The sequence below is a fragment of the Paracoccus lutimaris genome, assembly GCF_003337565.1.
GTDB classification, from domain to species: Bacteria; Pseudomonadota; Alphaproteobacteria; order Rhodobacterales; family Rhodobacteraceae; genus Paracoccus; species Paracoccus lutimaris.
On sequence record NZ_QPJL01000012.1, the window covers coordinates 53,402 to 109,398 of the forward strand.

The following is a 55,997-nucleotide window of genomic DNA, read 5'->3' on the forward strand; positions in this document are numbered from 1 at the left end:
GATGTTCTTTCTGACCGACATATGCGGGTAAAGCGCATAGGACTGGAACACCATCGCCAGCCCGCGCTTGCCGGGGGGCGCATCGGTCGCATCCTTGCCGTCGATCTCGATCTTGCCCGAGCTGATATCCTCAAGCCCGGCGATCAGGCGCAGAAGCGTGGATTTGCCGCAGCCCGAGGGACCGACGAAGACGACGAATTCGCCATCGTTGATCTGCAGGTCGATGCCGGGGATGACCTCGACCTCGCCGAAGGCCTTGCGCACTTTTGTTAGAACAATCTGTCCCATGGTTACCTCACTTAACCGCGCCGAAGGTCAGGCCGCGGACGAGTTGTTTCTGGCTGAACCAGCCGAGGATCAGGATCGGCCCGATGGCCAATGTGGATGCCGCCGAAAGCTTGGCCCAGAACAGGCCCTGCGGACTGCTGAACGAGGCGATGAAAGCCGAAAGCGGCGCCGCGTTCGTCGTCGTCAGCTGGATGGTCCAGAAGCTTTCGTTCCAGGCCAGAATGACGTTCAGAAGCAGGGTCGAGGCAATGCCGGGCACCGCCATGGGCGCCAGGATATGGACGATCTCCTCGCGCAGACCGGCGCCGTCCATGCGCGCGGCCTCGAGGATCTCGCCGGGGATCTCGCGGAAATAGGTATAGAGCATCCAGACCACGATCGGCAGGTTGATGAGCATCAGAAGGACCGTCAGGCCGATCCGGGTGTCCATCAGCCCGGTGCGCAGAAAGATCAGATAGATCGGCACCAGCACCGCGACCGCGGGCATCATCTTGGTGGACAGCATCCACATCAGGATGTCCTTGGTCCGCTTGGTGGGCGAGAAAGCCATCGCCCAGGCCGCCGGAATGGCCACGATCAGCGCAAGGATGGTCGAGCCGACCGACAGGATGACCGAGTTCATGAACGGCTTGAAATAGTCGTTCTGCGACTGGACGGTCTGATAGCTTTCAAAGGTAAAGGACGGGATCAGGTTGAAGCCCTCGATCGCCTCCTGCTCGGTCTTCAGGCTGGTGATGATGGTGTAAAGGATCGGGAAAAAGATCACCAAAGCCACCGTCCAGGCGGCGATGGTGTAGCCGATCTTTGCGTTCTTTGAGACAGCGCGTGCCATCGTTACATTCTCCTCAATCCAGGTTCTTGCCGACGGCGCGCATCAGGAAGAAGGCGACGAAGTTCGCAAGGACGACCGCGATGATGCCCCCTGCCGCTGCCCCGCCGATGTCGAAGTTCAGACGCGCGGCGCGATAGATCAGGAAGGTCAGGTTGGTCGAGGCAAAGCCCGGACCGCCATTCGTGGTCACGAGGATTTCGGCATAGACGCCCAACAGGAAGATGGTCTGGATCAGGATCACCACGGTGATCGCGCGGGCCATATGCGGCAGCGTCAGATAGATGAAGCGGCTATAGGCCGGGGCGCCGTCCATCTCGGCGGCCTCCATCTGCTCGCCGTCCAGGGACTGCAGGGCGGTCAGCAGGATCAGCGTGGCAAAGGGCAGCCATTGCCAGGCGACGATGACGATGATCGAGAACAGCGGATATTGCGCGAACCAGTCCACCGGATTGGCACCGAAGAATTTCGCGATATCGGCAAAGACCCCGTAGCTGGGGTGCATGATCATGTTCTTCCAGATCAGCGCCGCCACCGGCGGCATGACGAAGAAGGGCGAGATGACCAGAATGCGCACGATCCCCTGCCCGAAGATCGGCTTGTCGATCAGCATGGCGATGGCGATACCACCGACGACGGTGATCGTCAGGACGCCCAGCACCAGAATGATGGTGTTCTTGATCGACTCGAAAAAGGCCGGATCAGTATAGAAATACTGATAGTTGAAGAACCCGGCCCAACTGGTCTGGCCGGGGCTGAGCAGGTTGTAGTTCAGAAACGAATAATAGAGCGTCATTGCCAGCGGCACGAGCATCCAGACGAGCAGCAGGATGATTGCAGGTGCGCGCATCAGGCGGGCGAGGCTCTGGGTCTGGCGTGTGGCCATGGCGTCCTCCGACGTTGCGCGAATACGCTCGCGCTGTCCCCCTTAACAAGTGCCGCCCGGTATGCCCGGACGGCACGGCCCTGTTCGGGCTTTTACTTGATATAGCCGGCGCGGGTCATTTCGCGCGTGGTATTGGCCTGCGCTGCCGCCAGCGCATCGTCAGCCGACATCTGCCCGGCAAGTGCTGCCGAGAACTGCTGGCCGACCGCCGTGCCGATGCCCTGGAATTCCGGGATCGCCACGAACTGACCGCCGGTATAGGGAATGTCCTGCACCGAGGATTTCTGCGTATTCGCCGATTCGATCGCCGTCAGGGTCATGGCCGCAAAGGGCGCGGCCGCCTGATAGTCGGCATTCGCGTAAAGCGAGGTCCGCGTGCCCGGAGGGGCGGCGCGCCAGCCGTCCTTCGAGGCCACCAGATCTGTATAGCCCTTGGAGGTTGCCCAGGCGATGAAGGTCTTGGCTGCGTCCGGCGCATCCGACGAGGCCGGAATGGCCAGCGACCAGGCCCAGAGCCAGTTGCCGTGGTTGTCCACGCCTTCCTTGTTGGGGAACTTCGCGAAGCCCACCTTGTCGGCCACGGTCGAGCTGGCCGGGTCGGTCACGAAGCTGGCGGCGACGGTGGCGTCGATCCACATGCCGCATTTGCCCTGCTGGAACAGCGACAGGTTTTCGTTGAAGCCGTTCGAGGACGCGCCGGGCGGCCCGTATTCGGTCATCATGGTCAGGTAGTCGGTCAGCGCCGCCTTCCATTCCGGGCTGTCGAATTGCGGCTTCCAGTCCATGTCGAACCAGCGCGCGCCATAGCTGTTGGCCATGGCCGTCAGGAAGGCCATGTTCTCGCCCCAGCCCGGCTTGCCGCGCAGGCACATGCCGTATTGTTCCTTGCTCTTGTCGGTCATCGCCTTGGCGGCGGCCATGATCTCGGTCCAGGTCGGCGCCTCCGAGATCTTGATGCCGGCGGCCTCGGCCAGATCGGTGCGATACATGATCATCGCCGATTCGGCATAGAAGGGCGCCGCATAAAGCTTGTCGTCGACCGACAGCGCGCTCCGCACAGCGGGCAGCAGGTCATCTGCGGCATAGTCCTCGGGCATGCCGTCCAGCGGTACCAGCCATTCCTGCTTGGCCCAGATCGGCACCTCATAGGTGCCAATGGTCAGCACGTCATATTGACCGCCCTTGGTGGCGATGTCGGTGGTGACGCGCTCGCGCAGGATATTCTCCTCGAGCGTGACCCATTCGACATTGATGTCCGGATGCTTGGCCGAAAAGTCCTCGGCCAGCTTCTGCATGCGGATCATGTCGCCATTGTTGACAGTCGCGATTGTGAGATCCTCGGCTTGCGCAGCGCAAGCGAATCCCACTGCCGTTGCGGTTAGCAACGTCACCTTCAGTCCCATCCGAACTCCTCCCTCGGTGTACTGTTTACGCTAACAGGCTACGTCTGACCCTCTGGCCAGTCAATCAAGTTTGCGACGCTTTTGTGGCAGAAATAAGTCATGCAAAGGTCTGGTCGGGCTTTCACCGGGCAAGCGCGAGCGCGGAAATGCGAAACGCCCGGCCAAAACGGCCGGGCGCGAAAAAAATGCGGGATTTTCAAACCGCTGGCACAGAATCAGGTAATGACGTCTGGAGCCTCGCGGCCGGTGCGTTCGCGGATGCCGGCGATCTGGTCGGCGGCAGCGATGATGCTGGCCAGCGCCGCTTGCGGATCATCCTGAAGCCGTGCCGGATCGGTCTCGACCCGCTCCAGATAGACGCGCAGCGTCGCGCCCTCGGTTCCGGTTCCCGACAGGCGCAACACGATGCGACCGCCGCCCTCGGTCATCACCCGCAGGCCCTGCGCGGCACTGTGCGAGCCGTCGACCGGATCGTCATAGGCGAATTCATCCGCAGCCTCGATCCGCAGCCCGGCCACGGTCTGGCCGGGCAGATCGGCCAGACGCGCGCGCAGCGCATCGACCAGCCCGTTCGCGGCGGCCGAATCCACCGCCTCGTAATCGTGGCGGGAATAATAGTTGCGCCCGTATTTCGCCCAATGCGCGGCCATGATGTCGGCCACGGATTCGCGCCGCTCGGCCAGCACGTTCAGCCAGAACAGCACCGCCCAAAGCCCGTCCTTTTCGCGCACATGGTCCGAACCGGTGCCGGCGCTTTCCTCGCCGCACAGCGTCGCGCGGCCCGCATCCAGCAGATTGCCAAAGAACTTCCAGCCGGTCGGCGTCTCATAGCAGGCCAGCCCAAGGCTGTCGGCCACCCGGTCCAGCGCCTTCGAGGTCGGCATCGACCGCGCCACGCCCTTGAGGCCACCGGCATAGGCCGGGACCAGCGTGGCATTCGCCGCCAGCACCGCAAGGCTGTCCGAGGGCGTCACATAGGCATTGCGCCCGACGATCATGTTGCGGTCGCCGTCGCCGTCCGAGGCGGCGCCGAAATCCGGGGCATCGGCGCCGAACATGGTGTCCATCAGGTCCTTGGCCCAGATCGGGTTCGGGTCCGGGTGGCCGCCGCCGAAATCGGGGCTGGGCACCGCGTTCACGACCGAACCTGCCGGCGCGCCCAGTTCTCCCTCAAGGATGGCCTTGGCATAGGGGCCGGTCACGGCATGCATGGCGTCGAACCGGATGCGGAAGCCGCTTTGAAACAACGCCCGGATCTTGTCGAAATCAAAGATCTCGCGCATCAGCTCGGCATAATCGGCAACCGGGTCGACGACCTCGACCTCCATCCCGCCCAGCGTCCTGCTGCCCAGCGTGGACAGGTCCACATCCTGCGATTCAAGGATCAGGTATTCGCTGATATCCTTGGTCGCCTGAAAGATCTTTTCGGTCACGCCCTCGGGGGCGGGGCCGCCATTCGGGGTGTTGAACTTGACGCCGAAATCCTCTTTCGGGCCGCCGGGATTGTGGCTGGCGGACATGATGATGCCGCCATCGGTCTGGCGCTTGCGGATCAGATGCGAGGCGGCGGGCGTGGACAGGATCGCGTTCTGGCCGACGATCACCTTTTTCGCGCCGCTGGCCGCGGCCATGCGCAGGATGACCTGCGCCGCGCGGTCGCCGAAATAGCGCCCGTCGCCGCCCAGAACATAGGTCTTGCCCTCGGCGCCGCCGGTGCCGTTCCAGATCGCCTGCACGAAGTTTTCAAGGTAATGCGGCTGCATGAAGACCGGGGTCTTCTTACGCAGGCCCGAGGTGCCGGGCTTTTGACCCTCGATGGGTTTCGTGGAAATCCTCTGAACGCTCATGGCCGCTCCTCCTGACGATCGTTCTCACGCATGATGGTGGCGGTGCGGGCGGCGGCGGGCAGGCCGGCGATATCGCCGGCGGCCACCGGCAGACGCAACTGCCAGTTTGGATATTCGACGGTGGTGCCGGGCAGGTTCGGCTGCTCGGCCATATCAAGCATCACCTCGGCCTGCACGGCGACAAGGCGCGAGGCGGCGCACGCCAAAAGCCCGTGCAGCGCATCCGCGCTGTCATCGGGCAGGATCGCGTCCAGCGCCGCGACCTCGGTCGCGCGTTCGCGATGCGCCTCGGTCGTGTCCTGCCCCGAGATGCGGGCGCGGGCATCGATATCGGCCCCCTGCCGCCAGCCCCGCCATGTCGGCAGATCATGGGTCGAGAAGCTGGCGATGGCGCTGCGGTCATATGCTTCGGGGGCGCGGAAATGCGGCGGGTGCCAGCTGTCGCGTTCAAACATCGCCACCCGGCAGCCCAGAACCCCCGACCCCGCCAGATGCCCCCGCAACCCCTCGGGGATGATGCCCAGATCCTCGCCGACGATCACGGCATTTCCGGCGCGCGCGGCCTCGATGCGGATGACGGCGAACATCGCCTCGGAGGGCATGCGGACATAGGCTCCCGCGCCATTGCCCGGCACCCAGAAGGCACGGTCGAAGCCGATGATATGGTCGATGCGCAGGACGCCCGCGAATTGCAGCTGGCGGCGCAGCGTCTCGGCCAGCGGCGCATAGGCGCTGGCGCGCAGCCGCAGCGGGTTCAGCGGCGCAAGGTTCCAGTTCTGCCCGTCCGGCGCAAAGGCATCGGGCGGCGCCCCCAGCGAGGCCCCGGCGGCGAAGCTGGCGCGGTCCTCCCAGGTCTCGGCGCCATGGGGGTGGGTGCCGACGGCAAGGTCCAGATAAAGGCCATGCCGCATGCCGGCATCGCGCGCCGCCTGCCCCGCGCCGGCCAGCGCCAGTTCCGCGCGCCATTGCAGCCAGGCATGAAAGCGCATCTCGCCGGCCAGCTCGATCCGCGCGGCCTGCGCTGCGGGCCGGTCGGGCGCCGAGATCTGCTCGGGCCAGTCGTTCCAGAAGGCGCCATGCCGGGCCGACAGCGCCTGATGCAGGGCAAAGCGCTGCAGGCTCTCGCCCTCGCCCGCCTGCCAGATGTCGAAGCGGGTATCGCCGGAAAAGCCGTCATATTCCGCCCGCAGGGCCGCCATCCGCGCCGGAATGTCGCGCAGGTAATCGACCAGCGGGCCGGGCTGGCCGGCCCCTGCCGCCAGATGGATCACGTTCAGGCGGCGGCGATGCGAGGGCGTATAGGGGCTGAAAAGCCCGGGCTGGGTCGGGAAGCCGGCATGAACCGGGTTGATGCCCAGAAAGGCCGCGCCATGCCCGCCCATGCCGGCGGCCAGCCGGCCCAGATCGTCATAGCTGCCGATGCCCTGCGCCGAAAGGCCGTAAAGCGGCGCGACCAGCCCCCAGCAGCGCGCGGGCTCCGGCAGGCGCGGCGGCGCCGCCAAGAGCGTATAGCAGATCCCCCGCGCCGACAGGCGGTGGATGCCCAGAGGCAGCTCGGGCAAGGGCCCCTGCCCCTCAAGCTGGCTGCCGTCGTCGCAGGTCAGCCGCCAGGGCGTGTCCCACAGGTCCAGATCGGGCCGGCAGCCCACCTCGCAGATCACGTCGCGCGGCAGGGCGGCAAGCCGCGCCTCGGCCTCGTCGGGCGCGGCAAGGCCCATCGCGGCCACCAGCGCCTCGGCGGTCTCGACCGGGGTTTCGCGCCAATGTCCGGACAGATCGTGATAGCCGGGCAGGACGCCCATTCTTGCGGCAAGGGCGAGGCGCGGATCAGTCATGGTCGCGCTCCAGCTCGTAAAGCCGCACGGATTGCGCGGCGACCTGAACGGTGCTGCGCGGCGTCAGGCTGGGCATCAGCAGCGGGCGGTCGGTGTCGATATGCAGCCGCCAGACCCAGCCCGCAGGCGCCTCGGGCAAGGTGACGCTCAGCGCAGGGCCACCGTTGAAGACCATGAACAGGGCCTCTTCGCGCTGCGCATAGACGGGCGTGCCCGAAGCGATGCGCATCTCGACGCAGATCACCCGCAGATCCGGTGCCGTCCAGTCGCCGGCATTCATCGGCGTGCCGTCGGGACGCCACCAGAACAGGTCGCCCAGACCGTCGACCAGCCGTTGCCGCGAATGCAGGAAACGCTTCTGGCGCAAGATCGGATGGGCGCGGCGCAGCGCGACAAGGCGGGCGGTGAAGTCCAGAAAATCCTGATCGGCATCCTTCCAGACGACCCAGCCGATCTCGTTGTCCTGGCAATAGGCGTTGTTGTTGCCCGATTGCGAGTTCCCCAGCTCATCCCCGGCCAGCATCATCGGCGTGCCCTGCGACAAGAGCAGCGTCGCCATCATGTTGCGCCGGCGCAGGGCGCGCGCGGCGTTCAGCTTGATGTCGCCGGTCGGCCCCTCGACGCCCATATTGTCCGAGAAATTCTCGCTATGGCCGTCGCGGTTGCCCTCGCCATTGGCCTCATTGTGTTTCTGGTTGTAGCTGACCGTATCCATCAGCGTGAAACCGTCATGTGCGGTCAGGAAGTTGACCGACGAGGTCGCGGGCCGGCCGGAATGGTCGAATTGCCGGGCCGAGCCGGTCAACCGTTCCGCCAGATCCGAGATCTGGCCGCCATCGCCCCGCCAGAAGCGGCGGACGCCGTCGCGATACTTGTCGTTCCATTCCAGGAAGGGCGGCGGAAACGCCCCCAGCTGATAGCCGCCCGGCCCGATATCCCAGGGCTCGGCGATCAGCTTGACGCGGGTCAGGACCGGGTCCTGCCGGATCGCGTCAAAGAACGAGGCGCTGGAGGAAAAGCCCCCCCGCACCCGCCGGCCCAGCGTCGCGCAAAGATCGAAACGGAAGCCGTCGACATGCATCACCTCGACCCAATAGCGCAGGCTGTCCATGACCATGCGCAGCACCATCGGATGGTTCAGGTTCAGCGTGTTGCCGGTGCCGGTATCGTTTATGTAATAGCGCGGATCATCGGTCAGCCGGTAATAGCTGCGGTTGTCCAGGCCCCGGAAGGACAGCGTCGGCCCCATCTGGTTGCCTTCGCAGGTGTGGTTATAGACCACGTCCAGAATGACCTCGATGCCGGCGGCGTGCAGCCGCGCCACCATGTGCTGGAATTCGGAAATGTCGCCGCCCGAAAGATAGCGCGGATCGGGGGCGAAAAAGCCCAGCGTCTGATAGCCCCAGAAATTCACCAGCCCCTTTTCGACCAGAAAGCGGTCGTTCAGGAAGGCCTGCACCGGCAGCAGCTCGATCGCGGTGATCCCCAGCTTTTGCAGATGCTCCAGCATCGGGTCCGAGGCCAGCGCCAGGAAGGTGCCGGGATGGGACACCTCGGGGTGGTTCTGCGTCAGGCCCTTAACATTGGCCTCATAGATGATGGATTGCGAAATCGGCGTGCGCGGCGGGCGGTCATTGCCCCATGAAAACGACGGGTCCTCGACCACGCAGCGCGGCATGTATTTCGCGCTGTCGCGCGGGTCCATGGACAGATCCGCCTCGGGGGCGCCGACGGTATAGCCCATCAGCGCGTCATGCCAGACCGGATGGCCGGTCAGCCGCCGGGCATAGGGGTCAAGCAGCAGCTTGTTGTGGTTGAAGCGGTGCCCCTCGGCGGGGGCATAGGGGCCATCGGCGCGATAGCCATAGCACTGGCCCGGCCGCAGCCCCGAGATATAGCCATGCCACACATCGCCGTCGCGTTCGGGCAGGTCGATCCGGTGGGTCTCGATCCGGCCATCGGGGGTGAACAGGCACAGCGAAACCCGCCGCGCATGCACGGAAAACACCGCGAAGTTCACACCCTCGCCGTCAAAAGTTGCGCCAAGGGGATCGGCGCGCCCCGCGGTAATCGTCCAGTTCGTCATCAGGCAGTCGTCATCACTTTGAACAGATCGGCATAGGCCCGTGCCGAGGCATCCCAGCCGACCGGCTGGGCCATGGCATTGGCCACCATGGCTTGCCAGAGCCGGGGCTGGCGGTAAAGCTGCACCATCCGCGCCAGCGTGCGGGCCAGCGCGGGCGCATTCACCGGGTGGAATTGCAGCCCCGTGGCCACCCCCGCCCCCATGGCCGCGGCCGAGGCGTTGATGACCGTATCGGCCAGCCCCCCGGTCAGCGAGACCACCGGCAAGGTGCCATAGCGCAGCCCATACATCTGGGTCAGGCCGCAAGGCTCGAACCGCGAGGGGACAAGGATGGCGTCGCCGCCCTCGATCATGCGATGCGCAAGCGCCTCGTCATAGCCGATGCGCAGCGCGACATTGGCCGGGTTGCGTTCGGCCGCCTCGCGCAGGGCGCTTTCGATGCGGGCATCGCCCGCCCCCAGCACGATCAGCTGGCCGCCATTCTCGATCAGCGCCGGCAGCGCCTCGATCAAGAGGTCCAGCCCCTTTTGCTCCGACAGGCGCGAGACCACGACGCAAAGCGGGCCGGCCGTCTCGGGCAGGCCGAATTCGGCGCGCAGCCGGGCGCGGGCGCGGGCCTTGCCCTCAAGATCGGCAAAGGGCGGCGTCCAGGCGTCCAGATCGATGCCGTTCAGGATGCCGACGAAATCGCCGCCACGGCTGGCCAGCACCCCCTCCATCCCCATGCCGAATTCGGGGGTCATCAGCTCCTCGGCATAGGTCGGGCTGACGGTCGAGACCTTTTCGGCAAAGACGATCCCCGCCTTCAGCGCGCTGATGCGGCCCCAGTATTCAAAGCCCTGCGGGGTGAACAGATGCGCGGGCAATTGCAGCGCGCCCAGCATATGCGCGGGCGCGAGGCCCTGAAACGCGATATTGTGGATGGTCAGCAGCGACTTGACGCCCGAGACGCCCAGCTGGCGCAGATAGACCGGCGCCAGCCCGGCCTGCCAGTCATGCAGATGCAGGATCTGCGGATGCCAGCCCTCGATCCCGTCGCGGGCGATGATCGCGGCGGCCCGGTCCAGCGCCGCGAAACGCTGCGGGTTGTCGGGCCAGTCCTTGCCGTCTGGCCCCAGATAGGGCCCGCCGTCGCGATCGAAAAGATGCGGCGCATCAAGGATATACAGCACCGCATCCGCCAGCGTCCCGCGCCGGATCCGGGCCGGGCCACCGAACAGGTCGCCCAGCTCCATGACCACCGGCGCGTCATGGCCCTGTGCGGCCATGACGACGCGATAGCCCGGCAGCACTGTCCGCATCTCGACGCCATGCGGGGCAAGTGCGGCGGGCAAGGCGCCCGCCACATCCGCCAGCCCGCCGGTCTTGATCAGCGGAACGCATTCCGAGGTGACGGACAGAACCCGTGTCATAAGGAGGCTTCCCTTCGCTTCAGCATGTCCTGCGTGATCAGCGTGATCCCCCCGTCCGAGACGCGGAACCATTTCGCATCCTCGATCGGGTCCTCGCCCACGACCAGCCCTTCGGGAATGCGCACACCACGGTCGATCACCACATTCTTCAGCCGCGCATGGCGGGCCACATTCACATAGGGCAGAACCACCGCCCCGTCGAGTGAGGCAAAGGAATTGGTATTGACGTGGGTGAACAGCAGCGACTGCCGGATCTCGGTCCCCGAGATGATGCAGCCCCCCGACACCATCGAGCTGACGGCGATGCCGCGCCGCTCGGGTTCGTCATGGATGAACTTGGCCGGCGGCACCGATTCCGAATAGGTCCAGATCGGCCAGTCGCGATCCCACAGGTCCAGATCCGGGGTGAAATCGGTCAGGTCGATATTGGCCTTCCAGAAGGCATCGACCGTCCCCACATCGCGCCAGTAAGCCGGCGCGTCGGGGCTGGAACGCACGCAGCTTTCGGTAAAGCGATGCGCCTGCGCCTTGCCGTTCTTGACGATGTCGGGGATCAGGTCATTGCCGAAATCATGGCTGGAATTGTCGTCCTCCATGTCGCGGATCAACAGATCGCGCAGGAAGCTCCATTTGAAGACATAGATCCCCATCGAGGCCAGCGTGACATTCGGGTCCTCGGGCGTGCCGGGCGGATCGGCGGGCTTTTCCAGAAAGCTGGTGATGCGGTCGGTCGCATCCACCGCCATGACGCCAAAGGCCGAGGCCTCGGCCCGCGGCACGGTCAGGCAGCCGATGGTCACATCCGCGCCGGTATCGACATGCTGGCGGATCATCAGCTCGTAATCCATCTTGTAGATGTGATCGCCGGCAAGGATCAGCACATATTCGACGCGGTAGCTGTCGATGATGTCGATGTTCTGGGCCACGGCATCGGCCGTGCCGCGATACCACATCGCCTCGTCATAGCGCTGCGAGGCGGGCAGAATATCCAGAAACTCGTTCCTTTCGGCGCGGAAGAAGTTCCAGCCGCGCTGCACATGGCGGATCAGCGAATGCGCCTTGTATTGCGTGGCCAGCGCCATCTTGCGGATGCCCGAGTTCAGCGCATTCGACAGTGCGAAGTCGATGATCCGCGACTTGCCGCCGAAATAGACGGCCGGCTTCACCCGCCGGTCCGTCAATTCCTTCAGCCGCGAGCCACGCCCACCGGCCAGCACAAAGGCCATGGTGCGGCTGGACAGCCTTTCGTTCCGAGGTGCCATTTTCCCCTCCTCCTGGAAAACAGTGCCGCACCGGGGCGGCCTAACAAGAAATCACTTGGTTTTCAGCGCATCATCCTTGATCAGGATCAGCGTCGAAAGCGGTGGCAGGACCACATCGGCATGCGCGGGCTGGCCGTGGCTCTCGCCCGCGACCGCCGTGACGCTGCCCAGATTGCCGCGCCCGCCGCCGCCATAAGCCTCGGCATCCGAGTTCAGCGCCTCGCGCCAGACCCCCGCCTGGGGCATGCCAAGGCGATAGGCGGAACGCTCGACGGGGGTGAAGTTGCAGACCACCACCACCTCGGGATCGCCGGGATTGCCGCGCCGGATCCAGGCAAAGACCGAATTCTGGGCATCATTGGCCTCGATCCACTGGAAGCCCTCGGGGTCGCAGTCCTTGACGTAAAGCGCGGGTGTCGTGCGATAGAGATGGTTCAGGTCGCGCACCAGCATCTGCATGCCGTAATGCAGCGGATGGCCGATGGACGCCCAGTCGATTTCCGCGTCATGGTTCCATTCCGCGCCTTGGGCGAATTCCTGGCCCATGAACAGCAGCTTCTTGCCCGGATGGCCCCACATGAAGCCGTAATAGGCGCGCAGGTTTGCGAACTTGTCCCAGCCCTCGCCCGGCATCTTGGCCAGCATCGAGCCCTTGCCGTGAACGACCTCGTCATGGCTGATCGGCAGGATGAAGTTCTCGGAAAACGCGTAATGCATCCCGAAGGTCATCTGGTGATGATGGTGCTGGCGATAGACCGGGTCGCGGATGATGTAGTTCAGCGTGTCGTTCATCCAGCCCATGTTCCACTTGAAGCCGAAACCCAGCCCCCCGTCATGGACCGGCCGCGACACCTTGGGATATGAGGTCGATTCCTCGGCCACGGTCATGATGCCCGGAACCTCGCCATAGGTCAGGCGGTTCATTTCCTGCAGCATGGCGATGGCCTCATAGTTCTCGCGGCCGCCATCCTTGTTCGGGACCCATTGCCCCTCGGACCGCGAATAGTCGCGGTAGAGCATCGAGGCCACCGCATCCACGCGCAGCCCGTCGATGTGATATTCCATCAGCCAGTACAGCGCGTTCGAGGTCAGGAAATTCATCACCTCGGTGCGGCCATAGTTATAGATCAGGGTGTTCCAGTCCTGATGGAAGCCCTCGCGCGGGTCGGAATGCTCATAAAGCGCGGTGCCGTCGAAACGGCCCAGACCATGCGCATCGGTCGGGAAATGCCCCGGCACCCAGTCCAGCAGCACGCCCAGGCCGGCCTTATGCGCGGCATTGACCAGATCGCGGAATTCATGCGGAGGCCCGAAACGGATCGTCGGCGCGAACAGCCCCACCGGCTGATAGCCCCAAGAGCCGTCGAACGGATATTCGCTGACCGGCAGCAGCTCGATATGGGTGAACCCCATGTCGCGGGCATATTCGACCAGCTCGACCGCCGCTTCCTTGTAGGAAATCGGCCGTCCGCCATCTTTCCTGCGCCAGCTTCCCAGATGCACCTCATAGATCGAGATCGGCTGATCGGTGCGCTGCGCCTTGGCGCGCGAGGCCATCCATTCCGCGTCCGACCAGCCATAGCCGGTCACATCGCGCACGACCGAGGCCGTCTGCGGCGGGTGCTGCGAGCCAAAGCCGACCGGGTCGGCCTTTTCGTGACGCTCGCCATAAGCGCCAAGGATCTCGTATTTATAGGGCGTGCCATCGCCGATCAGCGGCAGGAAAATCTCCCAGACGCCGGTGGCGCCGCGCCGGCGCATGACATGGCGCCGCCCGTCCCAGGCGTTGAAATCGCCGATGACCGAGACGCGCCGCGCATTCGGGGCCCAGACCGCGAAATGCGTGCCCTTGACGCCTTCATGTTCGATGACATGCGCGCCCAGCACCTTCCACAGGCGCTGATGCGTGCCCTCGCCCAGAAGATATTCGTCCATCTCGCCCAGGACCGGGCCGAAACGATAGGCGTCCTCGACCAGCCATTCCTCGCCGTCGCGGCGACCGCGCAGCTGATATGGCTTGGCGCCCGCGACCTTGCCGTGAAACAGGCCGGGATAATTCGCGACCGGCTCCAGCGGCGAGGCCTTGCCCGCGACCATGGCGGCCATTTCACTGGCGCCGGGGTCAAAGGCGGTCACATAGCGCAGCTTGCCCTTGCGGTGCGGGCCAAGCACGGCGAAGGGATCGTCGAAACGCCCTTCGATGATGCGGTTCAGGACCGAAAGGTCCGCAACTTCGCTTGGGTCGATCATGGACGTGGCACCCCCTAAAATGGCATCAGACTTGCTGGGCGTTTACTCCTGCCCGATCAGGCTTTTTGCGTTCCAGATATCCGCCATATAGCCGCGGATGGTCCGGTCCGACGAGAACCAGCCCGAGCGCGCGACATTCAGCGCCGCCATCCGGGCCCAGCCCTGCGCATCGGCATAGGCGCGGTCCACCTCGCGCTGCGCGCGCCAGTAATCGCTGAAATCCGAGGCGACGAGGAAGTAATCCGCGCCGGTCAGGTTGGCGACGATACCCGCATAGCGGTCCGGCTCGGACGGGCTGAAGACGCCGCTGCGGATCGCGTCGACGGCACGGGCCAGACGCGGATCGGCGGCGATGGCCTTGGTGGCATGCGCCTCGACATTGCGGCGCGCCTCGGCCTCATCGACGGTCATGCCGAACAGGAAGAAGTTATCCGCCCCCACCCGCTCGCGGATTTCGACATTCGCGCCGTCCAGCGTGCCGATGGTCAGCGCGCCATTCAGGGCGAATTTCATGTTGCCGGTGCCCGAGGCTTCCTTGCCGGCGGTCGAGACCTGCTCGGACAGATCGGCGGCGGGGATCAGCCGCTCGGCCATGGTGACGTTGTAGTTGGGCAGATAGACGACCTGCAAAAGTTCGTTCGTCTGCGCATCGGCATTGACCACCACCGAGACGTCGTTGATCAGCCGGATGATGTCCTTGGCAAAGAAATAGCCCGGCGCGGCCTTGCCGCCAAAGATCTTGACCCGCGGGGTCCAGCCGGCGCCCGGATTGTCCTTGATTTCCTGCCAATGGGCGATGGCCTCAAGGATGTTCAGGTGCTGGCGCTTGTATTCGTGGATGCGCTTGATCTGCACGTCGAAGATCGCCTGCGGGTTCAGCATCAGCCCGTGATCGCGGGTGATCCAGTCGCACAGGTCCGCCTTGTTCAGCGCCTTGACCTCGGTAAAACGCGAAAGCCAGTCCGGGTTGTCGATATGCGGCTCAAGCTTGGTCAGCTGTTCCAGATCGCCGACCCAGCCCTCGCCGATGGTGTCGGTGATCAGCGTGGACAGGCGCGGGTTGCACGAATGCACCCAGCGGCGGGGCGTGACGCCGTTCGTTTCATTGACGATGCGTTCGGGATGCAGGCGGTGCAGTTCTTTGAAGACGGTGGTCTTCATCAGCCCGGTATGCAGGGCGGCGACGCCGTTGACGCGGTTCGCCATGATGAAGGACAGCTCGCCCATCTTGACCCGACCTTCGCCGCGTGCCGCCACCTTGCGCGAGGGGTTGGCCTTTGCATGGGCATCGTCGATGCGGTCGATCAGCTGCAGATGGCGCGGCAGCAGGCTGGCGAACAGGTCCTCGCCCCAGCTTTCCAGCGCCTCGGGCAGCAGGGTGTGGTTGGTATAGTTCACGCAGCCCTGAGTGATGTGCAGCGCCTCCTCAAAGGGCAGGCCGTGTTCGTCATGCAGCAGGCGCACCAGCTCCGGCCCGGCAATCGCCGGATGGGTGTCGTTCATCTGGATCGCGACCTTTTGCGGCAGCAGGCGCAGATCGGCGTGATCGCTCAGGAAGCGGCGCAGAATGTCGCGGATCGATGCGGCCGAGAAGAAATATTCCTGCGTCAGCCGCAGGCGCTTGCCCTTTTCGGTCGAATCCTCGGGATACAGCACGCGCGAGATGGTGCGCGCCAGCGCCTCATTTTCCGCCGCCGCCGCGAAGTCGCCGGCGTTGAAGCGCTCAAGGTCAAAGGGGTTCACCGCCCGCCCGGACCAAAGCCGCAGCGTATTCGCCCAGCGGCCCTTCCAGCCCACGACCGGAGTGTCGAAAGCCTCGGATTTGACAAAGTTTTCCGGCTCCCACACCGCCTTGCCGTCGCGGCTGACAACACGTCCGCCAAAGCCCAGGGTAAAGGCCGCTTCGGGGCGTTCGAACTCCCAGGCATAGGGTTGTTGCAGCCAGTCCTCGGGGGCTTCGTGCTGGCGGCCATCGGCAAAGGACTGGCGGAACAACCCGTGTTCATAGCGGATGCCATAGCCGTAGGCCGGGCAGCCCAGCGTCGCCAGCGATTCCATGAAACAGGCCGCCAGACGGCCCAGGCCACCATTCCCCAGCGCCGCATCGGGTTCGTCCAGCAGCACGCTGCGATAGTTCAGGCCAAAGGATTCGATCGCCGAGCGCGCCTCGTCGGCCAGGCGCATGTTGACGATGTTATCCTCAAGCAGGCGCCCGATCAGGAACTCCATCGACAGGTAATAGACACGCTTGGCATCGGCGCGGTAGGTCTCGCGCGTGGCGGCCATCCAACGGTCCACGATGCGGTCGCGCACCGCATAGCTGAGCGCCATGCGCCAGTCGAAAATCTGTGCGTGGTCGGGATCCTTGCCCAGCGTATAGGTCAGATGCCACAGGATCGCATCGCGGAAATCGGTCTTGGGCATGTTGTCCTTAGCCATCTCGTCACCTTGCAAATCATCACGCCCGTAACGGTTCGGGCAATCGTTGATTTCTGCTTAAGGAATCCGCTCTCGAAAGCAAGCGGGGCCTTGGAAAAAAGTGTTAGCGATAACTGAATTTGTGGCTTGCCTGCCAGAGATGACCAGTCTTGCGCAAAATCCTGCCATAAGGCAAGTTTGTTCATTTTCTGGGTTTCACCCGCAATGTTCTGCCGCAAAAGGGGAATTATCCGAACCGAAATTTTACGTCAGAAATCCAGCCCCAAATCCAGCGTGCGCGCCGAATGGGTCAGCGCCCCTGACGAAATATAATTGACGCCGGTCGCCGCGACCTCGGCAATGCGGTCGAGTCGCATGTTGCCGGACGCCTCCAGCACCAGCCGGCCCGCCGTCATCGCGACCGCCTCGCGCAGCACCGGCGTCGTCATGTTGTCCAGGAGCACAATATCGGCCCCGCCCTCGTCCAGAATCTCGGCCAGTTGCTCCAGCCGGTCCACCTCGATCTCGACCCGCATCATATGCGAGGCGCGCGCCTTGACCGCCGCCAGAACCGGCCGGATGCCGCCGGCCGCCGCGATATGGTTGTCCTTGATCAGGATCGCGTCCGACAGCGAAAAGCGGTGGTTGAAGCCGCCGCCATGCAGCACCGCCTGTTTCTCGACCAGCCGCAGGCCGGGGGTGGTCTTGCGGGTGCAGGTGATGCGGGTCGCGGTGCCGCGCGTCTCGGCGACGAAGGCGGCGGTCAGCGTGGCGATGCCGCACAGCCGGCCAGCGAAATTCAGCGCCACCCGCTCGGCCGAGAGAATCGAGGCCGCCTCGCCCTCGATCTCGGCCAGCGTGTCGCCGGGGCCGAATGGCGCGCCATCGGGGCAATGGACGCGCAGGGTCAGCGCCGGGTCGATCAGCCGGAATGCGATGGCCGCAAGCTGCATCCCCGAGACCACGCCCGCCTCGCGCGCCTTGATGCGGGCGGTATAGCGGGTGCCCGCCGGGATCACCGTGCGGGTGGTGATGTCGCCGAATGTGCCCAGATCCTCGGTCAGCGCGGCGCGGACCAGCGGCTCAAGGATCATGTCGGGCAGCGGTGGCATCCGGGGCGGCATCGGGGTCATATCGTCTCCTTCAGGCGCTCGCGCAGCGCCAGGGCATCGGTCAGCGTCAGGAACGACCGCTGCGCCTGCGGCAACGTTTCGGGAAAATCCGAACGGCAATGCGCGCCCCGGCTTTCCCGCCGCATCAGCGCCGCGCCGGCGATCAGCGTGGCGGTGGCGGTCATGTTCAACAGCGCCGGGCAATCGGGCTGGGCGGCCTCGACCTGCGCAATCTCGTGCAGACAACGGCTCAGGCCGTCCGCGTCGCGGACGACGCCCGCGCCCTCGGTCATCGCCCGGCGAAGCCGCGCGACCAGCGCCGGATCGGGAACCGCAGCGGGCGCAAGCTCGGGCAGCACGAGTGGCGCGGCCTCCTCGGGCAGATCGCTTGCCGCCTCGATCGACAGCGCCGCGCGGCGGGCATAGACCAGCGCCTCAAGAAGCCCGTTCGAGGCCAGTCGGTTCGCGCCATGCAGCCCGGTCGAGGAGGCCTCGCCGCAGACCCAAAGCCCGGCAAGGCTGGCGCAGCCATCGGCATCCACCGAAACCCCGCCCATATGGTAATGCGCTGCCGCTGCCACCGGGATCTGCGCGCGGGTGGGGTCGATCCCCGCCCGGGCGCAAGCCCCGGCCACGGCGGGAAATTCGCTCAGGATGCGCTCGCCCAGACAGGCGCGCGTGTCCAGCGCCGGCCGCAGCCCGGCCCGGCTTTGGGAATAGACCGCGCGGGCGACGATATCGCGCGGCGCAAGCTCCGCATCGGGATGGACTGCCTGCATGAAGCGTTCACCCAGACGGTTCACCAGATGCGCCCCCTCGCCCCGCAGGGCCTCGGTCGCCAAGGGTGCCGGATCCTCGCCGCAATCGATTGCGGTGGGGTGGAACTGCACGAATTCGGCATCCGCGATCACCGCGCCGGCCCGCGCCGCCATGCCGATCACCTGCCCGCGAATGCGCGGCGGGTTGGTCGTCACCGCGTAAAGCCCGCCCGAGCCGCCCCCAGCCAGCAGCACCGCCGGCCCTTCGATGGCAATGGGGCGCGAGCCGTCGGCCCGCGTCACCTCGATCCCGGTGACGCGACCATCGCAAAGCCGCAGCCCGGTCGCCATCATCCCTTCCAGCACCTGCACCGAGGCGGTCTCGCGCACCGTCGCGATCAGCGCGCGCATGATCTCGGCCCCGGCCTGATCGCCGCGCACCCGCACCACGCGGGCGAAACCATGCGCCGCCTCGCGCGACATGACGTAGCTGCCGTCAGGCTTGCGATCAAAGGGGGTGCCCAGCCGGGTCAGGTCCAGAATATGCTGGCGTGCCTCTTGCGTGACCAGATCGGCCACGCCCGCATCCACGGTGCCCGCGCCCGCGCGCAGCGTGTCATGGGCATGGGCGGCGGGCGAATCGGCGGGGTCCATGGCGGCGGCGACACCGCCCTGCGCCCAGGCCGAGCTTGCCCCCTGCCCCAGCGCCTCGGGCGAGATCATCAGCACCGGGCGCGGCGCAAGTTTCAGCGCCGCGTAAAGCGCACCAAGCCCTGCGCCGACAATGATGACGCGCCCGGTCGGGATCACCTGCATCATCCGTTCAGGCCGCCAGTTTGCGCGACAGGTCGATCATGCGCTGGACAGCGATGCGCGCGCGGTCGGCGATGTCCTTGTCGACCTCGACCGCGCCGCTCATCGTGTGCAGCGACCACAGCACCTTTTCCAGCGTGATCTTTTGCATATAGGGGCACATGTTGCAGGGGCCCAGAAACTCGACCTCGGGGTTCGCGTCCGAGATATTGGCCGCCATCGAGCATTCGGTGACCAGCATCACCTGCTTTGGCCGCTCCCGTTCCACCCAGCCCTGAATATTCGCGGTCGAGCCGGCATAATCGGCCTCGGCCACCACGTCGGGCGGGCATTCGGGATGGGCGATGATCTTCAGCCCCGGATTCCAGTCGCGGAAATCGCGCAGGTCCTGGGCGGTAAAGCGTTCATGCACGATGCAGGCGCCGTCCCACCAGACCACGCGCTTTTGCGGCACCTTGTTGGCGACGTTCTGCGCCAGCCATTTGTCAGGCGTCATGATGACCGTGTCGCTCTCCATCGCCGCCACGATCTGCGCCGCATTGGCCGAAGTGCAGCAGATGTCGGATGCCGCCTTCACCTCGGCGGTGGTGTTGACGTAGCTGACGACCGGGGCACCGGGGAAACGCGCGCGCATCTCGGCGATGCCTTCGGCGGTGATGCTTTCGGCCAGCGAACAGCCCGCCTCCATATCCGGCATCAGCACGGTCTTTGCAGGGTTCAGGATTTTCGAGGTCTCGGCCATGAAATGCACGCCGCATTGCACGATCACGTCGGCCTGAACCTCGGTCGCCTTGATCGCCAGATGCAGGCTGTCGCCGACCACGTCGGAAATGCCGTGATAGATCTGCGGCGTCATGTAGTTATGCGCCAGCACCACGGCATTGCGTTCGCGTTTCAGCTTGTTGATCGCGGCGACATAGGGCGCATGGATCGCCCAATCGGGCCAGGGCATCACGCGGTCCATGCGGGCATGAATGTCCTTCATGCTTTCCGCCAGCTCCAGCGAGGGGGCCAGATCGTAATACCGGGACAGCTCGTCCCGGATCGTGGTCAGATCGAGCATTTGGTCCTCCCCAAGACTGCCCGTATCGGCAAGGCCGACGCCGGGCCGAACCTCATGTGCCGCGTTTGCTAACGGATTGATCCCGCGAGGGCAAACCCATTCCCCCAATCAACGCATCAGGGCCCGGGATAGTTCAGGCCCTGCCCAAATTTCAGGCAGAAATCCTAACCGATCCAGCGCGCCGGGATCAGCCCGCGCAGGGCGTTTCCGACCCATAGGCGGACCTGCGGCAGATCCCGCGCCATCAGGGTTTCCTCGTGGCAAAGGCCGCGGGCCAGCAGATCGGCGCGCAGGACCCCGGCCAGCAGGCCCGAACCCAGCGGCGGCGTACGCATCCCCGCACCCCGGTCAAAGAACAGCGTGGTGATGGTGCCTTCGCAGACCTCACCGCGCTGGTTCAGAAAGATCGCCTCGTCGATGCCTTGGGGCAGCGCGGCGCGGGCGGCGTCATAGGCGGCGCGGCGCGTGGTCTTGATCCGCAGCCACGGGTCATCCGCATCCAGCCGGGCACCGGCCAGCGCCAGCCGCCATTCCGCCCGCGCGGGCGGCAATGCAGCCTGCGTCACCTCGATCCGGCCGGTCGCGTCCAGCGTCAGCCGCAGCCGCGCGGGCGCCCCCGCCGGGCCGGTCAGCGCGGCGCTTGCGGCGGCAATATCGCAGGGCCAGCCCAGCAATCCGGCGCTGGCCGTCAACCGGGCCAGATGCTCGTCGCGGCGCGGACAGGCGGCGCCGTCCCACAGCGCGGTCTCGATCAGTTTCAGGCCGGGTTCACCAGCGCCTGCGCGTAGCGGGCTTTCCACAGTGCCTCCTCCCATTCGCCATCGGCGGTCGAATCCTGCACGACGCCGCCGCCCACATTCAGCATCACCCGGCCATCCGGCCAAACCGTCAGCGTGCGGATCGCGACCGAGAAACAGGCCGCCCCGTCCGGGGCCATCCAGCCGATGCTGCCGCAATAGACGCCGCGCGGATGCGGCTCGACCTCGTGGATGATCTGCATGGCGCGGATCTTGGGCGCGCCGGTGATCGAGCCGCAGGGAAACAGCGCCCGCATCAACGCCCCCAGATCGGCGGGCCGGGCCAGTTGCCCCACCACGCGCGAGGTCATCTGATGCAGGGTGGCAAAGCTCTCCACCGCGAACAGCTCGGGCACCCGGACCGAGCCGATCCGCGAAATCCGTCCGATATCGTTGCGCAGCAGATCGACGATCATCAGGTTTTCGGCCCGGTTCTTTTCGGATGCCGCAAGTTCGGCGGCCAGCACCGCGTCGCGCACGGGGTCGGGATCGCGGGGCGCGGTGCCCTTCATCGGCTGCGCCTCGATCCGGCCCCCGGCATCCAGGGAAAAGAACAGCTCGGGCGAGCGCGACAGGATCGCCGGTCCCTGCCCCAGATCAAGGAAAGCGCCAAAGCCCACCGGCTGGCGTGCCGACAGCGCCGCGTAAAGTTCCAGCGGGCTGCCCGCGATCAGGCGCGAGGCAATCGGAAAGGTCAGGTTGACCTGATAGCAGTCGCCCGCCGCGATATAGTCGCGGGTGCGGGCAAAAGCGCGGGCATAATCCTGTTGCGAGACAAGTGGTTGCAGGGGCGCAAGCCGTGCAGCATCGCCTGCGGGCAAGGCGGGCGCGGGCAGCGGCGCGTCATAGACGCCAAAGGCCATCAGCGGCACATCCCGCGCCGCAGGCATCAGAGGTGCCAGCACCGGTTCCAGCGCATAGCCAAGCTCATAGGAGAGATATCCGGCGATCCATGCGCCGTCCCGCCGCCGCGCCTCAAGCCGTGCCAGGGCCGGCGCGACGTCCTCGGGGCGCGCGACGATGACAAGCTCCTCCGGGTCCCGGAACAGGCAAGGCCCACCGTCTGGTCCGAATTCGCAAAGGATCACGCGCATCACTCCCTTATGGGCTGCGCAGGTATCACGGCTGGGGATGCCGGGACAATCTGGTTTCCGGGGCATGTTTCGGGGGGAACCGGGCGTTGAATGTTTTGACGGCGCGGGGTGACAGTCCCCGCGCCGTCCATGCCGCTGATCGTGGATGCGCCCCGAAACCTAAAGTGCCAGAGACACCCATGCGCCATTGCGCTTGCTGGATCGCACGCAGGCATCGACGAAAGCCACGCCCTCAAGCCCTTCCTTGAGGCCGGGGAAGGTGACGGCCGGATCGGGCGCCGCCCCCTCGCGCCGGGCAAGAATGGCGCGGGCGGCCTCGGCATAGATATTGGCAAAGCCTTCCAGATAGCCCTCGGGGTGGCCTGCGGGAACGCGGGTAACGCGGGCCGCATCCGGTCCGGTCCCGGCCCCGCCGCGCGACAGCCGGTAACGCGGCTGGCCCAGCGGCGTGACCCACAGATAGTTCGGGTCCTCTTGCGACCATTCGATCCCGGCTTTGGTGCCGTAGACCCGCAGCCGCAGCGCATTTTCGCAGCCCGAGGCGACCTGCGAACACCACAGCATCCCGCGCGCACCACCCTTGTAGCGCAGCAGCACATGGCCGTTGTCATCGACCAGACGACCGGGCACGAAGCTTTGCAGATCGGCGGCCAGGCTTTCCAGCTCCAGCCCGGTGACAAAGCCCGCAAGGTTGAAGGCATGGGTGCCGATATCGCCGGTCGCCCCGCCCGCGCCGGTCTTGGCCGGATCGGTGCGCCAGCCTGCCTGCTTGTTGCCGGACTGCTCCAGCGGCTCGGCCAGCCAGTCCTGCGCATATTCGACCTGCACCAGCCGGATCTCGCCCAGATCGCCGGCCGCGATCATGGCGCGGGCCTGCCGGATCATCGGATAGCCGGTGTAATTATGGGTCAGCACGAACAGCGCGTCAGAGCCTTCGGCGCTTTTGGCCAGCTTTTTGGCTTCGGACAGGGTTGCGGTCAGCGGCTTGTCGCAGATGACATGGATGCCGCGTTTCAGGAATTCGCGCGCGACCGGGGCATGCATGTGGTTGGGCGTGACGATGGCGACCGCCTCGATCCCGTTCTTGCGGCGGGCCTCGTGCATGGCCATCTCGGCGAAATCGCCATAGGCGCGCGGCACGCCAAGTTCCGCCGCCGAGGCCGCGCTTTTTTCCGGGGTCGAGGAAAAGCAGCCGGCAACCAGATCATATTGATCGTCGATGCGGGCGGCGATGCGGTGGACGGCGCCGATGAATGCGCCCTGCCCGCCGCCGACCATGCCAAGCCGGATCCGGGGGGCGCGCGCCTGAGCGGGGGTGGTCTGGGTCATGGCATCTCTCATCATGCAAGAATGGCTCCGGCGGCGGCTGGGAGGGCCCGCCGCCGGAAGGGTTGCGCCCTAGACGGCCAGCATCCGGCCCGACTCGGCCGAGGATTCCTCGGCCCGGTCAAGCAGCATTTGCAGCGCCGCGCCACGGGCGAAGTCGGGCTCAGCCGCCCCTTCGCCCCGGATGGCGGCGATGAAGCGCTGATAGATCGTCGGCACGGGCGGGGTCTCGACATCGTGCCACAGGGCGGTTTCCAGATCCGGGCTGAGGCAGGCGCGCAGCCGGCTGACGCCGCCCTCGAAGCCGACCTCAAGCCCGCCCAGATCGCCATAGATGCGCAGGCGCAGATCGTTCAGATGTCCGGTCGCGAAACGGGTCGCGGCGACGGTGCCAAGGGCGCCATTGGCCAGCACGATCTGCATGGTCGCGCTGTCATTGGCATCCAGCACATATTCGCCGATCTTGCCGCCCGGCGCCTTGTCAAAGGTCTTGAGCAGGCACGAAACCGCCTCGGCATCCTGCCCGGCGATGAAGGTCGCAAAGTCCAGGATATGGATGCCGACATCGCCCAGAACCCCCTTGGAGCCATGGGCGGTCGAGACCCGCCACAGCCATTTCGGGTCGGTCTTCCAGTCGCCCCAAGCCGGCTGGGTCAGCCAGCTTTGCAGATATGAGGCCTCGAAATGGCGCACGGTGCCGATCTGCCCCTCGCGGACCATGCTGGCCGCCTTTTGCAGCGCCGGCACGTTGCGATAGCTGAGGTTGACCATGTTCACCACGCCCGCATTGGCGGCGATCCCGGCCATGGCCTCGGCATGGGCGGCATTGGTCGCCAAGGGCTTTTCGCACAGCACATGCTTGCCCGCCGCCAAAAGCGGAATGGTCGTCGGGTAATGCGCGGCATCCGGCGTCACGTTGGTCACGGCATCGAACTCACCCCAGGCCAGCGCCTCGTCGATCGAGGCAAAGCCGTTGGGGATCTTGTGCGTGGCCATGAACTCGGCCAACTGGGCGGGGCGGGTATCGACCCCCGCCACCACCTCGACGCCGGGGATCGCGGCAAAGGCCTCGGCATGGTTTGCAGCCATCCCGCCCGTGCCAAGGATCAGCATCCGCACCATCAGCGATACCCCTCTTCGCCGTCCTGATGCAGCTTGGGGCCGCGTTCCACGATCGGCTCAAGCGCCTTTTCGACCGGGACATTCGGCGCGGCGCTGGGATCGGCGATGCGCGCAGCCGGATTATAGGCCCATTTCACCGCGTTCAGGATCACGCGCTGGACATTGGCGTCGTGATAGGTCGGATAGGTTTCGTGGCCGGGGCGGAAATAGAACACATTCCCCGCCCCGCGCTTGTAGGTCAGCCCGGAACGGAAAACCTCGCCGCCCGCGAACCAGCTGACAAAGACGGTTTCCAGCGGTTCGGGCACGCCAAAGGGCTCGCCATACATTTCCTCGTTTTCCAGCTCGAAATGATCGGGCAGACCGGCGGCGATGGGGTGGTTGCGCGAGGTCAGCCAAAGCCGCTCGCGCTCACCGGCCTCGCGCCAGGAAAGGTTGCAGGGCGTGCCCATCAGCCGCTTGAAGGGCTTCGAGAAATGCGCCGAATGCAGGAAGATGGCGCCCATGCCCGACCAGACGGCATTGGCGACGCGCTCGACCACCGCATCGCTGACCTCGCCATGGGCCTTGTGGCCCCACCAGATCAGCACGTCGGTTTCGGCCAGCTTTTCAGGCGTGATGCCGTGGTCGGTGTCCTGCATGACAACGGTGCTGGCGGAAACGCCGCTGTCGCGGTTCAGCGCGTCGGCGATGGTCGTATGCATGCCCTTGGGATAGATCCCGGCGACGATTTCGTTTTCCTGCTCGTGGACGTTTTCGCCCCAGACGGTGACACGGATTGTCATTTCATGCTCCTGCTTGTCCCGCATCCGGGACGGTTAGAATAGTCAGCGGATCGGCGCGTCATTGGCGTCGAAACGGTGCAGATGCCCGTCGCGCGGCCGGATCGTCAGGCGGCTGCCCAGTGCGATCCCCAGCTTGCCCGGCTGGCGCACCAGCACCGGCTCATCCGCCCCGATATCGAGAAACAGGAAGTTGTCCGAGCCAAGATCCTCGGCATGGACCACCTCGCCCGTCCACATGCCGGTGCCTTCGGGGACGATATCGATATGCTCGGGGCGGATACCGAGCGTCGAGCAATCGAAGGCATGGGCGAATTCGCCGGTCAGGAAGTTCATCTTGGGGCTGCCGATGAAGCCGGCCACAAAGACCGAATTCGGGCGCTCATAGAGTTCGGCCGGGGTGCCGACCTGCTCCAACCGGCCGTCGCGCAGAACCGCGATGCGGTCCGCCAGCGTCATCGCCTCGACCTGATCATGGGTCACATAGATCATGGTCGCGCTTTCCATGTCGTGGTGCAGCTTGGCGATCTCAAGGCGCGTCGCCACCCGCAGCGCGGCATCGAGGTTCGACAGCGGCTCGTCGAACAGGAAGACGCGCGGATTGCGCACGATGGCGCGGCCGATGGCCACGCGCTGGCGCTGGCCGCCGGACAGTTGCTTGGGCAGCCGGTCCAGCAGATGCTCGATCTGCAGCATGCGCGCGGCCTCGCGGACGCGGCGGTCTGCCTCGGCCTTGTCGGTCTTGGCCAGCTTCAGCCCGAAGGCCATGTTGTCATAGACCTTCATATGCGGATAAAGCGCATAGCTCTGGAAGACCATGGCGATGCCGCGATCCGAGGGCACAAGCTCATTGACCCGCTGGCCGTCGAACAGCATGTCGCCGGTCGAGATCTCCTCCAGCCCCGAGATCAGGCGCAAGAGCGTGGACTTGCCGCAGCCCGAGGGGCCGACAAATACCATGAACTCGCCCTTGCGGATCTCCAGGTCGACACCCTTGATCACATGCGCGGCGCCATAGGATTTGGTGACGTTCTTCAGTTCGATCTTGGCCATGACTTAACCTTTCACGCCGCCGGCGGTCAGGCCCGCCACGATCTTGCGTTGGAAAATAAGGACGAGGATGATCAGCGGCACGGTCACGATGACGGATGCCGCCATGATCGGCCCCCAGGGGATTTCCTGCGCCGAGGCGCCCGAAAGCAGACCGATGGCCACCGGCACCGTGCGCATGGATTCCGTGCTGGTGAAGGTCAGCGCGAACAGGAACTCGTTCCATGCCCCGATGAAGGCCAGAAGCCCCGTGGTCACCATCGCCGGCCACAGAAGCGGCAGGAACACCTGGGTGATGATGACCCAGGGCGTCGCGCCATCGACGATGGCCGCTTCCTCGATCTCGACCGGCAGGTCACGCATGAAGGTGGTCAGCACCCAGACGGTAAAGGGCAGCGTGAAGATGGTATAGCTGAGGATCATCGCCCAATGGGTGTTGAAGATGCCCAGGAAGCGAACCAGTTCAAAAAGTCCCGCGAGCACGGCGATCTGCGGGAACATCGAGACCGCCAGAATCGTCATCAGCAAAAGGCCGCGCCCGCGGAACCGCACCCTCGCCAGCGCGTAGGAGGCCGTAACCCCCAGCAGCAGCGAGAATGCTACCGTCGCCGTCGCGATAATCAGCGAGTTGGCGATGGAATAGAGGAAGTTCTTGCTGCTCAGCACAGCCTTGTAATTGCTGAGATCCAGCGTCTCGGGCCAGTAATTCACCTGAAACAGCGCGGTGCCCGAGGTGAAGCTGGTGACGATGGCGTAATAGAACGGAAACACCGAGAAAACGACGATCACCACCACCAGCGCATAAAAGCCGATGTCTTTCAAAAGCTTGTGCCGGGTCATTTCGAGCCCTCCCCGGACAGATCGACGCGGCCCAGCCAGATATACAGGCTGACGAACACGGCGATGATGGCGAAAAGAAGGGTCGATTGCGCCGCGCCATAGGCGAACTTGTCGAAATCGATCATGTTTTCCCGACTGATGACGGACATGGTCTTGGTGGCGGCCGAATTCGGCGTCAGCACATAGACCAGATCGAAGATGCGCAGCGCGTCCAGCATGCGGAAGATCACGGCAACCATCAGCGCCGGCTTGATCAGCGGCAGCGTGACCTTGAAGAAGACCTTGACCGGGTTGATGCCGTCGATCTTCGCCGCCTCGTAGATGTCGCGCGGCACCATCTGCAGCCCGGCAAGGATCAGCAGCGCCATGAAGGGCGTGGTTTTCCAGATATCGACCAGCAGCACCGCCGTCATCGCGGTGTCGGGGCTGGCGGTCCATGCCACCTTCTGGCTCAGCAGGCCAAGGCTCATGCCGATATCGTTCAGGATCCCGAACTGGTCGTTCAGCATCCATGCCCACATCTTGGCCGAAACGATGGTCGGGATCGCCCAGGGGATCAGGATCGCGGCGCGCACGAAGGCGCGGCCCTTGAATTCGGCATTCAGCACCAGGGCCACGATCAGGCCAAGGCAGGTCTCGAAGAAGACCGAGACAAAGGAAAAGCGGATGGTGTTCCAGACCGCGTTCCACCAGGCCGGATCGACCAGCGTGCCGCGCCAGACCACCTTGCCCGACGAAAGCGTCCGCATGGACAGGTAATTGTCAAAGCCGATCCATTCGCCGCCATAAAGGTTCGACAGCGTGGTGTTGGTCAGCGAGAACCAGATCGTGCGTCCAAGCGGCCAGGCCGCAACGCAGAACAGCGCGAAAAGCATGGGGGCCAGAAACCAGAATGCCGCCCTTTGCCGACGCTGCCGCAGGCTGGGACCGCTGGCGCGGCCCGCGATACGGTCAGTCATGGGGGAAACTCCTCATAAGGCCAAAGGCCGTGGGCACGGGGCTGGCGCGAGGTCTCGCCAGCCCGCTGAGGCAGGGCGGATTACCAGCCGGAACCTTGCATGTCGCTCAGGTCCAGTTCCAGCAGCTCAAGGTTCTCGGCGGCGGTGCCGGTGCCCGACAGCGTGTCATGGACAGCCGACCAGAAGCGGGCCGAAACCTCGTTATACTTGCCCTTGGTCGGGCCCGAGGGGCGCGGCACGGCATTGGCGAAGATGTCCTTCCAGCGCGGCACGATCGGCACGGCCGTGGCGATCTCGGCATCGTCGTAAAGCGCCATCACCGTGGGCAACTGGCTGTCCAGCATCGAGCGGCGCTTCTGCCCCTCGGCCGAGGCCAGATACAGCGCCAGATCGATCGCCGCCTCCTGCTTGGTCGAGAACTTGGACACGGCGACGTTCCAGCCGCCCAGCGTCGCCGCCGAGCCGCCCTCGGCGGTGCCGGCGGGCAGCGGCGCCACGTCGAACTTGCCCTTGACGGCGCTGTCATCGCCGCCGCTCAGGCCGAAGGCATAGGGCCAGTTGCGCATGAAGACCGCGTTGCCGGTCTGCCAGACGCCGCGGGCATCCTCTTCCTTATGGGCCAGCACGCCCTCGGGGCTGATGGTGCCGACCCAGCTTTTCGCCATGTCCAGCGCCTGCACCGCATGTTCGTTATTGACCGAGATGGTGCCGTCGGCCTCGATGATCTGGCCGCCGCCAAAGGACTTGATCCATTCCAGCGCGTCGCAGGTCAGCCCCTCATAGGCATTGCCCTGCCAGACATAGCCCCAGATATCCGCCTGCCCCGCCGCACGCTCGCCATCCTGGATCAGCTTGGCGGTCTCGGTCAGTTCGGCCCAGGTCTTGGGCACTTCCTTGCCGTATTTCTCCAGCAGATCGGTGCGGTAATAAAGCGCCGGCGCGTCGGTGAACAGCGGCAGCGCCACCAGCTTGCCGCCCGCCGTCTGGCTTTCGATGACCGAGGGGAAATGCTGCGGCACGATATCCTTGGCCGCCTCGGTCAGGTCGACGAAATAGTCGGAAAGCTGCGGCGCCCAGATCACGTCGGTCTGATACAGGTCGACATCGGTGGTGCCCGCCGCCAGCCACAGCCGGTATTGCGCGAACTGGTCCGAGCTGGAGTTCGGCATCGGCACCAGCGTGACCGTGTGGCCGGTCCGCTCTTCCCAGGGCTTGACGATTTCCTTGAAATTCTCGGCCTGCTTGCCGACGCCGCCGGCGACATAGAACAGCTCATCGGCCATGGCGGGCAATGCGGCGCAGCCCATCAGAGCGGCGATCAAGGCCGGACGCAGGGCGCCCCGGTTAAACTTCGTCATGCAGTTCCTCCCCTGAAATCCCGGTGCCTCCCAGCACCTGAAGCATTGGAACCCCGCATGGCGCGACGCTCCGAAACCTTTCGGAAAGAATTAACCGATCATTCCCGTCAGGTCAACGATTCGTGACAGGACAAACAACGCCTGCGCGAGCGAGGAACAGATTCCACGGTCCAGACGGCAGAATTTCGAGAGAATATGCCGGTCAGCGCCGGATTTTTGGTTAAAATGCGCAAAAGCAGCCTGAGCGGCCCCCGGAAATCGGGTCAGAGGCGCTGTCTTTTCCCGCAAAAACGCTGCAATGCAGCGATCCAAAACATTTCGGAAGACAGAATGGCCCCGGGCCAGATGCGGCGCCGGGGGGAGGACCGGCGCCGCGCCACGATCAGCTGCCGAGCAGCCGCCGCAGACTGGTCATCGCCCGCTCATGCTCTTCCTGATAGCCGATCAGGCCGGCATATTGGCCGTCGCGGTCGAAAAGCAGCATGGTCGAGGAATGATCCATGTTATAGCCGCCGCTCTGGGTCGGCGATTTTCTGGCATAGATGCGAAAGGCCTTGATTGCCTTTGCAATTTCTTCGGGCGAGCCGGACACCCCCACGACGCCCGGCACCCAGGACACATAGTCGCGCAGGATATCGACCGGGTCGCGTTCGGGATCGACGGTGACGAAGAACACCCGCAGATCCTTGGCCTTGTCGCCCAGTTCCTGCTGCCAGGTGGCGATGTCGCCCAGGGTGGTCGGGCAGACATCGGGGCAATGGGTAAAGCCGAAGAACACCGCCGAGGGCTGCCCCTTCAGCGTCTCGGCCGTGAAGGTGCTGCCATCGGTGGCGGCAAGGCGATAATCGCCCTGCCCCAGTTGCGTGGTTCCAAGCTCGGCGACCTCGGTCAGCCGCGGCGCGCCGAACTTCAGCCAGCCAAGACCCGCCAGCGCGACCAGAACCAGTGCCCAAAGCACCAGCCGCAGGCGGCGCAGCCCGGATTTCGGTTCAGTGGCCGGCATGCTTCTTGTCCTCATGCTTGCCGCCCTGCATCGCGTCAACGGCATCGCGCGCAAGGACGGTCATCGGCAGTTCGACCTCGCCGGCCTTTTCAAAGGTCAGCTTGACCTTGATCTGATCGCCCGCCAGCAGCGGCTGTTTCAGTTCCATGAACATCAGATGCAGCCCGCCGGGCACCAGTTCGACCGTCTCGCCAGCCGGGATCGGCAGGCCCTCGGGCAGTTCGCGCATCTTCATCACGTCGCCCACCATCTCCATGTCATGGATCTCGCCATGGCCCGAGATGGCATCGGCGCTGATGCTGACCAGACGATCATCGCCACCGGCATTGGTGATGGTCAGGAAGCCACCCGCGACCGGAGCCTTCGGCAGCGAGGCGCGGGAATAGGGTTTGGACAGCGTCAGATCGCCCAGCACGACCGGCGCCACCGCATCCAGATCGGGCACCGCCGCCTGGGCGCCGTGACCATGGCCATGACCGGGCTTGGCTACGGCTTCGGTCACCGTCAGGCCGGGCGCGGGGTTCGGCAGGTCCTGATTGCCGGTGGTGTCGGTCCAGTCGGCGGTGCCGCTGGCGCATTCCTGCACGGTCTGGAAATACAGCACCGTGCCCGGCGCGACCTCGGGTCCGACCGTGCCGCGCAGCACGAATTCGTCATACCAGTCGTCCTGCAGATCGCCGCCCGACCAGACCACCTCACGCGTGCCCTCGGTCATCTGCTTGCCGTGATTGTCGAAGGGGGTGGCATAGGCGCCCTTGACGGTTTCCAGCGTCCAGCCCGCCTTGGGCATGGGCTTGGCGTTATAGAAGCCTTCGGGCAGCTTGACGCGCAGGGTATGGGTCGCCTCGCCCTTGCAGCCATGGCCGATGCGGATGACGGCGCGATAGGCGGCGCCGGCGGGGGCCTCTTTGGCCTCCAGCGTGGCATGGGCCAGCACGGGGGTCGAGGCAAGGCCAAGGAACGCAGCGCCAAGGGCGCCAAGGATATGTTTTTGCATGATGTTATCTCGTCTGATGCTGTGATCGCGCCCCGGCGCAAGGGCCGGTGGCGCAGGGAAAGGCCGGCTCAGACGAAGGCCGGCGGTCCCCGGGCCGAGGGGACCAGCACATCGGCGCGGCGCAGATGCGCGGGCAGATCCCCGGCAAAGGCCGGCATCGCCAGCACCGGCAGGGGCGCGGCCAGACCGGGGCTGGCAATCTCCAGCAGCGGCTGGCCATGGGGTGCCCAGTGACACACGGAATGGCTGTCGGCATGATCGTCATGGGGCGCTTTTTCGGTCAGGCGGCCGTCAGCGCCCATGACCATTTCGACCGTGCCGCCATCGCCTGCGCAAAGCACGACGGTGACGCCGCCCTGCGCGTCGCGCGCCAGCATGGTGCCCGACATCATCAGCGACAAAAGCAGGAAGGGGATCAGCGCCAGCAGGCCGGACAACCGCAAGGGAAGCCGGCTGCGACCTGATCTGTCCCCCTGTCCGGCCAAGGATTGCATTCTGACGCCCATGAATTTCCTGCGCCCGACCTGCCAGAAAAGCCCGGCAGACGAAAGAGGCATTTGGACGCAGCCCGGTCCCGCGCCAGCAGAGACCGTCACCGCCGGATCGTCCGCGCCAGCACGATCACCGGCAGGATGCCAATGGCGACGATGATCAGCGCGGCGATGGCCGCGTCCTCATAGGTGCCACGCGCGGCCTCGCCATAAAGATGGGTGGCGAGGGTCTCAAAATTCAGCGGCCGCAGCAGCAGCGTCGCCGGCAATTCCTTGACGCAATCGACAAAGATCAGCAGCCCCGCCGCCGCCAGCGCCGGGCGCGAGATCGGGACATGCACCTCGCGGAAGACGCCGGCCGGGGTGCGGCCCAGCGTGCGCGCCACATGGTCCAGCGATGGGGGAACCCGGCTCAGCCCGGATTCGATGCCGCCGGTGGCGATGGCCAGAAACCGCGCCGTATAGGCATAGATCAGCGCCGCCCCCGAGCCCAGCAGCAAAAGCCCCGGCCCGCTGCCCCAGATCGCCTGCGCCACGGCGTCGATCTGGCGGTCGGCCAAGGTGATCACCGGCAGCAGCCCGATGGCCAGGATCGTGCCCGGCACCGCATAGCCAAGCGTCGAGACCCGTGCCAAGGCTTGCGTGAAGCGCCCCGGCCGCAGCCGCGCAGCACCAGTCACCACCAGCCCCAGCCCGACGGCGATCAGTGTCGCGATGGCGGCAAACATCGCGGTATTGCCCGCCTCGGCCACGATCCGCGGCGACAGGCCGGCAAAGACGTAACGCTCCCATGCCTCGATGGCCAGATAGGCGGCGGGGGCGGCAAAGCCGAAAGCGACCGGCAGCGCGCAGGCCAGCGTCGCCAAGGCCGCGCGCCAGCCGCGCAGCCGCACCCGCTTGATCGGCTGGCTGCGCTGTGCGCCCGCCGCATAGCGCTGGCGCTTGCGGCCGCGCCGCTCCAGCAGGATCAGCGCGGTCACGATGGCCAGCATCACCAGCGAAATCTGCGCCGCACCCGGCAGGTCCGAGCGATTGATCCAGGTCGAATAGACCGAAACCGTCATGGTGCGGACGCCCAGAAACTCGGCCGCGCCAATGTCATTGAGGGATTCCATCAGCGCCAGCGCCGTGCCCACCGCGACGGCGGGCCGCGCCAAAGGCAGCACCACGCGCCAGAAGGTCGCGACCGGCCCCGCCCCCAGCATGCGCGCCGCATCCATCAGGTTGCCGGCCTGCATCGCGAACAGCGCCCGCACCGGCAGATAGACATAGGGGTAAAGCACCAGTCCCAAGAGCAGGATACAGCCCGGCATCGAGCGGATATCGGGCAGGCGCAGATCGCGCGGGCTGTCATAGCCCAGAATGTCGCGCAGCAGGCTTTGCACCGGCCCGACCGGGTGCAGAAGGTCCAGATAGGCATAGGCGACGATATAGGTCGGCACCGCCAGCGGCAGCAGCAGCGCCCAGCCAAAAATCCGCCGCCCCGGAAAATCGCAGGCTGCCACCAGCCAGGCCGAGATCGTGCCGATCGAGGCGACGATGACGCCCACCCCCGCCAGCAGGATCACCGTCTGGCTGGCCGCCGAGGGCAGGACGTTCTGGACCAGATGCGCCCACAACCCCGGACTGCCCTGCGCGGCAAAGACAGCAAGCGCCAGCACGGGCATCAGAACAAGCGCGGCGACGGCCAATGCCGCCGCCTGCCAACCGATCCCGTTTCGGGCCATGCGGCCCTGTGTCATCCGTGCCAGTGCCATGCGCAAACGGCCCCCGATGGGGGCCGTCCTTTCGCTGAGTTCAGTTGTCGAAGCCCACGGCCTCGGTCAGTTCGCTGGCCTGCTTGCGCTTGGCCGCAACCTCGGTCAGGACCGAAGCATCCGCCTTGAGCTCGCCCAGTTCGGCGATCAGCGGCGCCACGGCGGCCTTGGCGCTGACGGGGTATTCGTAATTCGCCTCGGCATAGATCTTTTGCGCGTCGTCCGAGGCCAGGTATTCCAGGAACTGGACCGCCGCATCCTTGTTCGGCGCATGCTTGGCGACCGCCGCACCGCTGATATTGACCTGCGTGCCGCCGTTTTCAAAGGTCGGCAGGATCACCTTGATCGCCTTGCCCCATTCTTCCTGCTCGGGGCCGCCAGCGCCGCTGCGCATCAGGCCGACATAATACGAGTTGGCGATGCCGATTTCGCAGATGCCGCCCATGATGTCGCGCGCCACGTCGCGGTCGCCGCCACCGGCCTTGCGCGCCAGGTTCGCCTTGACGCCTTCAAGCCAGGCCTTGGTCTCTTCCTCGCCGTGATGCAGCAGATAAGAGGCGGTCAGCGCCACGTTATAGGGATGCTGGCCCAAGCGGATGCAGACCTTGCCCTTCCATTCCGGCTTGGCGAGATCTTCATAGGTAAAGGTCGTCAGGTCCAGATCCTTGTCGGCGTAAAGGACGCGCGCACGCTGCGACAGCGCGAACCAGTTGCCGTCCTTGTCGCGCAGGTTCGCCGGAATGGCGGCCTCAAGCGCGGCCGAGCTGATCGGCTGGGTCAGGCCGCGATCGACCAGATCGGAGAGGTTGCCGATATCGACGGTCATCAGCACATCGGCGGGCGAGGCATCGCCCTCTTGCTCGACACGCTCGGGCATGCCGTCTTTCAGGAAGATCGTGTTGACCGTGATCCCGGTCTTTTCGGTGAAGGATGCTAGCAGCGGTTCAACCAGCTTCGGCTCGCGCGTCGTGTAAAGGTTCAGTTCCTCGGCATTCGCCGTCGCGACAGCCGCCTGTGCAGCGATCAGGGCGCCAAACAGGCCGGTGATTGCGGTTCGCATCTCAGTCCTCCTTGTGATTTCCTGATGCATTTACTAGGCTTCCGGCCAAAGTAAACTATAAAAGTAAAGAATAGTCGTCTCATGGGCCTGTACGAGGGAAAGACGATGAATGACGCAGCCAGCCCGATTCTATGGGCCAGCCAGAACTGGGCGCATATCGCCGCCCTGCCGGACGCCCCGCCGATGTTGCAGGTTGAGGCATTGTGTCGCAGCTTTGCCGACACGCCCGCGGTCCATGATGTCAGCTTCAGCGTCCCCAAGGGCGCGGTGACCTGCCTGCTTGGCCCCTCGGGCTGCGGCAAGTCGACCACCCTGCGCATGATCGCCGGGATTGAGCAGCCGGATTCCGGCAGTGTCCGCATCGACGGCAAGATCATGTCCGACGCCACCACATTCCTGCCGCCCGAGCGGCGCTGCATCGGGCTGGTCTTTCAGGATTTCGCGCTGTTTCCGCATCTGGATGTGGCAGCGAATATCGGCTTTGGCCTGCGCGGCAAGATCGCGCCGCGGCGCATCGACGAATTGCTGGAACGCGTCGGCCTCAGCGGTTACGGCGCGAAATTCCCGCATGAGCTGTCGGGCGGCGAACAGCAGCGCATCGCGCTGATCCGCGCCCTGGCGCCGCGCCCTTGCCTGATGCTGATGGACGAGCCCTTTTCCAGCCTTGACCACCGGCTGCGCGACGGGGTGCGCGACGCCACGCTGGATCTTTTGCGCGACAGCGGCACCACCGTCCTGATGGTCACCCATGACCCCGAAGAGGCGATGCTGATGGGCGACCGCATCGCGGTCATGCGCCGTGGCCGCCTGATCCAGGAAGGCCGCCCGCATGAGCTTTATGACCGCCCCGTCGATCGCGGGGTCGCCGCCTTCTTTTCCGACCTGAACCGGCTTGAGGGGCGCGTCTCGCAAGGCAGCATCGCAACGCCGCTGGGCCGCTTCCCCGCCCCCGGTCTGCCTGATGGCAGCTGCGCCGAGGTGGTCATCCGTCCCCAGCACCTGACGCCCACCGCCCATGGCGGCGCGCTGGCCCGCGTCACCCGCGCCCGCTATCTGGGCCGGGAAAGCCTGATCGAACTGCATCTGGACGGCACCGGTCTGGCGTTGAAGGCACGGGTGCCCGGCCTGCTTCTGCCCGAGCCGGGCAGCAGCATCCGCATCGGCGCCGACCCGGAATTCGCACTTATCCTGCCCTGCGGTGATTGATGTGAGAATCAATTCACTGCATGGATAACGCAGAAATTTTCTGCGTTATCACTCGTTATTCCGCCGCCGCCCGGCAAGCCATTCCAGCCTGAAGCAGCGCCCCGATCTCGGGCCGGCACGAGCCACAATTGGTGCCCGCCCGCAACGCCCGCCCCACCGCCTCGACCGAGGTCAGGCCTTGGGTGGCAATGGCGCGGGCAATGCTGTTCACGCCGATGCCGAAACAGGCGCAGACCAGCGCCCCCTCATCGGGGCGGTCGGCGCCGGGGCGGCCGGATAGCAGATCCAGCCCCCCCTCCTCGGTCAGCAATGCCGCGACATGGCTGCGCGACAGCGCCACCGGCTCGGGCGCGACAAACAGTGCTGCCTGCAACCGCCCGTCTTGCAGAAAGGCCAGCCGCACAAGGCCGCGCGCGCGATCGCGGATCATCAGCGGCTCACCCTTAAGCCCGAAAAGCGCGCGGGCGTATTCCGTCCAGTCGCCCGGCTCCTCCTGCCCGGCCAGTTCAAGCTGCTGGCCGCGCGGCAGCACCGCTTTGGCCCAATAGTCGCAATCTGGCCGTGCCGCGCCCGCGCAGACGGCAAAGCCGAACCAGCGTGCGGCAAAGGACCGGATCGCGACGCCTGCGGATTTCAGTGCCGGCTGGCCCGAGACCGGATCGACCCGCCCCGGCACCAGCGCATCGACCCGCCCCGAGGGCGCGGTCTCGCCCGTCCAATGCATCGGCGCGAAAGGATGGCCGGGCGTAACGCGGTCGGTGACCAGCACGCGCAGGATGGCGCGGCCATGCGGGCTGGTCACCTCGGCCAGACTGGCGGGGGCCAGGTCCAGCCGGGCGGCGTCCGCGGGATGGATTTCCAGAAACGGCTCGGCCAGATGGCGGGACAGGCGCGGCGAAAGCCCGGTCCGGGTCATCGTGTGCCAATGGTCGCGCACGCGGCCGGTGTTCAGGCGGAACGGATAGGCCGCATCCAGCGCCTGCGGCGCGCGAGGCGTGACCGCGACCATGCGCCCGCGCCCGTTCGGGGTGTGAAACCGCCCGTCGCCAAAGAAACGCCCGCCGCACCGCGCCGCCGATTGCGGCCACAGAAAAGGTTGCAGCGCGTCATATTCCGCCACCCCGATCCCGGCGAGATCCGAGATGTCGAAATCGCTGCCCAAGGCGCCCGCCACGCCCGAAAGCGCCGCATGTTCGGCAAAGACCTCGGCCGGGTGCTGCCAGTCAAAGGCATCCCGCCAGCCCATGCGGCGCCCGACCTCGGCCAGAATGCGCCAGTCGTCGCGCGCCTGTCCGGCGGGTGGCAGGAACCGGCGCTGGCGGCTGATGCGGCGTTCGGAATTCGTCACCGTGCCGTCCTTTTCGCCCCAGCCGGTGGCGGGCAGCAGCACATGCGCCAGCCGCGTCGTGTCGGTCTGCGCCATCATGTCCGAGACCACGACGAAGTCACAGCCGGCAATGGCGCGGGCGACGCGATCCGCCTCGGGCATGGTGACGGCGGGATTGGTGCAGATGATCCACAGCGCCTTGATCCGGCCATCCTCGACCGCGCGGAACATGTCCATGGCCTTGAGACCGGGCCTTTCCGCCATGCGGGGCGCGTTCCAGAAGTTCTGGACGGCGGTGCGATGGGCAGGATTCTCGATTTCCAGATGACAGGCCAGCATATTGGCAAGGCCGCCCACCTCGCGCCCGCCCATGGCATTGGGCTGGCCGGTGACGCTGAAGGGTCCCATGCCCGGCCGCCCGATCCGGCCGGTGGCCAGATGGCAGTTCAGGATCGCATTCACCTTGTCCGCGCCGCTGTCGGACTGGTTGACGCCCTGCGAATAGACCGTGACCACCTTGTCGCTGCCCAGCCAGAGATCGAAAAATTGCGCAAGCTCGGCGCGCGTCAGCCCGGTTTGCGCCGGATCCGTGGCGCGGGCGGCAGCCAAAGCCACCTCGACACCGTCTATATTTTCACCGCAATCCAATGATCTTGCGTGAATTTCCGCAAGGAGCAGATTGAACAGCGCCGCATCCGCGCCGGGTGCCAGCGCCAGATGCAGGTCGGCGATATCGCAGCTTGCGGTCCGGCGCGGATCGACCACCACGACGCGCGTGCCCCGCGCCGCACGCGCCGCCGCCAGCCGCTGAAACAGCACCGGATGGCACCATGCCAGGTTCGAGCCGACCAGCACCACCACCTCGGCCAGTTCCAGATCCTCATATAGCCCCGGCACGGTGTCGCTGCCAAAGGCCCGCCGGTGCCCCGCAACCGAGGACGCCATGCACAGCCTTGAATTCGTGTCGATATTCCCCGAACCGATAAAACCCTTCATCAGCTTGTTGGCGACATAGTAGTCCTCGGTCAGCAATTGCCCCGAGACATAAAAGCCCACGGAATCCGGCCCGTGCCGGGCGATGGTGTCGCGAAAGCGGGTCGCGACCAGATCCAGCGCCTGATCCCAACTGGCCGTCTGCCCGCCGATCTGCGGCGCAAGCAGGCGCCCCTGATGGCCCAGCGTCTCGCCCAGTGCCGCGCCCTTGACGCAAAGCCGGCCCTTGTTCGCCGGATGCACCGGGTCGCCGGCAATGGTCACCCCGCCCCGGCCATCGGGCGAGGCCAGCACCCCGCAGCCGACGCCGCAATAGGGACAGGTGGTGCGCATGGGCGCGATGGCGGGATGCAGGGTCATGGGCGCCACCAACACGAAAGAACCACAATTGACGTAAAATCATACGGATATGATATATTCATAATAAAAAATCTCATGCCGCGCGCCGCGCCATCAGCTCGGCGCTGATCAGGATGCGGCCATTCCGGACCCGGACCGGATAGGTTCGGACCGCACCTTCATCCGCGCCCTGCGCCTGCCCGGTATTCATGTCGAAGGCCCAGGCATGCAGCGGGCAGGTCACGCGATCGCCATGGACCATCCCCTCGGACAGCGGCCCACCCTTGTGCGGGCAGCGATCCTCCAGCGCAAAGACCCGATCATCAAGGGTGCGGAACACCGCGATGCAGCCCTGCGCGGTCCTTACGACGCGGGCGCCCTGCACGGGCACATCCTCAAGCGCGCCGATATCGACAAAAGCACTCATTCCGCAGCCTCCAGCGTCAGATCGGCAAGGGGGGCCCATTTGGGCGTCTCGGTCGGGGTCGAAAGCTCGGCCCAAGGGTCGCGGCGATAGACGGATTGACTGAGCTCGAACCGCTCGACCAGCGCGCGGCGGTTTTCGACATCGGCGATCTGCGCCTTGACCCAATCAAGGCCGACCTTGGCCACCCATTTATAGGGCCGGTCCAGATAGCGGGCGTTTTCGCGGTAAAGCTGGACAAAGGCCGTAATGATCTGAACCGCCTCATCCTCGGAGGGGGTCGAGGCCAGCGCCTCGGTTTCCTTGACCTCCATGCCGGCAGCGCCCGCGACGCTGATCTGGTAACCGCTGTCGACGCAGATCACGCCCACATCCTTGCAGGTCGCCTCGGCGCAGTTGCGCGGGCAGCCCGAGACGCCCAGCTTGACCTTGTGCGGCGTCCATGACCCCCAAAGCAGCTTTTCCAACCTGATGCCCAGCCCGGTCGAATCCTGCGTGCCAAAGCGGCAGAACTCGCTGCCGACGCAGGTTTTGACGGTGCGCAGCCCCTTGGAATAGGCGTGGCCCGAAACCAGCCCGGCGGCGTTCAGATCCGCCCAGATATGCGGCAGATCCTCTTTGCGCACCCCCAGCAGGTCGATGCGCTGGCCGCCGGTCACCTTGACCATGGGCACGTTATACTTGTCAGCGGCATCGGCGATGGCGCGCAGCTCGTCGGGCGTGGTGACACCGCCCCACATGCGCGGCACCACCGAATAGGTGCCATCCTTTTGGATATTGGCGTGGTTCCTTTCATTGACGAAACGCGACTGACGGTCATCGCGATAGTCCAGAGGCCATTCCGCCAGCAGATAGAAGTTCAGCGCCGGACGGCAGGACGGACAGCCGCCCGCCGATTTCCAGCCCAGTTCCTGCATGACGGCGGGGATCGACTTCAGCGCCAGGCTACGGATCAGCCGCCGCACGTCCTCGTGGCTGTGATCCGAGCATTTGCACATGCCGGCGGGGGCATCCACGAGTGCCCCGCCAAGGCTGAGCGCCATGACCTGCTGCACCAGTCCCGTGCAGGTCCCGCAAGAGCCGCTGGCCTTGGTCCGCGCCCGCACCAGATCCAGCGTCGTCGCGCCCGCCTGCACGGCGGCGGTGATGGTGCCCTTGCAGACGCCGTTGCAGCCGCAGATCTCCGCCTCAGGCGGCAAGGCTGCAACGGCCGCCATAGGGTCCGGCGTGGTCCCTCCCTGATAGGCGGGGCCGAAGATCAGCGTCTCGCGCATGTCGCTGATGTCGGCTTTGTCCTTCATCAGCCCGTAAAACCAGCTGCCGTCCGAGGTATCGCCATACATGACGACGCCGATGATGCGGTCGCCTTCCAGCACCAGCCGCTTGTAGATGCCGCGTCCGGGGTCGCGAAAGACGATGTCCTCGCGTCCCTGACCTTCCGCGAAATCGCCGGCGCTGAACAAGTCGCAGCCGGTCACCTTGAGCTTGGTCGCGGTCTGGACCGGCTGGAATTCGGCCGCCTGGTCCAGCAGGGTTTTCGCCAGCACCTTGGCCTGATCGTAAAGCGGCGCGACAAGGCCGAAAAGCTGGCCCCGATGCTCGACACATTCGCCAAGGGCGAAAATATGCGGATCGCTGCTGCGCAGGGCATCATCGACGACGATGCCGCGTTCGACCTCAAGATGGGCATCGACAGCGAGGCGGGTCTCGGGGCGGATGCCGACGGCCATGCAGACCAGATCGGCGGGATAGACGGTGCCGTCTTCCAGCAGCACCGCCTCGGCGCGGTCATGGCCCAGAATGGCCTTGGTCGCGCCCTTGCAATGGACCTTGATGCCGCGCCGTTCCAGATCGCGTTCCAGAAGATAGCCTGCGGCGGGGTCCAACTGCCGCTCCATCAGGTGGCCCATCAGGTGGATGACGGTGACGCGGGCGCCGCGCGCGGCCATGCCCGCCGCCGCCTCCAGCCCCAGAAGGCCGCCGCCGATCACCACCGCATCCTTGCCGGCGATGCCGGCGGCGATCATGGCCTCGGTATCTTCAAGGTCGCGATAGGTGACGACGCCGGGCAGGTCGCGCCCCGCGACCGGGATGATGAACGGGGCCGAGCCGGTGGCGATGACCAGCGCGTCATATTCCGCCGCGCTTTTGTTGCTGCGCACCACACGCGCCTTGCGGTCGATCTGGACGACCGGTTCGCCAAAGCGGCAATCGACGCCATGGGCGGCATACCAGCCCCCGTCATGGGTGACGATCTGGTCATAGGTCTTTTCGCCCGACAGCACCGGCGACAGCATCAGGCGGTTATAGTTCCCGCGCGGCTCGGCATTGAACAGGGTGACGTCATAGGCGTCGGGCGCGGTCTCGAACAGTTGCTCCAGCATCCGGCCCGAGGCCATGCCTGCCCCGATGACGACAAGTTTCTTTCTCATGCTGGCTCCTTCCTCAGGCGGCTTGCGGAGTGGCGGCGCGGGTGATGCGGCGGACCGAGACATGCATCCAGCCAAGGCAGCCCAGGACCAGCACGAACAGGACCATGAAGCAGCTGGACCAAAGCCCGGTCTCATCCTTGAGCCAGCCAAACAGCAGCGGCAGCACAAAGCCGCCAAGCCCGCCGATCATGCCGACCAGCCCGCCGACCGCGCCGACATTCTGCGGGTAATAGCTGGGGATGTGCTTGTAGACGGCGGCTTTGCCGAGGCTCATGAAAAAGCCCAGCGTGAAAATCACTGCCAGAAACACCGTGACCGGCACCGCCACCGGTAGGGACAGGATCGCGGTCGCAATACCCGAGACGATCAGCGTCCAGTACATCACCACCCGCGCCCCGACCCGATCCGACAGGACACCGCCATAGGCGCGAAAGATCGAGGCGGGGATGGAATAGGCCGCGCCGACCATGCCGGCGGTTTTCACGTCAAAGCCGTAAACCCCGATCAGGTAATGCGGCAGCCACAAAGCCAGCGCGACAAAGGCGCCAAAGCTGAAGAAGTAATAGGCCGAAAAGCGCCAGACCTGCATGTTCCGCAAGGGCGCGAATTCGGCACGCAGGCTGCGCAGGGGCATCTGGCCATGGCGATGGGCGGCGGTCACCGGGTCGTCCTTGCTGAAGATCCAGAACAGGATCGCGGTCAGCGCCAGCCCGGCAGCCCAGATCTGTGCTGTCGCCTGCCAGCCAAAGGCCAGCATGACGAAGGGCGCGACGAACTTGGTCAGCGCCGCGCCGACATTGCCGACGCCAAAGATCCCCAGCGCCGTGCCCTGCCGCGCGCCGTCGAAGAACCGCGAGACATAGGCCACGCCCACGGCGAATGAGCCGCCCGCCAGCCCGACGCCAAGCGCCGCCAGCAGCATCTGCGGATAGGTCGAGGCCCAGCCCAGCAGGAATGTCGCCAGCGCCGCCGCCAGCATGGTCAGCGTATAGACAATGCGCCCGCCCAGCCGGTCGGTAGCGATGCCAAGGACGATCCGGACCAGCGATCCGGTCAGGATCGGCATCCCGACCAGCAGGCCGAATTGCGTGTCGCTGAGCGAGAGTTCGTTGCGGATCTGCAGGCCGATGATCGAAAAGATCGTCCAGACGGCAAAACAGATCGTAAAGGCCATGGTCGAAAGACCCAGCGCGCGGCTGGCCTCGGGCGGGGATGCGGGGGATATGGCGGGCATGATGGCTCCGATGCGAAGGATGGCGAATGCTGTCGGAAAGCGCGGAAGCGCGGGCCGCCTGCGGCCGATGCGGGGACGCTTTCGTTTCGGGGATTCCGCGTCGTCGCGGGACCTGTGCCGCATCATTGCGAGCGGGCCGGTGGCGCGTCGTTGCGCCGGGCCATGGATCAAGACTGCCCGTGCCGGGGCCGTCCCTCAAGGAAAAATGCGGCAGTGCAGCATCCGGGTTTGCGACCGCCCGGAAATCGGGCGAAGGGCGTGGCATCTGCCCGGAAATCGACCAGCTTCAGAAACGCGGCTCAAAAACCGCGCCGTCGAAAAAGGCATCGGCGCGCAGAATCATCTGGCCCTTTTCGGCAGCAACCTCGCGGTCAACGGCCAGCGCGCCTTCCAGCCGGGCAGAGGCGCCGGGCAGCGCCGCGCCGGCCTCGCGCAGATGCATGCGGTAAAGATCGGTGCGGAAATGCGCCATGGCCCGGTCCATCGCCAGCACCGGGTCCAGCCCATGGCGCCGCGCGATCCGCTGGGCGAAGAGCGCCGCAAGGCTTTTCCACGGGAAATTCACCCCGCCCCGGTGGAACGAGACGAAATCGGGCACCGCGCGCATCTCGCCCATGGGGGATATCTGCAGGCGCCCAGTCAGGCCGCGCTCGGCCAGTTCCGGCGGCAGGTCCAGATACTCGCGCCGCGAGATGATCTCGGCGGCGGTGTCGCGGTTCTCGGCCTCGTCCAGCCAGCGGCAGGCGCGCCAGATCGCCCGCATCAAGGCGCCGGTCAGTTCGGGCTGCGCGCGGGTGAAGTCCCGGCGCATGACCAATCCCTTTTCCGGCGGCGCGGCCCAGATCGCGACACCGGGCAGCAACAGCGTGGCGACGCCCTGTTCGACCGCGCTTGAGGCCCATGGCTCGCCCACGCAAAAAGCGTCAACCTCGCCCGCCGCCATGGCCGCGGCCATCAGCGGCGGCGGCACGGTCACCACCTCGGGTTCTTGCGCGAAACCGCAGGCCGACAGCCAGTGATGCATCAGCTCGACCTGGGTCGAAAAGGGAAAGGGCACGCCGATGCGAAAGCGGCCCGGCGCGGCATGGCGCAGGGCCTCGCCTGCCTTGCGCGCGTCCCGAAAGTCGAAATCATGGCCGTTGTCGCGCAGGCGCGCGGCCAAGGGTTGGCTGATGGCGACGGCCTGCCCGCCCTGGGACAGCACCATCACCAGATCCAGATCGGGCAGCGCCGGGCCAAGACCCAGCGCCTGCGCCACCGGCATCGGCGCCAGCATATGGGCGGCGTCGATCACCCCCGCCCCCAAAAGATCGCGGGCCTGCGCCCAGGCGCCCTGCCGCAACAGGCGAAACTCCAGCCCCTCTTCGGCGGCAAAGCCCAGTTCGCGGGCAAGGATCAGGGGGGCTGCGTCGATCAGCGGCACATAGCCAAGGGTCAAAGGGGTCAACGGCATGACAAAAGCCCCGCGGCCAGAACCAGTTGCTGGGCAATCTCGGCAACGCGCTTGCCCTGATCCATCGCCGTCTTGCGCAGCAGCGCATAGGCGGCCTCTTCGTCAATGCCGCGCGCCTTCATCAAGACGGCTTTCGCACGGTCGATGACCTTGCGCTCCTCAAGCGCGGTGCGGGTCGCGGCCAGTTCGGCGCGCATGCGCTGGAACATGTGAAACCGCGCGACAGCGGCGTCCAGCACCGGCTTGATGCGGTCCGGCCGCAGCCCGTCCACGACATAGGCCGAGATCCCCGCCTCGACCGCCGCCCGGGTCAGATGCTCGTCCGAGCGGTCGACGAACATCGCCACCGGCCGTTCCGTCGGCCCCGAGGCCAGCGCCAGTTCCTCAAGGATATCGCGCGAGGGATTGGCCAGATCGATCAGCACGATATCGGGCCGGCATTCGGCGATATGGCGCGCAAGGCCGGTTTCCTCGGAAAAGATGCGGATCTCGTGATCGCCGATCTCGCGCAGACCGTCCACGATGGGGGCGGCGCGTTCGGGGTCGGGTTCGATGACGACGATGGAAAGGCGCTTGTCCATGGGATCCCGCTGCTGGTCATGACCGGGGTGCCATCCCGAGCCGCCATGCCGCAATGCAGCAACGCCCCCGCCGCTGCGTCAAACCGGGCCCCTGCGCAGGGATCGGGCAAAAGCGGCGGCCCGCGCCCAATCGCTGGGCAGCCGTCCCGCCCAGCGGGCAATCCCTGCACCGCGCGGCGTCTGTCCACGGCGCAGGCAGAAATCCACCCGCTTTGCCCGGATATTCGGCGCCGCGACTTTTTCGCAGCCATTGCCGCGCTTGGCGCTGGTTCTGCGCTGCGGCGCCACCCTTAGCTGGTGCCATGCCGCCCCTGGCCCCTTGAACCGGAGACCACCCGCATGAAACTCGCCCCGCTTTCCGCCACGCTTCTCGCCGCGCTTCTGGGCACCTCCGCCCTTGCGCAAGACAATGCCGAGCCGATCAGGATCGGCATCCTGCATTCGCTTTCGGGCACGATGGCGATTTCGGAGACCACGCTGAAGGATGCCATGCTGATGCTGATCGAGCAGCAGAACGCCAAGGGCGGCGTCCTTGGCCGCAAGCTTGAGGCGGTGGTGGTCGACCCCGCCTCGGACTGGCCGCTTTTTGCGGAAAAGGCGCGCGAGTTGGTTGCGGGCGACAAGGTCTCGGCGGTGTTTGGCTGCTGGACCAGCGTGTCGCGCAAATCGGTGCTGCCGGTATTCCGCGAACTCGACAGCATCCTGTTCTATCCCGTCCAGTATGAGGGCGAGGAATCCGAGCGTAATGTCTTTTACACCGGCGCCGCCCCGAACCAGCAGGCGATCCCGGCCGTCGAATACCTGATGGATCAGGGCGTCGAGCGCTGGGTTCTGGCGGGCACCGACTATGTCTATCCGCGCACGACGAACAAGATCCTTGAGCAGTTCCTCAAGGACAAGGGCGTCGCGCCGGATGACATCATGATCAACTATACCCCCTTCGGGCAGTCGGATTGGCAGACGATCGTCTCGGACATCAAGGCCTTCGGGGGCACGGGGAAAAAGACCGCCGTGGTCTCGACCATCAATGGCGATGCGAATGTGCCCTTCTACAAGGAACTGGCCAATCAGGGCATCACGGCGGACGACATTCCGGTCGTCGCCTTCTCGGTCGGCGAAGAGGAACTGGCCGGCATCGACACCGCGCCGCTGGTCGGCCACATGGCCGCCTGGAACTATTTCCAAAGCGTGGACGATCAGGCCAATTACGACTTCATCGACGCCTGGCACAGCTATACCGGCAAGGACGACCGGGTGACCAACGACCCGATGGAGGCCCATTACATCGGCTTCAACATGTGGGTGAAGGCGGTCGAAAAGGCCGGCAGCACCGATCCCGACAAAGTCATCGACGCCATGGTCGGGATCGAGGTGCCAAACCTGTCCGGCGGCAAGGCGGTCATGGGCAAGGATCACCACATCACCAAACCCGTTATGGTCGGCGAGATCAACGAGGACGGCCAGTTCGACATCGTCTGGGAAAGCGAGGGCGAGGTCGCGGGCGATGCATGGTCGGACTTCCTGCCCGAATCGAAACCGCTGATCGCCGACTGGACCCAGCCGATCAATTGCGGGAACTACAACACCCAGACCAAGACCTGCGGTGGTGCCGCCCCCGTCATCAACTGACGCGATTGCGCGGTGCATCCCCTCCGCCGCGCCCCTGTTCCTGTGCGGAAAGGTATTTTCCATGCGACTGATCCGGCTGGTCCTGATCTGCCTGATGCTGCCGGTGGCGGCACTGGCGCAATCCTTCGACGAGATCGCGACGCTGCTGCCCGATGGCAGCTACGAGGACCGGGCCGCCCGCGTCTCGGCCTTGGCCGCCAGCGGCGATCCTCGCGCCGAGGCGCTGCTGTCGGCGCTGGCGGCAGGCGATCTGGCGGTGCTGAAAGCCGACGGGCGGCTGGTCGTGGTGACCGGGAATGCCGCGCAGGACGCGCTGACCGGCACGGATGCCGGCCCCGTCACCCGCCGCGACGTGACCCGGGTGCGGGTGAACAACAACCTGCGCGGCCAGATCCGCGCGGCGCTGGGGTCGCTGGGGCTTTCGGCCACAGACCCCGGCGTCCGCGCCCGCGCCGCAAGCCAGCTTGAGGCCGCGCCCGACCCGACGCAACTGCCCGCGCTGGAAAAGGCGCTTGGCACGGAAACCGATCCGGCGGCGAAATCGGCGCTGGAGCTTGCCCGCGCCACCGTGCTGCTGTCGGCCCCCGATGCCGCGCCCGAGGCCCGCGCCGAGGCGCTTTCGCTGATCGTCGCCCGCCGGGGCGCATCCGCGCAGGCGCTGATCCGCGCCCAGCTTGACGACCCAGTACTGAAGGATGCGGCCGCCTCGGCCCTGACCCATATCGAGCGCGCCGAAAAGCTGCGCGGCTGGGGGCTGACGCTGTGGCAGGGTGTCTCTCTGGGTTCGGTCCTGCTGCTGGCGGCCATCGGGCTGTCGATCACCTTCGGCGTCTGCGGCGTCATCAACATGGCGCATGGCGAGCTGGTGATGCTGGGCGCCTATACGACCTTCGTGGTGCAAGAGATGATCCGCAACCACGCGCCGGGCCTGTTCGACTGGTCGCTGGCAATCGCCCTGCCCCTGGCATTCGTCATCACCGGCGCCATCGGCATCGCGATTGAGCGCGGCATCGTGCGCAAGCTTTACGGCCGCCCGCTTGAGACGCTTCTGGCGACATGGGGCGTCAGCCTGATCCTGCAACAGGCGGTGCGCACGATCTTTGGTCCGAACAACCGGCAGGTCGGAAACCCCTCATGGATGTCGGGCAGCACCGAGGTTTTCGGGATCGCGCTGACCTGGAACCGGGTCTGGATCCTGCTGTTCGCGCTGGCCGTTTTCGCCTTTCTGATGCTGGTCCTGCGCCGCACGGCGCTGGGGTTGCAGATGCGGGCGGTGACGCAGAACCGCGCCATGGCCGCCGAGATGGGCATCCGCACCGGCCGCGTCGACGCGCTGACATTCGGCCTTGGCGCGGGCATCGCCGGGCTTGCGGGCGTGGCGCTCAGCCAGATCGACAATGTCTCGCCCAATCTTGGACAGGGCTATATCGTCGACAGCTTCATGGTCGTGGTGTTTGGCGGCGCCGGATCGCTTTGGGGCACGCTGGCCGGGGCCTTTACGCTGGGTATCGCGGGCAAGCTGGCCGAGCCGCTGGCCGGCGCGATGCTCGCCAAGGTGCTGATCCTGATCTTCATCATCCTGTTCATTCAGAAACGTCCGCGCGGTCTGTTCCCGACCCGTGGCCGCGCGGTGGAGGGCTGAGATGCGCCAGATCAATCGCAATATGGCCGTATTCCTGTCCGGGTTGTTCGTCCTGACCGTCGCCATCCCGCTGATGCAGGGGCAGGTCCTGCCCGACTATGCCGTCCAGCTTGTCGGCAAATACCTGTGCTATGCGCTGCTGGCGGTGTCGCTGGACCTGGTCTGGGGCTATGCGGGCATCCTGTCCCTGGGCCATGCCGCCTTCTTCACGCTGGGGGCCTATGTCATGGGCATGCACCTGATGCGCGAGATCGGCGCGCGCGGCGTCTATGCCAATCCGGAACTGCCCGATTTCATGGTCTTCCTGAATTGGGACAGCCTGCCGTGGTTCTGGGGCGCGTCGGACAGTTTCGCGGTAACGCTTCTGCTGGTCGTGGCGGTGCCGGGGGCGCTTGCATTCATCTTTGGCTGGTTCGCGTTCCGGGCGCGGGTGAACGGGGTCTATCTCTCGATCATCACTCAGGCGATGACCTATGCCCTGATGCTGGCATTCTTCCGCAACGAGATGGGCTTTGGCGGCAATAACGGGCTGACCGACTTCAAGGACCTGCTGGGCATTCCACTATCCTCGCCGGGGATGCGGCTGGGGCTGTTCATCGCCTCGGCGCTGGCTCTGGCGGCAGGGCTGCTGATCGCGCGGGCGATCACCCAAAGCCATCTGGGCCGGGTGCTGGTGGGCGTGCGCGACGCCGAAAGCCGCACCCGTTTCCTTGGCTACCGGGTCGAGGAATACAAGCTGTTCGTCTGGACCGTCAGCGCCATGATGGCGGGCGTCGCCGGCGCGCTTTACGTGCCGCAGGTCGGCATCGTGAACCCTGGCGAATTCGCCCCGGCGAACAGCATCGAGATCGTCATCTGGGTCGCTCTTGGCGGACGCGGCACGCTGGTCGGCGCGGCGCTTGGCGCCATGGTCGTCGCGCTGACCAAGACGCTGCTGACCGGCTGGCTGCCCGATGCCTGGCTTTACGCGCTGGGGGCGCTGTTCATTCTGGTCACGCTTTACCTGCCGCGCGGCATCGTCGGCGCGCTCGAAGGGCTGAAACCCGCCCGAAAACCGCAGGAGGTCGCCGCATGAGCATTCTCAATATCGACAATGTGTCGAAAAGCTTTGACGGGTTCCGGGCCATCAACGACCTGAACCTTGCCATCGCCAAGGGCGAGTTGCGCGCCATCATCGGCCCCAACGGCGCCGGCAAGACCACGATGATGGACCTGATCACCGGCAAGATCCGTCCCGATCAGGGCACGCTGTTCTTTGACACCACCCATGACCTGACCCGGCTGGACGAGGCTGGAACGGCGCGGCTGGGCATCGGCCGCAAGTTCCAGAAACCCACGGTCATCGAAAGCCTGACGGTCGGGGAAAACATCGACCTGGCACTGGCCGGCCCGCGCGGCGTCTGGTCGGCGCTGCGTGGGCCCGACCGCGCGACCGCCAGCCGCGAACGCGCCCGGCTGCTGGATCTGGTGCGGCTTGCCGATCCCGGCCGGTTGGCCGGTGAACTGAGCCACGGCCAGAAACAATGGCTGGAGATCGCCATGCTTCTGGCGCAGGAGCCGCGCCTTTTGCTGGTCGATGAGCCCGCCGCCGGCATGACCGATGCCGAAACCATGCGCACCGCCGACCTGCTGCGCGATCTGGCGGGCGAGCATTCCATCGTCGTGGTCGAGCATGACATGGACTTTGTCCGCGCGCTCAACTGCCGCGTCACCGTTCTGCATCAGGGCCATGTGCTGGCCGAGGGTCCCCTGGACCATGTTTCCGCCAATCCGGAGGTGATCGATGTCTATCTTGGCCGCTGAGATCGAAACCGAGACGCTGAGCGTCGAGAATGTCAGCCTGTATTACGGCGCGGCGCAGGCCCTGCGCGCTGTCTCGTTGCAGGCGCCAGTCGGACAGGTCAGCGCCGTGATGGGGCGCAACGGCACCGGCAAGACCAGCCTGATGCGCGCCATCACCGGGCGCGCCCCGATCAGTTCCGGCCGCATCCTGCTGGGAGGAAGCGACCTGACGCGCATGGCGCCCTATGCCCGCGCGCGGGCGGGCGTCGCCTCATGCCCGCAGGGGCGCGAGATCTTTCCGCTGCTGAGCGTGCGCGAGAACCTTGAGACCGGCTTTGCCGGCCTGCCCCGTGGCCAGCGCAATGTCCCCGACGAGGTCTATGACCTGTTCCCGGTCCTGCACGAGATGGCGCATCGGCGCGGCGGCGATCTGTCGGGCGGCCAGCAGCAGCAACTGGCCATCGGCCGGGCGCTGGTGACGCGGCCGCGCCTTCTGGTGCTGGACGAGCCGACCGAGGGCATCCAGCCCTCGGTCATCAAGGATATCGGCCGCGCCATCCGCTATCTGCGCGATCAGAAGCGCATGGCGATCCTGCTGGTCGAACAATATGTCGATTTCGCGCTGGAACTGGCCGACCGCGTCACCGTGCTGGATCGCGGCGCGGTGGTCATGCAGGGCGAGGCCGGTAATCTGGACCATGACGCCTTGCGCCGGGCCATCGCCGTCTGAGCCTTGAGCCGGCCGCCGCTTTGGCTAATCTGGCCGCAATCAGCGACCAGAGGACAGCATGGCCGAAATTATCCTGCTGACGGGCCGGGCCGCCCCCCTGCCCGGCAGCGACCAGAAAAGCGGCATCGACAAGCGTCCGGTGGAGCGCCCACTGATGCTGGGTTCCGAGGGGTTCGAGGGCGACGAGCAGGCCGACCGGCGCGTTCATGGCGGGCCGGAAAAGGCTGTCCATCACTATCCCTACGATCACTATGCGGCGTGGCGGGCGGATTTTGGCATGGCCGAGCCGGGGGTTTCACACCCCCGGACCCCCGTGGGATATTTGGACATGAATGAATTGGGGGGCTTGCTGGCGGTGCCGGGGGCTTTTGGCGAGAATGTCTCGACGCTCGGTCTGACTGAAACGGATGTGGCGGTGGGCGATATCTTTCGTCTGGGCGGGGCATTGGTGCAGATCAGTCAGGGCCGCCAGCCCTGCTGGAAGCTGTCGCGCCGTTTCGGGGTTCAGGATATGGCCCGAAGGGTGCAGGAAAGCGGCCGCACCGGCTGGTATTATCGCGTGTTGCAGCCGGGCCTTGTCGCCACGGGCGATGCGCTGGAGCGGATCGACCGCGTCGCCCCGGAATGGACATTGCAGCGATTGTGGCGCGCGCTTTACGTCGACCGGCTGAATCTGGCCGAATTGGAGGGCATCGCCGCGCTGGAGGTTTTGGCCGATGGCTGGCGGCGCTATGCCATCCGCCGGCTGGAAAGCGGACGGGTCGAGGACTGGAGCAAGCGACTCGAGGGCCGGGCATGACACCGCCGCTGGTGATTTCCATTCAAAGCCAGGTGGTCATGGGCCATGTCGGAAACTCGGCCGCGCTGTTTCCCATGCAGGCCGCCGGGCTGGAGGTCGCGGCGATCCCGACCGTGGTGTTTTCCAACACCCCCGATTACCCGACCCTGCGCGGTCGCGCGCTGCCCACCGATTTCTTTGCGGAACTGCTGGAAGGCGCGTGGGAGCGCGGGTTGCCCCAGCGCGCGGATTTCCTGCTGAGCGGCTATATCGGTTCGGTCGAGGTGGCGCGGCTGATGGCCGATTTCGTCACCCGCGCCAAGGCGGCCAATCCGCGCCTGCGCTATTTCTGCGACCCGGTGATGGGCGATGAGGCCCCCGGTCTATATGTTCCCGAGGCGATTGCCGAGGTGCTGAAGGACGGGCTGCTGCCGCTGGCCGATTTCGCCTCGCCGAACCCGTTCGAGATTTCATGGCTGACCGGCCAGCCGATCCGCACCCTGGACGACCTGCCCCGTGCCGCCAGAGCGCTGCGCATGGCGGATGGCGCGCATCTGATCGCCACCGGCTGTGTGCTGGCGGATACCGCGCCGGACATGCTGGAAAGCGTGATCCTTGGCCCCGGGGGCATCAGCCGTCACCCGGTGCCGCGCCTGCCCATTGCCATGGCCGGAACGGGCGATCTTTTCGCGGCGCTGGTGCTGGCGGGGCTTGCGCGCGGGCGCGGCCTGCCTCAGGCGGTTCAGTTCGCCCAAGAGCAGACCTCGCGCGCATTGGCCGAGGCGGCGCGGCTGGGCCGGAAAGAGGTGGTGCTGTCCGACCCCGCGTTCCGCGCCGCGCTGCTGACGCTTTAGGTCTTCTTCAGCGCGTTCAGCAGGGCCGCACCAAGCGCGCCGGGCGTTTCCTTGCCCGCCGGGGCGGCCGATTTCGGTCCGCGCGAAGGGGACGGCGCCTTGGGGCCACGCGGGTTCGCTCCGCGTTCGTTTTGCGCCTCGCGCGCGCTGGAGCCGCCATCCTTGCGCATGGTCAGGCCGATGCGCTTGCGCGGCACATCCACCTCGGTCACGCGGACCTTGACCACATCGCCGACCTTCACCACCTCGTTCGGATCTTTGACAAAGCGGTCGGCCAACTGGCTGATATGGACCAACCCGTCCTGATGCACGCCGATATCGACGAAGGCCCCGAAGGCCGCGACATTGGTAACCGTGCCCTCCAGCGCCATGCCCGGGCGCAGGTCCTTGATGTCCTCGACCCCGTCGGCAAAGCTTGCGGTGACAAAGCTCGGGCGCGGGTCGCGGCCGGGCTTTTCCAGTTCCGCCAGAATGTCGCGGATCGTCGGCAGGCCAAAACTGTCATCCACGAACTGTTCGGCCCGGATGCCCTTCAACGCGGTGCCGTCGCCCATGATCTGGCGGATGTCGCGCCCGCAGGCGGCGACGATCCGGCGCGCCACACCATAGGCCTCGGGGTGGACGGATGAGGCGTCGAGGGGCTCCTTGCCGTCACGGATGCGCAGGAAACCCGCGCATTGCTCAAAGGCGCGCGGCCCGAGCCCCGCGACCTTTTTCAGCGCCGCGCGGGACGGGAATGCCCCCTCGGTATCCCGATGCGCGACGATATTCTGCGCCAGCGACGGGCCAAGCCCCGCGACATGCGCCAGAAGCGGCGCCGAGGCGGTGTTCAGATCGACCCCCACCGCGTTCACCGCATCCTCGACCACGGCCTCGAGCGTTTTGGCAAGCTGGCGCTGGTCCACGTCATGCTGATACTGGCCGACACCGATCGATTCCGGCGGCACCTTGACCAACTCGGCCAAGGGGTCCTGCAAGCGCCGCGCGATGGACACGGCGCCCCGCAAGGACACGTCCAGATCGGGGAATTCCTTTGCCGCCAGCTCGGAGGCCGAATAGACCGAAGCCCCGGCCTCGCTGACGATCACCTTGAGCGGCGCCTTGACACCTGCTGGCAGGCGTTTGAGCACATCCGCCACAAACCGCTCGGTCTCGCGGCTGGCAGTGCCGTTGCCGATGGCGATCAGTTCGATCTTGTGGCGCAGGATGGCGGCGGCCAGCACCGCCTCGGCCCCGCGCAGGTCGCTTTTCGGCGGGAAAGGATAGAGCGTCGCCGTCTCGACCACCTTGCCGGTTGCGTCCACCGCCGCCAGCTTGACCCCGGTGCGGATGCCCGGATCCAGCCCCAGCGTCGGACGCGCCCCGGCGGGCGACGCAAGCAGGAGATCCTTGAGATTGCGGCCAAAGACCCGGATCGCCTCGGCATGCGCGCGCAGGCGCAGTTCGGTCAGCAGGTCGATATACATGGTGTTCGACAGCCTGACCCGCCAGCACCAGCCCGCGACCTTGCGCAGCCACAGATCGCCGGGACCCTGCCCCAGCCGGCCAAGGCTTGCTGCGACGATCCCTTCGGCCCGGGCAGCACCGGTTTCGGGTTCGGGCGCGATCTCGATGGTCAGGACCTCTTCCTTGGCGCCGCGCAGAATCGCCAAGGCTCGATGGCCGGGGATGGCGGACCATTTTTCACTGTGGTCGAAATAGTCGCTGAACTTAGCCCCGGCCTGTTCCTTGCCCGCCGCCACCTTGGCCGAGATCAGCGCCTCGGCCTGCATGAATTCACGCAACCGGCCCAGAAGGCCAGCATTCTCGGACAGTTCCTCGACAAGAATGTCGCGCGCGCCATCCAGCGCGGATTTCACGTCGGGCACCACTTCGGTGATATAACCCGCAGCCAGAGCCTCGGGGGAGGTGGCACGATCATCCTGAATGGCGCGCAGCAGTGGCTCGAGCCCGTTCTCGCGGGCGATCATCGCCTTGGTGCGGCGCTTGGGCTTGTAGGGCAGGTAGATATCTTCAAGCGTGGCCTTGGTTTCCGCGCCGGCGATGGCGCGGGCCAGATCCTCGGTCAGTTTGCCCTGACCCTTGATCGACTCAAGGATCGCCGCCCGGCGCGCCTCAAGCTCGCGCAGATAGGAGAGGCGCTCGGCCAGATTGCGCAGTTGGGTGTCGTCCAGCCCGCCGGTGACCTCTTTGCGATAGCGGGCGACAAAGGGCACGGTCGCGCCCCCGTCCAAAAGCCCGGTCGCCGCCGCGACTTGCGCGGGGCTGGCGCTGATTTCACTGGCAATGATGCGGGCGATACGGTCGGCGGCGTCCATTCCGGTCTCCTGAGACAAGTCGGAACGCCTGCATAGCCCCTGCGGCGGGATCAGCCAAGCATCTTGCAGCCGCGATGCCGTCCGGGACCATCACTCTGGCCGCGACTGCGCGGGAACGGAGTCATCAACCGATGGCCGGCCCGGCCTTTCATGCAGACCAAAGGCCCGGCATAGCCAAACCGGGCCAGTTGAGCAGGACAGATATTTCAGAAATGCCCCGGCCCGACCCGTTCGGCTGGCGCTGCGTCACCCTCGACCGGCAGATCTTTCTGGTCCCACATCGCGGCGAACCCGGCCTGCCAGGACGCTTCCGCCATGCTGCGCGGCTCTGCCTTGGGGTGCAACACCACCGAGCAAAGCCGCTGCACGCCCCGCCAAACCTCGCCGGCCCGGCGCGCAGGTCTGGCCTGCGCGTGCTGTCCCGACAGCGGGATTGAACCGAAGGGATCGCTTGCCAGCGTCATGACAGCACCATCGCCGCGCGCAGCTTGCGCTCGAAATCGCGATCGAGGCGCGGCATCCGCATGTCGCCCTTGGTGGTTTCCATCGCCGAGTAAAGCTGCGCGACCTTTTTCCAGTTCAGCCCGCTTGCACCGCTCTCACCACCGACCACCTGCACCTCGCCGGCGCGCCGGCAAAAAGCGAGGCCGCTCAGCAATGTATTGATATGGGACAACGTTTCTTCTTCAAGCTCGTCATCCGACTGCGCCTCGGCCATGGAAACGAACCCGGCGAAATCCCCCTTGAGATAAAGGTTCTGCGCCTCGATCAGGTATCCCTCGCAAATCGAGAACCCCTGATCGCACCAATCGGCCACCGAACCGTAGAAGTCCGTCATTTCAAAACCAGCCCCCTGCGCCGGTCTTCCGGCAAGCGCGGCATCATGCGTCCTGCTCTGGGATATGCGCGCCTCACTCGCGCGCTGAGGTCTTTCACTCATGAACATTATTTACCAACCAACAACCAAAGATGACCTAATGCTATACAATTAAGACGATTCACCCGCGGTTGAACAGATACCCTTTCGTATAGGTCGCCTGCAACCCCAAAATACATATAATTGCTTTATTTCAAAATGTTGCGTTTCACCTTCGCGTCACATACCGCGTCAGGGAACGTCAGGTCAATCGGAATATTTGTGGTAACTACACACCACCGATTCACGTGCCGAGCGAACGAAACGGGGCTTTGCTAGGTCATGTTGACAAATGGCGGAGCCAGAGGCGGATCGAGGTGATGTCGATGAACCCGAGGAAGCTTTCTGCGGTCTTGTCATAGCGGGTGGCGACGCGGCGGGCGTTCTTGAGTTTGTTGAAGCAGCGCTCTACGGCCACACGCAGCTTGCGGGACTTGCGCATCGGGATGACCGGTACGACG

46 protein-coding genes (1 of these 46 cut by a window edge) are annotated in these 55,997 nt (G+C 65.6%); 8 read left to right on the forward strand and 38 right to left on the reverse strand.

Annotated elements, in window-relative coordinates:
- The 28 genes from DFP89_RS12190 to DFP89_RS12325 all read right to left on the reverse strand — a co-directional run.
- Positions 1-288 carry the 5' end (the start) of an ABC transporter ATP-binding protein gene (locus DFP89_RS12190; protein ID WP_114349669.1) on the reverse strand. 714 nt of this gene lie to the left of the window's left edge, so 288 of the gene's 1,002 nt are visible here — the first part of the coding sequence; its start codon is at positions 286-288; its stop codon lies beyond the left edge, outside the window.
- Positions 289-295: 7 nt separating this feature from the next.
- Positions 296-1,120 carry a carbohydrate ABC transporter permease gene (locus DFP89_RS12195; protein ID WP_114349670.1) on the reverse strand — a complete coding sequence of 275 codons (825 nt, stop codon included), beginning with the start codon at positions 1,118-1,120 and terminating at the stop codon, positions 296-298.
- A gap of 13 nt (positions 1,121-1,133) precedes the next feature.
- Positions 1,134-2,003 carry a carbohydrate ABC transporter permease gene (locus DFP89_RS12200; protein ID WP_114349671.1) on the reverse strand — a complete coding sequence of 290 codons (870 nt, stop codon included), beginning with the start codon at positions 2,001-2,003 and terminating at the stop codon, positions 1,134-1,136.
- Positions 2,004-2,095: 92 nt separating this feature from the next.
- Positions 2,096-3,406: an ABC transporter substrate-binding protein gene (locus tag DFP89_RS12205; protein ID WP_114349672.1), complete on the reverse strand. Its 1,311-nt coding sequence runs from the start codon at positions 3,404-3,406 to the stop codon at positions 2,096-2,098.
- A 215-nt stretch (positions 3,407-3,621) separates the two neighbouring features.
- Entirely contained in the window at positions 3,622-5,253 is a 1,632-nt protein-coding gene (locus DFP89_RS12210) for an alpha-D-glucose phosphate-specific phosphoglucomutase (RefSeq protein ID WP_114349673.1), read from the reverse strand.
- Positions 5,250-7,088 carry a 4-alpha-glucanotransferase gene (gene malQ / locus DFP89_RS12215; protein WP_114349674.1) on the reverse strand — a complete coding sequence of 613 codons (1,839 nt, stop codon included), beginning with the start codon at positions 7,086-7,088 and terminating at the stop codon, positions 5,250-5,252. Before malQ ends, DFP89_RS12210 begins: the two co-directional genes overlap by 4 nt.
- Positions 7,081-9,174 carry a glycogen debranching protein GlgX gene (gene glgX, locus DFP89_RS12220; RefSeq protein ID WP_114349675.1) on the reverse strand — a complete coding sequence of 698 codons (2,094 nt, stop codon included), beginning with the start codon at positions 9,172-9,174 and terminating at the stop codon, positions 7,081-7,083. Before glgX ends, malQ begins: the two co-directional genes overlap by 8 nt.
- Positions 9,174-10,586, reverse strand: a complete 1,413-nt coding sequence (gene glgA, locus DFP89_RS12225) for a glycogen synthase GlgA (RefSeq protein ID WP_114349676.1) — start codon at positions 10,584-10,586, stop codon at positions 9,174-9,176. Before glgA ends, glgX begins: the two co-directional genes overlap by 1 nt.
- Positions 10,583-11,848 carry a glucose-1-phosphate adenylyltransferase gene (glgC, locus tag DFP89_RS12230; RefSeq protein WP_114349677.1) on the reverse strand — a complete coding sequence of 422 codons (1,266 nt, stop codon included), beginning with the start codon at positions 11,846-11,848 and terminating at the stop codon, positions 10,583-10,585. The genes glgA and glgC overlap by 4 nt, the downstream gene beginning before the upstream one ends.
- Positions 11,849-11,899: 51 nt before the next feature.
- Positions 11,900-14,098 (reverse strand): 1,4-alpha-glucan branching protein GlgB, encoded by a 2,199-nt coding sequence (glgB, locus tag DFP89_RS12235; protein WP_114349678.1) that lies wholly within the window; start codon positions 14,096-14,098, stop codon positions 11,900-11,902.
- A gap of 42 nt (positions 14,099-14,140) precedes the next feature.
- Positions 14,141-16,537 carry a glycogen/starch/alpha-glucan phosphorylase gene (locus DFP89_RS12240; RefSeq protein ID WP_114349679.1) on the reverse strand — a complete coding sequence of 799 codons (2,397 nt, stop codon included), beginning with the start codon at positions 16,535-16,537 and terminating at the stop codon, positions 14,141-14,143.
- Between the two features lie 248 nt (positions 16,538-16,785).
- Positions 16,786-17,649, reverse strand: a complete 864-nt coding sequence (nadC, locus tag DFP89_RS12245) for a carboxylating nicotinate-nucleotide diphosphorylase (protein ID WP_245948701.1) — start codon at positions 17,647-17,649, stop codon at positions 16,786-16,788.
- Complete coding sequence (locus DFP89_RS12250; protein ID WP_114349711.1) at positions 17,646-19,202, reverse strand: L-aspartate oxidase; 1,557 nt, start codon at positions 19,200-19,202, stop codon at positions 17,646-17,648. The genes nadC and DFP89_RS12250 overlap by 4 nt, the downstream gene beginning before the upstream one ends.
- Before the next feature lie 7 nt (positions 19,203-19,209).
- On the reverse strand, positions 19,210-20,262 hold the full coding sequence (gene nadA, locus DFP89_RS12255) for a quinolinate synthase NadA (protein WP_114349680.1): 1,053 nt from the start codon (positions 20,260-20,262) through the stop codon (positions 19,210-19,212).
- A 164-nt stretch (positions 20,263-20,426) separates the two neighbouring features.
- The gene (locus tag DFP89_RS12260) at positions 20,427-21,062 is read right to left on the reverse strand and encodes an aminotransferase class IV family protein (RefSeq protein ID WP_114349681.1); all 636 of its coding nucleotides are present in this window, start codon (positions 21,060-21,062) and stop codon (positions 20,427-20,429) included.
- Entirely contained in the window at positions 21,020-22,147 is a 1,128-nt protein-coding gene (locus tag DFP89_RS12265; protein WP_181870326.1) for an aminodeoxychorismate synthase component I, read from the reverse strand. The genes DFP89_RS12260 and DFP89_RS12265 overlap by 43 nt, the downstream gene beginning before the upstream one ends.
- A 165-nt stretch (positions 22,148-22,312) precedes the next feature.
- Positions 22,313-23,482 carry a Gfo/Idh/MocA family protein gene (locus DFP89_RS12270; protein ID WP_114349683.1) on the reverse strand — a complete coding sequence of 390 codons (1,170 nt, stop codon included), beginning with the start codon at positions 23,480-23,482 and terminating at the stop codon, positions 22,313-22,315.
- Positions 23,483-23,551: 69 nt separating this feature from the next.
- On the reverse strand, positions 23,552-24,601 hold the full coding sequence (locus DFP89_RS12275) for a Gfo/Idh/MocA family protein (protein ID WP_181870321.1): 1,050 nt from the start codon (positions 24,599-24,601) through the stop codon (positions 23,552-23,554).
- A complete protein-coding gene (locus tag DFP89_RS12280) occupies positions 24,601-25,386 on the reverse strand; it encodes a ThuA domain-containing protein (protein WP_114349712.1) in 786 nt (261 codons plus the stop codon). The genes DFP89_RS12275 and DFP89_RS12280 overlap by 1 nt, the downstream gene beginning before the upstream one ends.
- Positions 25,387-25,428: 42 nt before the next feature.
- Positions 25,429-26,436: an ABC transporter ATP-binding protein gene (locus tag DFP89_RS12285; RefSeq protein ID WP_114349684.1), complete on the reverse strand. Its 1,008-nt coding sequence runs from the start codon at positions 26,434-26,436 to the stop codon at positions 25,429-25,431.
- 3 nt (positions 26,437-26,439) lie between these two features.
- Complete coding sequence (locus tag DFP89_RS12290; protein ID WP_114349685.1) at positions 26,440-27,273, reverse strand: carbohydrate ABC transporter permease; 834 nt, start codon at positions 27,271-27,273, stop codon at positions 26,440-26,442.
- Entirely contained in the window at positions 27,270-28,232 is a 963-nt protein-coding gene (locus DFP89_RS12295) for a carbohydrate ABC transporter permease (RefSeq protein ID WP_114349686.1), read from the reverse strand. Before DFP89_RS12295 ends, DFP89_RS12290 begins: the two co-directional genes overlap by 4 nt.
- An 80-nt stretch (positions 28,233-28,312) precedes the next feature.
- Positions 28,313-29,590: an ABC transporter substrate-binding protein gene (locus tag DFP89_RS12300; RefSeq protein ID WP_114349687.1), complete on the reverse strand. Its 1,278-nt coding sequence runs from the start codon at positions 29,588-29,590 to the stop codon at positions 28,313-28,315.
- Positions 29,591-29,972: 382 nt separating this feature from the next.
- Positions 29,973-30,593 carry an SCO family protein gene (locus DFP89_RS12305; protein ID WP_114349688.1) on the reverse strand — a complete coding sequence of 207 codons (621 nt, stop codon included), beginning with the start codon at positions 30,591-30,593 and terminating at the stop codon, positions 29,973-29,975.
- The gene (locus tag DFP89_RS12310) at positions 30,580-31,590 is read right to left on the reverse strand and encodes a DUF1775 domain-containing protein (RefSeq protein WP_114349689.1); all 1,011 of its coding nucleotides are present in this window, start codon (positions 31,588-31,590) and stop codon (positions 30,580-30,582) included. The genes DFP89_RS12305 and DFP89_RS12310 overlap by 14 nt, the downstream gene beginning before the upstream one ends.
- Before the next feature lie 68 nt (positions 31,591-31,658).
- Positions 31,659-32,033, reverse strand: a complete 375-nt coding sequence (locus DFP89_RS12315; RefSeq protein WP_147273309.1) for a DUF2946 family protein — start codon at positions 32,031-32,033, stop codon at positions 31,659-31,661.
- A 149-nt stretch (positions 32,034-32,182) separates the two neighbouring features.
- Complete coding sequence (locus DFP89_RS12320) at positions 32,183-33,838, reverse strand: ABC transporter permease (protein WP_181870323.1); 1,656 nt, start codon at positions 33,836-33,838, stop codon at positions 32,183-32,185.
- Positions 33,839-33,878: 40 nt separating this feature from the next.
- Positions 33,879-34,898: an extracellular solute-binding protein gene (locus DFP89_RS12325; RefSeq protein WP_114349691.1), complete on the reverse strand. Its 1,020-nt coding sequence runs from the start codon at positions 34,896-34,898 to the stop codon at positions 33,879-33,881.
- Between the two features lie 105 nt (positions 34,899-35,003).
- On the opposite strand from DFP89_RS12325, the gene DFP89_RS12330 reads away from it, so the two are divergent.
- A complete protein-coding gene (locus DFP89_RS12330; RefSeq protein ID WP_114349715.1) occupies positions 35,004-36,104 on the forward strand; it encodes an ABC transporter ATP-binding protein in 1,101 nt (366 codons plus the stop codon).
- 55 nt (positions 36,105-36,159) lie between these two features.
- Here the strand turns inward: DFP89_RS12330 and DFP89_RS12335 are convergent, their stop codons facing one another.
- The 6 genes from DFP89_RS12335 to DFP89_RS12360 form a co-directional block, all read right to left on the reverse strand.
- Positions 36,160-38,784 (reverse strand): nitrate reductase, encoded by a 2,625-nt coding sequence (locus DFP89_RS12335; protein ID WP_181870324.1) that lies wholly within the window; start codon positions 38,782-38,784, stop codon positions 36,160-36,162.
- 73 nt (positions 38,785-38,857) lie between these two features.
- A complete protein-coding gene (nirD, locus tag DFP89_RS12340; RefSeq protein WP_114349692.1) occupies positions 38,858-39,190 on the reverse strand; it encodes a nitrite reductase small subunit NirD in 333 nt (110 codons plus the stop codon).
- Positions 39,187-41,619, reverse strand: a complete 2,433-nt coding sequence (nirB, locus tag DFP89_RS12345) for a nitrite reductase large subunit NirB (RefSeq protein WP_114349693.1) — start codon at positions 41,617-41,619, stop codon at positions 39,187-39,189. Before nirB ends, nirD begins: the two co-directional genes overlap by 4 nt.
- Positions 41,620-41,632: 13 nt before the next feature.
- A complete protein-coding gene (locus DFP89_RS12350; protein WP_114349717.1) occupies positions 41,633-42,853 on the reverse strand; it encodes an MFS transporter in 1,221 nt (406 codons plus the stop codon).
- A 286-nt stretch (positions 42,854-43,139) separates the two neighbouring features.
- Entirely contained in the window at positions 43,140-44,306 is a 1,167-nt protein-coding gene (locus tag DFP89_RS12355) for a CmpA/NrtA family ABC transporter substrate-binding protein (RefSeq protein WP_114349694.1), read from the reverse strand.
- Positions 44,297-44,887, reverse strand: a complete 591-nt coding sequence (locus tag DFP89_RS12360; protein ID WP_114349695.1) for an ANTAR domain-containing response regulator — start codon at positions 44,885-44,887, stop codon at positions 44,297-44,299. Before DFP89_RS12360 ends, DFP89_RS12355 begins: the two co-directional genes overlap by 10 nt.
- A gap of 339 nt (positions 44,888-45,226) precedes the next feature.
- Between DFP89_RS12360 and urtA the strand changes: the two genes are divergently transcribed.
- The 7 genes from urtA to pdxY all read left to right on the forward strand — a co-directional run bounded on the left by urtA (position 45,227) and on the right by pdxY (position 52,302).
- On the forward strand, positions 45,227-46,516 hold the full coding sequence (gene urtA, locus DFP89_RS12365) for an urea ABC transporter substrate-binding protein (protein WP_114349696.1): 1,290 nt from the start codon (positions 45,227-45,229) through the stop codon (positions 46,514-46,516).
- 61 nt (positions 46,517-46,577) lie between these two features.
- The gene (urtB, locus tag DFP89_RS12370) at positions 46,578-48,158 is read left to right on the forward strand and encodes an urea ABC transporter permease subunit UrtB (protein WP_114349697.1); all 1,581 of its coding nucleotides are present in this window, start codon (positions 46,578-46,580) and stop codon (positions 48,156-48,158) included.
- Between the two features lies 1 nt (position 48,159).
- Complete coding sequence (gene urtC / locus DFP89_RS12375) at positions 48,160-49,233, forward strand: urea ABC transporter permease subunit UrtC (RefSeq protein ID WP_114349698.1); 1,074 nt, start codon at positions 48,160-48,162, stop codon at positions 49,231-49,233.
- Positions 49,230-49,961, forward strand: coding sequence for an urea ABC transporter ATP-binding protein UrtD (urtD, locus tag DFP89_RS12380; protein WP_114349699.1), 732 nt, complete (start codon positions 49,230-49,232; stop codon positions 49,959-49,961). The genes urtC and urtD overlap by 4 nt, the downstream gene beginning before the upstream one ends.
- A complete protein-coding gene (gene urtE, locus DFP89_RS12385; RefSeq protein WP_114349700.1) occupies positions 49,942-50,670 on the forward strand; it encodes an urea ABC transporter ATP-binding subunit UrtE in 729 nt (242 codons plus the stop codon). Before urtD ends, urtE begins: the two co-directional genes overlap by 20 nt.
- A gap of 58 nt (positions 50,671-50,728) precedes the next feature.
- Positions 50,729-51,469, forward strand: a complete 741-nt coding sequence (locus tag DFP89_RS12390; RefSeq protein ID WP_114349701.1) for an MOSC domain-containing protein — start codon at positions 50,729-50,731, stop codon at positions 51,467-51,469.
- Positions 51,466-52,302 carry a pyridoxal kinase gene (gene pdxY, locus DFP89_RS12395; protein ID WP_114349702.1) on the forward strand — a complete coding sequence of 279 codons (837 nt, stop codon included), beginning with the start codon at positions 51,466-51,468 and terminating at the stop codon, positions 52,300-52,302. Before DFP89_RS12390 ends, pdxY begins: the two co-directional genes overlap by 4 nt.
- Here pdxY and DFP89_RS12400 read toward each other — a convergent pair.
- The 4 genes from DFP89_RS12400 to DFP89_RS12415 form a co-directional block, all read right to left on the reverse strand.
- The gene (locus DFP89_RS12400) at positions 52,299-54,620 is read right to left on the reverse strand and encodes a Tex family protein (protein WP_114349703.1); all 2,322 of its coding nucleotides are present in this window, start codon (positions 54,618-54,620) and stop codon (positions 52,299-52,301) included. The genes pdxY and DFP89_RS12400 overlap by 4 nt on opposite strands.
- Before the next feature lie 206 nt (positions 54,621-54,826).
- Positions 54,827-55,084, reverse strand: a complete 258-nt coding sequence (locus DFP89_RS12405) for a hypothetical protein (protein WP_114349704.1) — start codon at positions 55,082-55,084, stop codon at positions 54,827-54,829.
- Positions 55,081-55,566 (reverse strand): hypothetical protein, encoded by a 486-nt coding sequence (locus DFP89_RS12410; RefSeq protein WP_147273310.1) that lies wholly within the window; start codon positions 55,564-55,566, stop codon positions 55,081-55,083. The genes DFP89_RS12405 and DFP89_RS12410 overlap by 4 nt, the downstream gene beginning before the upstream one ends.
- Positions 55,567-55,816: 250 nt before the next feature.
- Positions 55,817-55,997, reverse strand: a 181-nt coding sequence (locus tag DFP89_RS12415) for a transposase (protein ID WP_147273311.1), incomplete at its 5' end; no start/stop codon positions are given.

Bases quoted from the DNA above. Each gene is read 5' to 3' on its own strand.
- DFP89_RS12275 (WP_181870321.1), bottom strand. From the start codon at position 24,601: ATGGTGCGGATGCTGATCCTTGGCACGGGCGGGATGGCTGCAAACCAT.
- urtB (WP_114349697.1), top strand. From the start codon at position 46,578: ATGCGACTGATCCGGCTGGTCCTGATCTGCCTGATGCTGCCGGTGGCG.
- pdxY (WP_114349702.1), top strand. From the start codon at position 51,466: ATGACACCGCCGCTGGTGATTTCCATTCAAAGCCAGGTGGTCATGGGC.
- DFP89_RS12200 (WP_114349671.1), bottom strand. From the start codon at position 2,003: ATGGCCACACGCCAGACCCAGAGCCTCGCCCGCCTGATGCGCGCACCT.
- DFP89_RS12205 (WP_114349672.1), bottom strand. From the start codon at position 3,406: ATGGGACTGAAGGTGACGTTGCTAACCGCAACGGCAGTGGGATTCGCT.
- DFP89_RS12240 (WP_114349679.1), bottom strand. From the start codon at position 16,537: ATGGCTAAGGACAACATGCCCAAGACCGATTTCCGCGATGCGATCCTG.
- nirB (WP_114349693.1), bottom strand. From the start codon at position 41,619: ATGAGAAAGAAACTTGTCGTCATCGGGGCAGGCATGGCCTCGGGCCGG.
- nirD (WP_114349692.1), bottom strand. From the start codon at position 39,190: ATGAGTGCTTTTGTCGATATCGGCGCGCTTGAGGATGTGCCCGTGCAG.
- DFP89_RS12270 (WP_114349683.1), bottom strand. From the start codon at position 23,482: ATGACCCAGACCACCCCCGCTCAGGCGCGCGCCCCCCGGATCCGGCTT.
- DFP89_RS12325 (WP_114349691.1), bottom strand. From the start codon at position 34,898: ATGCGAACCGCAATCACCGGCCTGTTTGGCGCCCTGATCGCTGCACAG.
- DFP89_RS12280 (WP_114349712.1), bottom strand. From the start codon at position 25,386: ATGACAATCCGTGTCACCGTCTGGGGCGAAAACGTCCACGAGCAGGAA.
- urtD (WP_114349699.1), top strand. From the start codon at position 49,230: ATGAGCATTCTCAATATCGACAATGTGTCGAAAAGCTTTGACGGGTTC.
- DFP89_RS12350 (WP_114349717.1), bottom strand. From the start codon at position 42,853: ATGCCCGCCATATCCCCCGCATCCCCGCCCGAGGCCAGCCGCGCGCTG.
- nadA (WP_114349680.1), bottom strand. From the start codon at position 20,262: ATGCTCGATCTGACCACGATCCGGGACGAGCTGTCCCGGTATTACGAT.
- glgB (WP_114349678.1), bottom strand. From the start codon at position 14,098: ATGATCGACCCAAGCGAAGTTGCGGACCTTTCGGTCCTGAACCGCATC.
- DFP89_RS12290 (WP_114349685.1), bottom strand. From the start codon at position 27,273: ATGACCCGGCACAAGCTTTTGAAAGACATCGGCTTTTATGCGCTGGTG.
- DFP89_RS12295 (WP_114349686.1), bottom strand. From the start codon at position 28,232: ATGACTGACCGTATCGCGGGCCGCGCCAGCGGTCCCAGCCTGCGGCAG.
- DFP89_RS12310 (WP_114349689.1), bottom strand. From the start codon at position 31,590: ATGCAAAAACATATCCTTGGCGCCCTTGGCGCTGCGTTCCTTGGCCTT.
- urtC (WP_114349698.1), top strand. From the start codon at position 48,160: ATGCGCCAGATCAATCGCAATATGGCCGTATTCCTGTCCGGGTTGTTC.
- DFP89_RS12400 (WP_114349703.1), bottom strand. From the start codon at position 54,620: ATGGACGCCGCCGACCGTATCGCCCGCATCATTGCCAGTGAAATCAGC.
- DFP89_RS12285 (WP_114349684.1), bottom strand. From the start codon at position 26,436: ATGGCCAAGATCGAACTGAAGAACGTCACCAAATCCTATGGCGCCGCG.
- DFP89_RS12320 (WP_181870323.1), bottom strand. From the start codon at position 33,838: ATGGCACTGGCACGGATGACACAGGGCCGCATGGCCCGAAACGGGATC.
- DFP89_RS12210 (WP_114349673.1), bottom strand. From the start codon at position 5,253: ATGAGCGTTCAGAGGATTTCCACGAAACCCATCGAGGGTCAAAAGCCC.
- urtA (WP_114349696.1), top strand. From the start codon at position 45,227: ATGAAACTCGCCCCGCTTTCCGCCACGCTTCTCGCCGCGCTTCTGGGC.
- malQ (WP_114349674.1), bottom strand. From the start codon at position 7,088: ATGACTGATCCGCGCCTCGCCCTTGCCGCAAGAATGGGCGTCCTGCCC.
- DFP89_RS12405 (WP_114349704.1), bottom strand. From the start codon at position 55,084: ATGACGCTGGCAAGCGATCCCTTCGGTTCAATCCCGCTGTCGGGACAG.
- DFP89_RS12330 (WP_114349715.1), top strand. From the start codon at position 35,004: ATGAATGACGCAGCCAGCCCGATTCTATGGGCCAGCCAGAACTGGGCG.
- DFP89_RS12250 (WP_114349711.1), bottom strand. From the start codon at position 19,202: ATGCAGGTGATCCCGACCGGGCGCGTCATCATTGTCGGCGCAGGGCTT.
- urtE (WP_114349700.1), top strand. From the start codon at position 49,942: ATGTCTATCTTGGCCGCTGAGATCGAAACCGAGACGCTGAGCGTCGAG.
- DFP89_RS12305 (WP_114349688.1), bottom strand. From the start codon at position 30,593: ATGCCGGCCACTGAACCGAAATCCGGGCTGCGCCGCCTGCGGCTGGTG.
- glgC (WP_114349677.1), bottom strand. From the start codon at position 11,848: ATGGCACCTCGGAACGAAAGGCTGTCCAGCCGCACCATGGCCTTTGTG.
- DFP89_RS12195 (WP_114349670.1), bottom strand. From the start codon at position 1,120: ATGGCACGCGCTGTCTCAAAGAACGCAAAGATCGGCTACACCATCGCC.
- DFP89_RS12390 (WP_114349701.1), top strand. From the start codon at position 50,729: ATGGCCGAAATTATCCTGCTGACGGGCCGGGCCGCCCCCCTGCCCGGC.
- DFP89_RS12410 (WP_147273310.1), bottom strand. From the start codon at position 55,566: ATGTTCATGAGTGAAAGACCTCAGCGCGCGAGTGAGGCGCGCATATCC.
- glgA (WP_114349676.1), bottom strand. From the start codon at position 10,586: ATGACACGGGTTCTGTCCGTCACCTCGGAATGCGTTCCGCTGATCAAG.
- nadC (WP_245948701.1), bottom strand. From the start codon at position 17,649: ATGACCCCGATGCCGCCCCGGATGCCACCGCTGCCCGACATGATCCTT.
- DFP89_RS12335 (WP_181870324.1), bottom strand. From the start codon at position 38,784: ATGACCCTGCATCCCGCCATCGCGCCCATGCGCACCACCTGTCCCTAT.
- glgX (WP_114349675.1), bottom strand. From the start codon at position 9,174: ATGACGAACTGGACGATTACCGCGGGGCGCGCCGATCCCCTTGGCGCA.
- DFP89_RS12355 (WP_114349694.1), bottom strand. From the start codon at position 44,306: ATGCCGTTGACCCCTTTGACCCTTGGCTATGTGCCGCTGATCGACGCA.
- DFP89_RS12300 (WP_114349687.1), bottom strand. From the start codon at position 29,590: ATGACGAAGTTTAACCGGGGCGCCCTGCGTCCGGCCTTGATCGCCGCT.
- DFP89_RS12360 (WP_114349695.1), bottom strand. From the start codon at position 44,887: ATGGACAAGCGCCTTTCCATCGTCGTCATCGAACCCGACCCCGAACGC.